General features: G+C 36.7%; 54 protein-coding genes (2 of these 54 cut by a window edge). 37 read left to right on the top strand and 17 right to left on the bottom strand.

The genetic code is table 11. The annotated features are described in order from the left end of the window. The 8 genes from J2Z82_RS11675 to dnaA form a co-directional block, all read right to left on the bottom strand. Positions 1 to 1,080, bottom strand: the 5' portion of a protein-coding gene (locus J2Z82_RS11675) for an HD-GYP domain-containing protein (RefSeq protein ID WP_209480966.1). Its footprint begins 18 nt before the window's first position; only the first 1,080 of its 1,098 coding nucleotides appear in the window; it begins with the start codon at positions 1,078 to 1,080; the stop codon falls past the left edge of the window. Between the two features lie 99 nt (positions 1,081 to 1,179). Continuing rightward, the gene (gene gyrA, locus J2Z82_RS11670) at positions 1,180 to 3,687 is read right to left on the bottom strand and encodes a DNA gyrase subunit A (protein ID WP_209480965.1); all 2,508 of its coding nucleotides are present in this window, start codon (positions 3,685 to 3,687) and stop codon (positions 1,180 to 1,182) included. Between the two features lie 384 nt (positions 3,688 to 4,071). After that, positions 4,072 to 5,979 carry a DNA topoisomerase (ATP-hydrolyzing) subunit B gene (gyrB, locus tag J2Z82_RS11665; RefSeq protein ID WP_390313682.1) on the bottom strand — a complete coding sequence of 636 codons (1,908 nt, stop codon included), beginning with the start codon at positions 5,977 to 5,979 and terminating at the stop codon, positions 4,072 to 4,074. A 66-nt stretch (positions 5,980 to 6,045) separates the two neighbouring features. Further along, entirely contained in the window at positions 6,046 to 6,324 is a 279-nt protein-coding gene (gene remB / locus J2Z82_RS11660) for an extracellular matrix regulator RemB (protein WP_209480963.1), read from the bottom strand. A gap of 15 nt (positions 6,325 to 6,339) precedes the next feature. Continuing rightward, complete coding sequence (gene recF / locus J2Z82_RS11655) at positions 6,340 to 7,452, bottom strand: DNA replication/repair protein RecF (RefSeq protein WP_209480962.1); 1,113 nt, start codon at positions 7,450 to 7,452, stop codon at positions 6,340 to 6,342. 15 nt (positions 7,453 to 7,467) lie between these two features. After that, positions 7,468 to 7,686 (bottom strand): S4 domain-containing protein YaaA, encoded by a 219-nt coding sequence (gene yaaA, locus J2Z82_RS11650; RefSeq protein ID WP_209480961.1) that lies wholly within the window; start codon positions 7,684 to 7,686, stop codon positions 7,468 to 7,470. A gap of 174 nt (positions 7,687 to 7,860) precedes the next feature. Next, on the bottom strand, positions 7,861 to 8,997 hold the full coding sequence (dnaN, locus tag J2Z82_RS11645) for a DNA polymerase III subunit beta (protein WP_209480960.1): 1,137 nt from the start codon (positions 8,995 to 8,997) through the stop codon (positions 7,861 to 7,863). A gap of 185 nt (positions 8,998 to 9,182) precedes the next feature. Beyond that, positions 9,183 to 10,535, bottom strand: coding sequence for a chromosomal replication initiator protein DnaA (gene dnaA / locus J2Z82_RS11640; RefSeq protein WP_209480959.1), 1,353 nt, complete (start codon positions 10,533 to 10,535; stop codon positions 9,183 to 9,185). A 590-nt stretch (positions 10,536 to 11,125) separates the two neighbouring features. Between dnaA and rpmH the strand changes: the two genes are divergently transcribed. From rpmH to J2Z82_RS11575, 13 genes are all read left to right on the top strand, one after another. Beyond that, on the top strand, positions 11,126 to 11,260 hold the full coding sequence (rpmH, locus tag J2Z82_RS11635; protein WP_092491006.1) for a 50S ribosomal protein L34: 135 nt from the start codon (positions 11,126 to 11,128) through the stop codon (positions 11,258 to 11,260). Positions 11,261 to 11,559: 299 nt separating this feature from the next. After that, positions 11,560 to 11,913, top strand: a complete 354-nt coding sequence (gene rnpA / locus J2Z82_RS11630; protein WP_209480958.1) for a ribonuclease P protein component — start codon at positions 11,560 to 11,562, stop codon at positions 11,911 to 11,913. A 128-nt stretch (positions 11,914 to 12,041) separates the two neighbouring features. Continuing rightward, the gene (gene spoIIIJ / locus J2Z82_RS11625; protein ID WP_209480957.1) at positions 12,042 to 12,812 is read left to right on the top strand and encodes a YidC family membrane integrase SpoIIIJ; all 771 of its coding nucleotides are present in this window, start codon (positions 12,042 to 12,044) and stop codon (positions 12,810 to 12,812) included. Next, positions 12,809 to 13,423, top strand: coding sequence for an RNA-binding cell elongation regulator Jag/EloR (jag, locus tag J2Z82_RS11620; protein ID WP_209480956.1), 615 nt, complete (start codon positions 12,809 to 12,811; stop codon positions 13,421 to 13,423). The genes spoIIIJ and jag overlap by 4 nt, the downstream gene beginning before the upstream one ends. A 734-nt stretch (positions 13,424 to 14,157) precedes the next feature. Next, positions 14,158 to 15,153, top strand: a complete 996-nt coding sequence (locus J2Z82_RS11615) for a M20/M25/M40 family metallo-hydrolase (protein ID WP_425348063.1) — start codon at positions 14,158 to 14,160, stop codon at positions 15,151 to 15,153. A gap of 196 nt (positions 15,154 to 15,349) precedes the next feature. Then, the gene (mnmE, locus tag J2Z82_RS11610) at positions 15,350 to 16,726 is read left to right on the top strand and encodes a tRNA uridine-5-carboxymethylaminomethyl(34) synthesis GTPase MnmE (RefSeq protein WP_209480955.1); all 1,377 of its coding nucleotides are present in this window, start codon (positions 15,350 to 15,352) and stop codon (positions 16,724 to 16,726) included. Positions 16,727 to 16,839: 113 nt separating this feature from the next. Next, positions 16,840 to 18,726, top strand: coding sequence for a tRNA uridine-5-carboxymethylaminomethyl(34) synthesis enzyme MnmG (mnmG, locus tag J2Z82_RS11605; protein ID WP_209480954.1), 1,887 nt, complete (start codon positions 16,840 to 16,842; stop codon positions 18,724 to 18,726). A 23-nt stretch (positions 18,727 to 18,749) separates the two neighbouring features. After that, entirely contained in the window at positions 18,750 to 19,466 is a 717-nt protein-coding gene (rsmG, locus tag J2Z82_RS11600; protein ID WP_209480953.1) for a 16S rRNA (guanine(527)-N(7))-methyltransferase RsmG, read from the top strand. Between the two features lie 329 nt (positions 19,467 to 19,795). Continuing rightward, on the top strand, positions 19,796 to 20,656 hold the full coding sequence (noc, locus tag J2Z82_RS11595; protein ID WP_209480952.1) for a nucleoid occlusion protein: 861 nt from the start codon (positions 19,796 to 19,798) through the stop codon (positions 20,654 to 20,656). 203 nt (positions 20,657 to 20,859) lie between these two features. After that, positions 20,860 to 21,633: a ParA family protein gene (locus J2Z82_RS11590; RefSeq protein ID WP_209480951.1), complete on the top strand. Its 774-nt coding sequence runs from the start codon at positions 20,860 to 20,862 to the stop codon at positions 21,631 to 21,633. Then, positions 21,614 to 22,450, top strand: a complete 837-nt coding sequence (locus tag J2Z82_RS11585) for a ParB/RepB/Spo0J family partition protein (protein ID WP_209480950.1) — start codon at positions 21,614 to 21,616, stop codon at positions 22,448 to 22,450. Before J2Z82_RS11590 ends, J2Z82_RS11585 begins: the two co-directional genes overlap by 20 nt. A 378-nt stretch (positions 22,451 to 22,828) precedes the next feature. After that, the gene (locus J2Z82_RS11580) at positions 22,829 to 23,983 is read left to right on the top strand and encodes an aminotransferase class V-fold PLP-dependent enzyme (protein WP_209480949.1); all 1,155 of its coding nucleotides are present in this window, start codon (positions 22,829 to 22,831) and stop codon (positions 23,981 to 23,983) included. Between the two features lie 27 nt (positions 23,984 to 24,010). Beyond that, the gene (locus J2Z82_RS11575; protein WP_209480948.1) at positions 24,011 to 24,715 is read left to right on the top strand and encodes a DUF554 domain-containing protein; all 705 of its coding nucleotides are present in this window, start codon (positions 24,011 to 24,013) and stop codon (positions 24,713 to 24,715) included. A 128-nt stretch (positions 24,716 to 24,843) separates the two neighbouring features. On the opposite strand, the gene yyaC is transcribed toward J2Z82_RS11575, so the two are convergent. After that, the gene (yyaC, locus tag J2Z82_RS11570) at positions 24,844 to 25,470 is read right to left on the bottom strand and encodes a spore protease YyaC (RefSeq protein WP_209480947.1); all 627 of its coding nucleotides are present in this window, start codon (positions 25,468 to 25,470) and stop codon (positions 24,844 to 24,846) included. Positions 25,471 to 25,558: 88 nt separating this feature from the next. On the opposite strand from yyaC, the gene J2Z82_RS11565 reads away from it, so the two are divergent. From J2Z82_RS11565 to rpsR, 7 genes are all read left to right on the top strand, one after another. Beyond that, the gene (locus tag J2Z82_RS11565; RefSeq protein WP_209480946.1) at positions 25,559 to 26,581 is read left to right on the top strand and encodes a YkvI family membrane protein; all 1,023 of its coding nucleotides are present in this window, start codon (positions 25,559 to 25,561) and stop codon (positions 26,579 to 26,581) included. 74 nt (positions 26,582 to 26,655) lie between these two features. After that, positions 26,656 to 27,558 (top strand): mechanosensitive ion channel family protein, encoded by a 903-nt coding sequence (locus tag J2Z82_RS11560; RefSeq protein ID WP_209480945.1) that lies wholly within the window; start codon positions 26,656 to 26,658, stop codon positions 27,556 to 27,558. A 14-nt stretch (positions 27,559 to 27,572) separates the two neighbouring features. Beyond that, a complete protein-coding gene (locus J2Z82_RS11555) occupies positions 27,573 to 27,770 on the top strand; it encodes a DUF951 domain-containing protein (protein WP_092491022.1) in 198 nt (65 codons plus the stop codon). Between the two features lie 212 nt (positions 27,771 to 27,982). Next, entirely contained in the window at positions 27,983 to 29,083 is a 1,101-nt protein-coding gene (gene ychF, locus J2Z82_RS11550) for a redox-regulated ATPase YchF (protein WP_209480944.1), read from the top strand. 141 nt (positions 29,084 to 29,224) lie between these two features. After that, positions 29,225 to 29,515, top strand: a complete 291-nt coding sequence (gene rpsF, locus J2Z82_RS11545; RefSeq protein ID WP_209480943.1) for a 30S ribosomal protein S6 — start codon at positions 29,225 to 29,227, stop codon at positions 29,513 to 29,515. 15 nt (positions 29,516 to 29,530) lie between these two features. Next, a complete protein-coding gene (ssb, locus tag J2Z82_RS11540; RefSeq protein ID WP_209480942.1) occupies positions 29,531 to 30,013 on the top strand; it encodes a single-stranded DNA-binding protein in 483 nt (160 codons plus the stop codon). Between the two features lie 38 nt (positions 30,014 to 30,051). Continuing rightward, the gene (gene rpsR, locus J2Z82_RS11535) at positions 30,052 to 30,282 is read left to right on the top strand and encodes a 30S ribosomal protein S18 (RefSeq protein ID WP_092491026.1); all 231 of its coding nucleotides are present in this window, start codon (positions 30,052 to 30,054) and stop codon (positions 30,280 to 30,282) included. 421 nt (positions 30,283 to 30,703) lie between these two features. Here the strand turns inward: rpsR and J2Z82_RS11530 are convergent, their stop codons facing one another. The 4 genes from J2Z82_RS11530 to J2Z82_RS11515 are packed head-to-tail and all read right to left on the bottom strand — an operon-like array spanning position 30,704 to position 33,301. Next, positions 30,704 to 31,324, bottom strand: a complete 621-nt coding sequence (locus J2Z82_RS11530) for an ATP-binding cassette domain-containing protein (protein ID WP_209480941.1) — start codon at positions 31,322 to 31,324, stop codon at positions 30,704 to 30,706. Positions 31,325 to 31,341: 17 nt separating this feature from the next. Further along, on the bottom strand, positions 31,342 to 32,019 hold the full coding sequence (gene modB, locus J2Z82_RS11525) for a molybdate ABC transporter permease subunit (RefSeq protein ID WP_209480940.1): 678 nt from the start codon (positions 32,017 to 32,019) through the stop codon (positions 31,342 to 31,344). 14 nt (positions 32,020 to 32,033) lie between these two features. Next, complete coding sequence (modA, locus tag J2Z82_RS11520) at positions 32,034 to 32,801, bottom strand: molybdate ABC transporter substrate-binding protein (protein WP_209480939.1); 768 nt, start codon at positions 32,799 to 32,801, stop codon at positions 32,034 to 32,036. An 11-nt stretch (positions 32,802 to 32,812) separates the two neighbouring features. Next, complete coding sequence (locus tag J2Z82_RS11515) at positions 32,813 to 33,301, bottom strand: DUF1189 family protein (protein WP_209480938.1); 489 nt, start codon at positions 33,299 to 33,301, stop codon at positions 32,813 to 32,815. Between the two features lie 230 nt (positions 33,302 to 33,531). On the opposite strand from J2Z82_RS11515, the gene J2Z82_RS11510 reads away from it, so the two are divergent. From J2Z82_RS11510 to J2Z82_RS11450, 13 genes are all read left to right on the top strand, one after another. Next, positions 33,532 to 34,479, top strand: coding sequence for a YybS family protein (locus J2Z82_RS11510; RefSeq protein ID WP_209480937.1), 948 nt, complete (start codon positions 33,532 to 33,534; stop codon positions 34,477 to 34,479). Positions 34,480 to 34,508: 29 nt separating this feature from the next. After that, positions 34,509 to 36,470, top strand: a complete 1,962-nt coding sequence (locus J2Z82_RS11505) for a DHH family phosphoesterase (RefSeq protein ID WP_209480936.1) — start codon at positions 34,509 to 34,511, stop codon at positions 36,468 to 36,470. A 166-nt stretch (positions 36,471 to 36,636) separates the two neighbouring features. Then, positions 36,637 to 37,083: a 50S ribosomal protein L9 gene (rplI, locus tag J2Z82_RS11500; RefSeq protein WP_209480935.1), complete on the top strand. Its 447-nt coding sequence runs from the start codon at positions 36,637 to 36,639 to the stop codon at positions 37,081 to 37,083. Between the two features lie 48 nt (positions 37,084 to 37,131). Continuing rightward, positions 37,132 to 38,505, top strand: coding sequence for a replicative DNA helicase (gene dnaB, locus J2Z82_RS11495; RefSeq protein WP_209480934.1), 1,374 nt, complete (start codon positions 37,132 to 37,134; stop codon positions 38,503 to 38,505). A 903-nt stretch (positions 38,506 to 39,408) separates the two neighbouring features. Beyond that, the gene (locus J2Z82_RS11490; RefSeq protein ID WP_092501650.1) at positions 39,409 to 40,695 is read left to right on the top strand and encodes an adenylosuccinate synthase; all 1,287 of its coding nucleotides are present in this window, start codon (positions 39,409 to 39,411) and stop codon (positions 40,693 to 40,695) included. Positions 40,696 to 41,224: 529 nt separating this feature from the next. After that, on the top strand, positions 41,225 to 42,727 hold the full coding sequence (locus J2Z82_RS11485) for a peptidoglycan DD-metalloendopeptidase family protein (protein WP_245251571.1): 1,503 nt from the start codon (positions 41,225 to 41,227) through the stop codon (positions 42,725 to 42,727). Between the two features lie 124 nt (positions 42,728 to 42,851). Continuing rightward, complete coding sequence (yycF, locus tag J2Z82_RS11480; RefSeq protein WP_092491037.1) at positions 42,852 to 43,556, top strand: response regulator YycF; 705 nt, start codon at positions 42,852 to 42,854, stop codon at positions 43,554 to 43,556. 5 nt (positions 43,557 to 43,561) lie between these two features. Next, entirely contained in the window at positions 43,562 to 45,391 is a 1,830-nt protein-coding gene (gene walK / locus J2Z82_RS11475; RefSeq protein WP_209480933.1) for a cell wall metabolism sensor histidine kinase WalK, read from the top strand. Beyond that, positions 45,388 to 46,689, top strand: a complete 1,302-nt coding sequence (locus J2Z82_RS11470; RefSeq protein ID WP_209480932.1) for a YycH family regulatory protein — start codon at positions 45,388 to 45,390, stop codon at positions 46,687 to 46,689. The genes walK and J2Z82_RS11470 overlap by 4 nt, the downstream gene beginning before the upstream one ends. Positions 46,690 to 46,691: 2 nt before the next feature. After that, a complete protein-coding gene (locus J2Z82_RS11465; protein ID WP_209480931.1) occupies positions 46,692 to 47,612 on the top strand; it encodes a two-component system regulatory protein YycI in 921 nt (306 codons plus the stop codon). A gap of 6 nt (positions 47,613 to 47,618) precedes the next feature. After that, positions 47,619 to 48,404 carry an MBL fold metallo-hydrolase gene (locus tag J2Z82_RS11460; RefSeq protein ID WP_209480930.1) on the top strand — a complete coding sequence of 262 codons (786 nt, stop codon included), beginning with the start codon at positions 47,619 to 47,621 and terminating at the stop codon, positions 48,402 to 48,404. A 598-nt stretch (positions 48,405 to 49,002) separates the two neighbouring features. Further along, positions 49,003 to 50,232, top strand: coding sequence for a S1C family serine protease (locus J2Z82_RS11455; protein WP_209480929.1), 1,230 nt, complete (start codon positions 49,003 to 49,005; stop codon positions 50,230 to 50,232). Between the two features lie 272 nt (positions 50,233 to 50,504). Then, positions 50,505 to 50,720: a hypothetical protein gene (locus J2Z82_RS11450; protein WP_209480928.1), complete on the top strand. Its 216-nt coding sequence runs from the start codon at positions 50,505 to 50,507 to the stop codon at positions 50,718 to 50,720. A 4-nt stretch (positions 50,721 to 50,724) separates the two neighbouring features. Here J2Z82_RS11450 and J2Z82_RS11445 read toward each other — a convergent pair whose 3' ends face one another. After that, on the bottom strand, positions 50,725 to 51,105 hold the full coding sequence (locus J2Z82_RS11445) for a DoxX family protein (protein WP_209480927.1): 381 nt from the start codon (positions 51,103 to 51,105) through the stop codon (positions 50,725 to 50,727). A 152-nt stretch (positions 51,106 to 51,257) separates the two neighbouring features. Here J2Z82_RS11445 and J2Z82_RS11440 point away from each other — a divergent pair, with 152 nt between their 5' ends. Then, positions 51,258 to 52,973 carry an ABC transporter ATP-binding protein gene (locus J2Z82_RS11440; protein WP_209480926.1) on the top strand — a complete coding sequence of 572 codons (1,716 nt, stop codon included), beginning with the start codon at positions 51,258 to 51,260 and terminating at the stop codon, positions 52,971 to 52,973. Positions 52,974 to 53,397: 424 nt separating this feature from the next. Here the strand turns inward: J2Z82_RS11440 and J2Z82_RS11435 are convergent, their stop codons facing one another. Beyond that, positions 53,398 to 54,072 carry a type 1 glutamine amidotransferase domain-containing protein gene (locus J2Z82_RS11435; RefSeq protein WP_209480925.1) on the bottom strand — a complete coding sequence of 225 codons (675 nt, stop codon included), beginning with the start codon at positions 54,070 to 54,072 and terminating at the stop codon, positions 53,398 to 53,400. A gap of 516 nt (positions 54,073 to 54,588) precedes the next feature. On the opposite strand from J2Z82_RS11435, the gene J2Z82_RS11430 reads away from it, so the two are divergent. Then, on the top strand, positions 54,589 to 54,885 hold the full coding sequence (locus tag J2Z82_RS11430) for a 4a-hydroxytetrahydrobiopterin dehydratase (RefSeq protein ID WP_209480924.1): 297 nt from the start codon (positions 54,589 to 54,591) through the stop codon (positions 54,883 to 54,885). An 81-nt stretch (positions 54,886 to 54,966) separates the two neighbouring features. Here the strand turns inward: J2Z82_RS11430 and J2Z82_RS11425 are convergent, their stop codons facing one another. Together J2Z82_RS11425 and J2Z82_RS11420 are read right to left on the bottom strand one after the other, a co-directional pair. Further along, the gene (locus tag J2Z82_RS11425; protein WP_209480923.1) at positions 54,967 to 55,344 is read right to left on the bottom strand and encodes a nucleoside 2-deoxyribosyltransferase; all 378 of its coding nucleotides are present in this window, start codon (positions 55,342 to 55,344) and stop codon (positions 54,967 to 54,969) included. Continuing rightward, entirely contained in the window at positions 55,341 to 55,892 is a 552-nt protein-coding gene (locus tag J2Z82_RS11420; protein ID WP_209480922.1) for a GNAT family N-acetyltransferase, read from the bottom strand. Before J2Z82_RS11420 ends, J2Z82_RS11425 begins: the two co-directional genes overlap by 4 nt. A 780-nt stretch (positions 55,893 to 56,672) precedes the next feature. Here J2Z82_RS11420 and J2Z82_RS11415 point away from each other — a divergent pair. Both J2Z82_RS11415 and J2Z82_RS11410 read left to right on the top strand, forming a co-directional pair. Continuing rightward, entirely contained in the window at positions 56,673 to 57,218 is a 546-nt protein-coding gene (locus J2Z82_RS11415; protein WP_209480921.1) for a nucleotidyltransferase domain-containing protein, read from the top strand. Between the two features lie 96 nt (positions 57,219 to 57,314). After that, on the top strand, positions 57,315 to 57,671 hold the 5' end (the start) of the coding sequence (locus J2Z82_RS11410; protein ID WP_209480920.1) for a DMT family transporter. Its footprint extends 540 nt past the window's final position; 357 of the gene's 897 nt are visible here — the first part of the coding sequence; it begins with the start codon at positions 57,315 to 57,317; its stop codon lies off the right edge, out of view.

Raw genomic sequence — 57,671 nt, 5'->3', positions numbered from 1 at the left:
ACTTATAAATAGTGAAGTTTTATTTTTTAACGTAACAATTTCATTGGTTTCCTCAACCCGTACCATTGGTCTGGTGGGGTATCTTTCTTCAACAAAAACTATTTCGCCTAATTGATTCGTTGATAGCCTCACCTTTGTTCCAATTGAAAAATTGGCCAGGCTATTAATAAATGTCTGCACTACTTGATGATCAAGTTTTGAGAACTGATCACTCTGTAACTTTTCAATAACGTTGAAAGGGGACTGCTTCTCTTTGTATAAACGTTCGCAAGTCATTGCATGATATATATCGCAAACTGCAATTATTCTTGCATAGATGTGAATATTATCTTTTGATAAACCAATTGGATAACCTGACCCATCCATTCGTTCATGGTGTTGTAACACTGCTAATTTTACTTCTTTCGTAATAGTTGGGATCTTTTCAACAAAGCGATATGAATAGGTTGGATGCTTCTTTATTTCCTGGTAGTCAGAGTAGGTTAGTGAACTAGTTTTCGTAACAATTGCATCATCAAGTCGGGCCATCCCGCAATCACTTAATGCACCCGCCAATCCGATCTGCAGCCATTCTCCTTTTTCAAATCCCATCTTTTTCGCTAAATACGCCGAAAGAATACCAACAGCTACACTATGATGAAAAATATAGTCCTTTTTAGTAGCATAGTGATGTAAAGTGTATACTGCTGTACTAATATCATCCATTCTTTCTAAAAGTCGAATTAGTATGTTACGAACTTCAGGCATATCAATAGCTATGTTATTTTGCCATTTTGTAAATAACTTTTTATAATCATTTACAGCATTCTTATAATGATCTTCAAAGGATTCCAGGTTCTGTTTCTTACTAGAATGTTCCTTTTTCTTTACTTCTTCTTTCTCTGCAAACTTAGGTTTAAACACTTCTCCTTCTGCAAGCTTTCCAGATACATCAACAGTCTCAACTAGAAACTTTTGCAGCAGAGTAATATGCTCCTCGGTTAATACAGTGTGCTGTGGAATAATTGGTCTGTTAGACTTTCCTATAACATTATTTAACAATACACAGCCTGGAACTAGTTGTGATGGCTCCACACGCATTAGTTTCCCCCCTTTATGTAATACAAAAAGGTGACTCCAGAGAATGATTGACTATTTCCCTTGTAGAGTCACCTGCAAAATTACATCATCATCCTGTTGTTATTCTTCCTGATTATCTGTATCATCAGTTGTTTCATCTGTACTTTCCTCTAGTGATTCAATAACCTCTTCTTCCTCTTCTTCACGTTCGATTTTAGCAACGGTAGCAACTTCCTCTTCTTCCTGCAGACGAATCAGACGAACACCTCGTGTATTACGGCCTGTTTGTGAGATGCTGTCAACAGGAATACGAATAAGAACACCTGCTACTGTTATAAGCATTATATCTTCTTCGCCTGTTACAGCTTTTACCGCAACAACATGATTCGTGTCATCAAGTTTACACGTGAAGATACCTTTACCACCACGCTTAGTGATTCGGTACTGGTCTTCAGGGGTGCGTTTTCCGACACCTTTGTTTGTCACATGCATAATCTGTACGCCCTCATCGAGAATTTCCATGGATATTACCTCATCATCACCTCGTAAGGAAATACCACGAACCCCTGCTGCTGTCCTTCCCATTGAACGTACTTGATCCTCAGGAAAGCGAATCAGATAGCCGTTTCTGGTACCAATCATAATGTCTTTTGTACCATCAGTTAATCGCACGGAAATTAATTCATCTTCTTCACGAAGCCCGACAGCAATTAGTCCACCTTTACGGATATTTGCAAAGTTCGAGAGTTGCGTACGCTTTGAGATTCCGTGCCTAGTCGTAAAGAACAGATACCAGTCACTGCTGAACTCATTGACCGAAATAACAGCGTTAATCCACTCGTCCTTCTCAATTTGCAATAGGTTTATAATTGGAATACCTTTTGCTGTACGACTAAATTCAGGAACTTCATATCCTTTAGATCGATACACTTTTCCTTTGTTCGTAAAGAACAGCACCGTATCATGTGTGGAAGTAGATACCAAATGTTCAACAAAGTCGTCTTCATTAGTTCCCATTCCCTGAATACCTCGACCACCACGTTTTTGTGTGCGGTACGTAGAAGCAGGAAGACGTTTGATATAACCCTGATGAGTAAGTGTTATAACAATATTTTCTTCTGGAATTAAATCTTCGTCTTCAAAGAAGTCTGCTCCGCCAATAACAATCTCTGTACGGCGCTGGTCATTGAATTTTTCTTTAATTTCACTAAGTTCTTCCCTGATTATTTCTAAAACTTTCTCTTCATCTGCCAAAATAGCCTTTAATTCATTTATTAGCTGAATAAGCTCACTATACTCATTTTCTATTTTTTCACGTTCCAGCCCAGTTAAGCGCTGCAGACGCATGTCCAGGATAGCTTGCGATTGTTTTTCTGTTAATCCGAAACGCTCGATTAATTCCTCACGTGCGATATCAGCAGTTTTTGAATTACGAATCAATGAAATTACTTCATCTAGATGATCCAACGCAATACGAAGACCTTCCAGGATGTGTGCGCGTGCCTCAGCCTTACGTAACTCAAAGGCAGTACGACGCTTGATTATTACTTTTTGGTGTTCTAAATAGTGTTCCAGACATTGTTTAATGTTTAACACTTTCGGCTGTCCGTCAACAAGTGCAAGCGTATTTATACCAAAAGTGGTCTGCAATGCAGTGTATTTGTATAAGTTATTTAAAACAACATTTGCATTCACATCACGACGTAACTCCATAACTACGCGTAATCCATTACGGTCTGATTCATCACGTAAATCGGTAATACCATCAATCCGCTTATCGCGAACAAGCTCGGCAATCTTCTCAATTAGTTTCGCTTTATTTACCTGATATGGTAATTCAGTTGCGATAATTTTAGGTTTACCATTTGATTGTTCTTCGATATGTACTTTGGCACGAATAATGACAGAACCTTTTCCTGTTTCAAATGCTTTACGAATTCCACTTCGTCCAAGAATTTCTCCGGCTGTAGGAAAGTCTGGGCCATAAATATGATTTTCCAATAATTCATCAATTGTAATCTCCGGGTCTTCACTAACGGCTAAAACAGCATCAATTGTTTCCCCAAGATTGTGTGGTGGGATGTTAGTTGCCATCCCAACTGCAATACCTGAAGTACCGTTAACAAGCAGATTTGGAAAACGTGCTGGAAAAACAACCGGTTCGCGTTCTGTTCCATCATAGTTATCCGCATAATCTATTGTATCTTTATTAATATCGCGTAAAAGTTCCATCGATATTTTAGACATTCTTGCTTCTGTATAACGCATTGCTGCTGCTGAATCTCCATCTACAGAACCAAAATTACCATGACCATCTACCAGCATGTTGCGATAGCTGAAATCCTGAGCCATACGAACCATTGCCTCATATACAGCAGAATCACCATGGGGATGATACTTACCAATTACTTCGCCGACAATACGTGCCGATTTTTTGTAAGCTTTATCAGAATGCATACCCAGATCGTTCATTGCATACAATATTCTACGATGAACAGGCTTCATTCCATCACGTACATCTGGTAATGCGCGTGATACGATGACACTCATTGCATAGTCAAGAAACGACGTACGCATCTCCTGGCCAATATTAATTTCTTGAACGTTTGGACGTTGTTGATCCACCATTAAATTACCTCCAAATCTTTAGAAAACTTGGCTTATCGCCAAGCCTTAATACAGATAAGCCTTAGTTGCACTTATGCAGTAAGAAAGTATTTATACTTTCTTAACTGCTAAAACAAAGTGCTGACGCCTTACTTACGACTTGCACTAAACAGATATCATCAAATTTTCTTATCTCATTAGTGAACCTGGCTTATCGCCAAACACTAATGGCGTATGCTTAATTGCACTTATAATTTTTTCTTACTCACCGTATTCGCTGTCCCGCAGGAGTCTACGTGTATTTCCTGCACTATCGTAGCATTTGGTTGTAACGGAAGGCAGTCGACTCCTATGAATCTCCGGCTAAGGGTTAAGTAAAAACAATATTCATAAAAACAGCCTTACTTAAACATCCAGATTCTGAACATACTGAGCATTTTCTTCGATAAAGTTTCTGCGTGGTTCTACTTTATCACCCATTAGCATATCGAAAACCTGATCAGCATCTATCGCATCAGTTAAATCAACTTGAAGCAATGTTCGTGTATCTGGATCCATGGTTGTTTCCCATAGCTGAGTTGCATTCATCTCACCAAGACCTTTGTAGCGCTGCAGTCCTGGTTTAGGAGATTTAGGGATTTCTGCCATAATCCGATCTAATTCCTTATCGTTATACGCATAATGAGCTGCCTTACCTTGTTGAACCTTATATAGAGGTGGCTGAGCAATATAAATATAGCCATGTTCAATCAATGGACGCATATAACGATAGAAAAACGTTAAAAGTAATGTACGAATATGGGCGCCATCAACGTCAGCATCTGTCATAATAACAATTTTATGGTAACGTGCTTTTGTTATATCAAAGTCCTCTGCAATTCCGCTGCCAAGTGCAGTGATCATTGAACGAACCTCGTTGTTGGAAAGAATTTTATCCAAGCGCGCTTTTTCAACATTCAAGATTTTACCACGTAATGGCAGAATAGCTTGGAAATGTCGGTCACGTCCCTGTTTTGCTGAACCACCGGCAGAGTCACCCTCAACTATATACAACTCACTAATTCTAGCGTCTTTTGAAGAACAATCAGCGAGTTTACCAGGGAGATTTGAGATTTCAAGTGCACTTTTACGTCGCGTTAGTTCACGCGCCTTTTTTGCTGCCATTCTAGCACGTGATGCCATTAATCCTTTTTCTACCACTATTTTGGCAACATCAGGATTTTCAAAAAGGAATTTAGAAAATGTTTCACTAAATGCTGCGTCCGTTACAGTTCTAACTAAACTATTTCCCAGCTTTGTTTTAGTTTGCCCCTCAAACTGCGGATCAGGGTGTTTGATTGAAATGATCGCTGTCATCCCTTCACGTACATCATCACCTGTCAGATTTGGGTCATTTTCTTTAAACATATTGTTCTTACGTGCATAATCATTGATGACACGTGTTAAGCCTGTTTTAAATCCTGACTCATGTGTGCCGCCCTCAATTGTGTGGATATTGTTTGCATAGGAATAAATATTACTTGCAAATCCATCATTATATTGAATGGCAACTTCAACAGCTATTCCCTGCTCTTCACTTTCCGCATAAAATGGTTCGTGTAGTACTTCACGTGTCCGGTTAATATATTCTACGTATGATTTGATACCACCCTCGTAAAAATAATTAACGGGGTCTTCATCTGTTCGTTTATCTTCAAGTGTGATTGCTAATCCTTTATTTAGAAAGGCAAGTTCACGTACACGTTGTTCTAGTTTTTCAAATTCATATGTTATCGTTTCCGTAAATATCTCCGGGTCTGGCTTAAAATGAGTGACTGTTCCCGTAATATCTGTTTCGCCAACCACTGTAATCTCACCCTGTGGTACACCTTTTTCAAAACCTAAAAAATAAACCTTGCCATCAAGATGAACATAGACCTCCAAGTTACTTGAGAGAGCATTAACAACAGAGGCACCAACACCATGTAATCCGCCTGAAACCTTATAACCGCCACCGCCAAATTTACCACCGGCATGAAGAACAGTCATAATAACTTCAAGTGCTGGTTTCCCGGTTTTTTTCTGAATACCAACAGGGATACCACGTCCATTATCTTTTACCGTGATACTATTATCCTTTTCTATTATTACCTGAATGTGATCACAATGGCCTGCCAACGCCTCATCAATACTATTATCTACAATTTCCCAAACTAGATGGTGTAGACCTCTTTCACTAGTTGACCCAATATACATGCCAGGTCTTTTTCGTACTGCTTCTAATCCTTCAAGTACTTGTATCTGATCTGCACCATATGCTTCTTCATTTCTCATTTTTTCGTCTGACATTTTTTCACCTACGTTTCTTTAGAGGTTAAACATTTTGATTGCATGCTTATTTTATTCAAGCTCGTCTGAAAAATCATCCAGTTTACTAATAGTCGAGATCATACTGGCTCGTTTTTTTAAAGTTGAAACCGATAATGTACTAAAATAAATTTCCTTATTGGTAATGACAACTGACTTCGCCTCATCAGTTGGACCTAAAACCTTTTCTTGACTTTTCACATGATTCATCATCTCTTCCATGATGATTGAAGATGTTACGACATTTCGATCAATTATCGAAATAACATCTTTTGATTGGATAACATTGTCATTTCCAATATGTATAAACATCGTATCCCTCCACAGTTATGTATCTACAGTCCCATTATTTACGTGGAACAATTCTGCTTCTCTTAATGTTTCATGATTTATACCATCTACACTAGTGGTGGACACAAAGGTTTGAACCTTCCCTTGAATTGTATTTAGTAAATGGGATTGCCTATGATCATCAAGTTCACTTAACACATCATCAAGCAGGAGAATTGGATATTCACCAACCTCATTATAGATTAATTCTATCTCAGCAAGTTTTACAGACAAAGCTGTTGTTCTTTGCTGTCCCTGTGAACCGAATGTCTGAACATCTTTATTGTTTACATGAAACACTAGGTCATCTCGATGTGGCCCAATTAAAGTTGTTCCACGTTCAATCTCTTTTTCTTGAATCTCGTGAAATTTATTTGTATATATAGAATCTATTTTCTCCTTATTTGCCGCTTCTGATACTTCAATTGTCGAAGCATACTTGATTTCAAGTTTTTCCAACTCTCGACTGATTCCATAGTGAATAGGAGTAGCCCACTTTCGAAGTAATTCCAAAAAGACAAACCTGCGTTCTAAAAGGGTTGCAGCATGTTCAATAAGTTGTTCTGTTAATACGTGCAACATGGTTCGATCTTGTTTTTCTCTGCGTTGCATTTGTTTTAATAAATGATTTCGCTGTTTCAGGATTTTTTGGTATTGTCCTAAATGATAAATATACCTCGGCTGAATCTGCCCAAGTTCCATATCAATAAAACGTCTCCTGATTTGCGGAGGTCCTTTTACTAACGTTAAATCCTCTGGTGCAAACATGACGACATTCAAGGCACCAATGTAATCACTTAACTTTTTTTGTTCAATTCGATTTAATTTTGCCTTTTTACCTTTTGTCGATAAAATAATTTCAAGTGGAAACGACTGTTTTCGTTTAGTGACCCTACCCTCTATTCTAGCATATTCCTGCTCCCATTGGATAAGTTCTTTTTCCCTAGGAGTTCGATGTGACTTTGTAAATGCAAGAACGTATATAGCTTCCATTAAATTCGTTTTCCCCTGGGCATTTTCACCAATAATAACATTAATTTTATCATCAAAAGAAATATCCAACTGGTCATAGTTTCGGTAATTTTTTAATTGTAATTGTTCAATATGCATGGAAATTCCTCACGATTAGTCTTTAGTAACAATGTAAGATCCAATACTTTCTATCTCTACCACATCATTTGGATAAAGCTTTCTGCCCCTGCGATGCTCTAATTCGCCATTAACCAATGCGCCTTGGTCCTGTAAAAATGCCTTGACCATACCACCTGACTCCAAGATATTTATCAATTTAATAAACTGACCCAGTGTAATATAGTCTGTATTAATTTCAATTTTTTCGTGCATTTTTATCACCAAATCTTTTTAAAGTATTGTAAATAACGTTTCAAATGTACCTTCTTACTATTTTACTAAAGTTTTGGTGTTTAGGGAAGGCAAGACCCTTAAACACTTTAAAAAAGGCTTAAAAAAGCCCTTATCCTTCAAGATAAGAGCCTTTTATGTTTATTTTGAGCATATTTAGTAAGTTCGAACAGGTAATATTAATTGTAATATTGGATCATTATTTGCCGGTTTTATAATAAATGGCCGCATTGCACCTGTAAATTCAACCTTTACTTCATCATTCTCAATGGCCTTTAATGCGTCGAGCATATATTTAGAACTGAATGAAATCTTTAATTCCTCACCTTCAATGGATTGTACAGAGATTTCTTCTGCAACACGGCCAACTTCGGGTGAATTACTTGTGATTTCCAATACGTTATCACCTTTTGTAGTCAATTTAACAACATTGTTTCGTTCTTCTTTTGCAAGAAGAGATGCACGATCAATAGTATTTATTAGTTCTTTTGTTTTTACATGTAATATTGTTTTGCTTTGTTCTGGAATTAAGCGTGATGTTTCTGGATAATTTCCATCCAGTAATCTGGATAGGAAATTTAAGTGCTTTGTACGGAATAAAATTTGATTGTTAGTAATACTTATTTCGACGTTTTCTTCCGTATCATCCAATATTTTATTAAGTTCAGTTAAACTTTTTCCTGGAACAACGATACTTGGTAGATCTCCACTGCTTTCTTTAACAGGAATTTCACGTGATGCTAGACGATGACTGTCCGTTGCAGTGAAAATTAATGTTTCATTTTCCAGTTTCACATTTACACCTGTCAGGATAGGACGTGTCTCCATTGTTGATACCGCAAAAACAGTTTGTTTGATTAAACTTTTAAATAGATCAGTTGGTATCTCAAAGCTATTATCAGTTTGTAATTTTGGTAGTTGTGGATATTCTTCTGCGTCTTGTCCATTTAAATTAAATTCTGCTTTACCTGAACGGATGGTTACTTTCAAATTAGAATCTGCTTCAATTTCAACAGTTTTTTCTGGAAGTTTACGAACAATATCGGGAAAATAGCGAGCTTGTAATACTATGCTGCCTTCTTCTATTTCTTCTACATGAACAATTCCGTTTTCTTCAGCTGGAATAAAAGACTCAATAGAAATATCTGAATCACTTCCTGTTAAAGTAATTCCGTTTGATTTTGCATCAATTTTCATCCCTGTAAGAATGGGTATTGCGGTTCTGGATGAGATTGCTTTCATTACGTCTTGTACACCAGCCATTAATTGATCGCGCTGAATAATAAATTTCATTGAATTTATTCTCCTTTTTTATGCATATATTATATCTTTTATTTATAAAAATATAGTAATAATAGTAATAGGGACTGTGATTATGTGGATAACCGTTAAAAGTTCAAGAAACATAAAGTTATCCCCATGTGGATAGATTGTTTATAAGTTTGTTTCCCTATTAACATTATTAACATGTTGATAGTTTAAAAAGATTTCAATTGTTCTTTTAAATCTTCAATATCTTTGTGCATAAGTGTGTCATTTTCCATCATTTTACTTATTTTTTCATGTGCGTGAATAACGGTTGTGTGATCACGACCGCCAAATTCTTCTCCTATTTTAGGTAATGAAAAATCAGTAAGTTCTCTTGAAAGATACATCGCAATTTGCCTAGGAAAAGCAATTGATTTGGTGCGTTTCTTAGCCATAAAGTCTTCCAGTTTAATATTGTACTTTTCTCCTACAGCTTCTTGAATTCCGTGAATTGTTATAGTACGTGGTTTACTGCTTGGAATAATATCCTTGAGTGCATCAGCTGCAAGTGATGCGTCAATATCCTGATTTACTAATGAGGAATAAGCTACAACTCGAATTAACGCCCCCTCTAATTCACGAATATTTGTATCAATTTGATTAGCAATATAAAGCATTACCTCATTTGGAATATCAAGTCCTTCTGCTTTAGCTTTTTTGCTAAGGATAGCAATTCTTGTCTCTAGATCTGGTGGTGTAATGTCTGTAATTAATCCCCATTCAAATCGTGAACGCAATCGATCCTCTAGTGTAGGTATTTCCTTGGGAGGTCGATCACTGGAAATAATAATTTGCTTATTTTCTTCATGTAACGTATTAAATGTGTGGAAAAATTCTTCCTGGGTTTGTTCTTTACCAGCAAGGAATTGAATATCATCAATTAATAAAACATCAATATTTCGATATTTATTTCTGAAACTAGTTGCTTTGTTATCCATAATGGCGTTGATAAATTCATTTGTAAATTTTTCAGATGATAAATAAACTACTTTTGCTTCAGGATTATGGTCTTGTACATAATGACCAATCGCATGCATTAAATGTGTTTTACCAAGTCCAACACCACCATATATAAATAATGGATTGTATGCTTTAGCTGGAGCTTCGGCAACAGCTAAGGAAGCTGCATGTGCAAAGCGGTTACCTGATCCAATAACAAATGTATCAAAGGTATACTTTGAGTTGAGCATTGTTTTAGGTGCATCAAAACCACCATTATTCTTCATAGATGGTACTTTTTTAGGAGCAGCATCTATTTCGTCAACTTGTTCTTGTGATTCAGGAATAATGAATTGAGTAGACAAGTTAGCCCCAGTGATATCTACTAAAATATCATCAATTAATTGTGTATATCTGCCTTCTAACCAGTCTCGTGCAAATTCATTTGGTGCTGACACAATTAATGTATCCTCTTCCAGCTTTTCGGCTTTTGTATTTTTTAACCAAGTGTCAAAACTAGGTTTGCTGATCTTCTCTTCAATTTTTTCTAATGTTGCTGTCCATAATTCATCAATGTTTTCCAAACTGGTTCACCCCTTTCAATTACTAAATAAGTGATAGAAAAAACCTCTCTCAATCTTTCAGTATGTATTGGTTACAACGAAAGACGGAAAGGTGTTATGTATAAAATAAAAAATAAAAGCATATTAACTTAGTTGTGGATATAAATATCAGAAGCACAAAAGGTTTTGTCAGGTTATATACGATATCCACAGAATTGTTGATAAGCTAATGAACAGAGGTGTGAACAAATGTCCACATTTTTTCCACAGTCTGTGGATAATCAAAAATCTGAAGATAGATTTACACATATTAAAACACAAATATAATACCAAAAAAATAGAGAAGTTGCAACGGCTATTCGACAGTTATCCACAAAAACCAGCACATGTAGACAGGATTTATCCACATCATTATATTATGTGGTTATCTTGTCGATAATTGTTGTGGATAATAAATTTGGATAAATTATATTTTAACATTGGTATGTGGATAAAAAAATCATACATGAAGTTGACAGATGTCGTACGTTTTAAGTATAATGACTTAGACTGTCTACTTGATAAGTTATTTGTAATTTGGAGTTTTAATTCCTCAGGGAGGTGCAAGATAAATGAAAAGAACGTTTCAACCAAATAATCGTAAACGTAAAAAAGTACACGGCTTTCGTACTCGAATGAGTTCAAAAAATGGACGTCAAGTTTTGGCTCGTCGCCGTCGTAAAGGAAGAAAAGTATTGTCTGCATAGGCCACTGAAAAGATCTCAGTGGTCTTTTTTCCACTGTAGAAATTTATTATAAGCATATGCAATAATTAGGACTAAAAGATTTGGCGATAAGCCAGACTATCTAATAGAGCAGTGGTTCTTAGGTTAAGGGCCGCTGCTTATTAAGCGTAAAGTTTACTTTTAGCAGATAAAGAGAGTATAAATCCTCTCTTACTGCATAATTGCAACTAAGGCTTATCTATATTAAGGCTTGGCTATAAGCCAAGTTTTCTAAGGTGGTTATAGATGCTTGCGCTTTTGAATAATAAAGGTGATAAATTATGAAAAAAATATTTCGAATAAAGGATAATGAAGAATTTCAACATGTATTCAAGAGTGGAAAGTCTTTTGCTAATCGGCAGCTTGTCATTTATTATGTAAAAAAACCAGACCAGGATCATTTTCGTATTGGTATTTCAGTAGGTAAAAAAATTGGAAATGCTGTTATGAGAAACCGGATCAAGCGGTATTTAAGGCAAGCTTTTCATGAGTTGGATGAAAGAGTGTTACCCACATTTGATATGGTAATCATTGCGCGCCAGCCAACAAAAAAGATGAACTTTCATGAAGTCAAAAAAAGTTTAATTCATTTATTATCTAGAGAGCGTCTATTAAAAAAAAGTAGTCAATTATGAATTTATATAGAATCTTATAATCATTTAATGATAAAATAGCAATTAGAATGGTTATTTTAGGGATTTGTTGTTTAGCACCAGCACTTGGACAAGTGTTTGCGCTGTTCGAATAGTTAGGAGGAAACAAATTGCGTAAAAAGTTTTATTTGCTTGTTACCTTAATAGGGTTGCTGGCAGTTCTTTCTGGTTGTATGGATGTCAATCAACCAATTGATGAAAATACAGAGGGAATCTGGGCGGAATGGTTTGTATATCCAATGTCATGGCTAATTACATATTTTGCTGAATTGTTTGATGGAAACTACGGTTTATCGATTGTAATTGTTACCATAATTGTTCGTTTAGTATTATTGCCATTAAACGTGAAGCAATTAAAGAGTTCAAAAGCAATGCAGGATATTCAACCTGAACTTAAAGAAATTCAAAAGAAATATAGTTCAAAAGATGCGAAAACACAGCAGCAATTACAACAGGAAACAATGGCTCTATTCCAGAAACACGGAGTAAACCCACTTGCGGGTTGTTTGCCAATTTTTGTGCAAATGCCGATATTAATTGCGATATACCATGCTATTATGCGTACTGGAGAAATTCAAACACATACTTTTCTATGGTTTCAGTTAGGAGAAGCAGATCCATTCTTCATTTTGCCAATAGTTGCTGGTGGTGCTACTTTTCTACAGCAAAAGTTAATGATGGCAGGCAGTCCTGCAGCACAAAACCCGCAAATGATGGTTATGCTGTATGTGATGCCAATTATGATTACCGTTTTTGCAATGTTTTTCCCATCAGCGTTAGCGTTGTACTGGGTAGTTGGTAATATCTTTATGGTGGCACAAACGTTATTCATCCGTAAACCAATGATGAAAAACGCAAGTACTGGAGGAGACGAAAAGTGAGAGAAATAACTGCTAGCGGACAAACTGTTGAAGAAGCGGTCCAATCAGCATTAGAGCAGTTAAACACAACAAGGGACCACGTAGAAGTAGATGTTATTGATGAAGGCAAGAAAGGACTTTTGGGTATATTTGGTTCAAAGCGAGCAATTGTGAAAGTTATAATTGCTAAAAATCAAATAGAACAAGCTGAAAAGTTTTTGCAGGAAGTAACGGAAAATATGAATGTTTCAACTCAAATCACAACAAAAGTTGAAGACAATCACGTAACGTTTGAATTATCAGGTGAAAAGATAGCTTTATTAATTGGAAAACGCGGCCAAACCCTAAATGCAATCCAATATTTAGCACATCTTGTAATAAACAAGGATGGGAAAGCTTATTACACTGTCACTGTTGATGCAGAGGGGTACCGAGGACGCAGAAAAGAAACACTTGAATCTCTTGCACATAAAATGGCTGATAAAGCGACACGGCTAAACAAGAAAGTTGCGCTAGAACCTATGCCAGCGTTCGAACGTAAACTGATCCATAGCGCTTTGCAAGGAAATAAAGAGATCTCCACCTATTCAGACGGTGTCGAGCCACATCGCCATATTGTTATAAAACCATAAAAACTATTAAAATCCCTAGGTAAATTCCTAGGGATTTTTTTTAGGCGCTATTCGAGGGTGGGATTTCCACTTTAAAGACGATTAATAACAGGATAGGATGTTTAGAATGTTCAACTTCAATGGTTGGATCTAATACGTAGTTGAAATAGAATGCGTAGTAACTGCTGGAATAAACTCTCGTCCCGCAGTCCGGGGTCGCTGCGGGCGGATGCTTTCCGCGGGCAACGCTTCAGCTTCCTCGGAAGCCAAAACCGCTTCCTGCGGGATCTTCAGCTGTTGCTATTCCCGCAGGAGTCACCGCCCTCCGCTCACCCGGACTAGTGTAGTGCTGTCACAGATTTATTCTATAGCGATTCCTACTTCAGTCAACAGCGGAGGAAATACACGTAGACTCCAGTGGGAGCTGAGGCCTAGATGAGACTACGCAGCGACGTAGGAGCAAGGAGGCTCATCAGCCGCCCTAGGTGCACGAAGTGTATTTCCGGAGCGGCATTATAGCACTCATACTTTTTAAAAAGTACTTCGCATTTTATATCTATTTAGTAACATTTAGTGTGAATGCTAGCTAAGAATTTCGCCATTAAATCTTTGCGATAAATCAAGTTTACTAATTAGTACAAAAGGATGAATTAACCAATTATAGCCTGTTTCAACTCAAACTATTTTACTGTTTTTCTATTGAATAGAGGAATCCACACAAAGATAATCGAATGATTACGTAAATCGATAAAGGAGTGGATTCTTTGAAACACGGAAAAATTTCAATACTTATACTGGCAATGTTGCTTATGATAGGTACACCAGTATATGCAGCACCGCAAGATGCATCAAACGACCAATCTAGTCAAGCTTTTGACAATAAAGTCGTTAAGCGGGTGAACGTTGAAAATATTTATCAGCACGTTAGTTATTTATCAGAGGAAATAGGCCCCCGTGGTGCTGGTACTGAAGGTGAGTTAGAGACGGTTGAATACCTTGTTGATCAATTTGAAAGTTATGGATATGAGAATGTTTCTGTACAGGAATTTACCTTTCCTTCGGGTGGAGAAGAAGTTACTTCTTATAATGTAGAAGCAACAAAAGAGCCACTGAAGAATCATGACACAGGTCAAGAAATTATAGTAGGGTCACATCATGACTCTGTACCGTGGGGGCAAGGTGCAAACGATGATGCGTCAGGTACTGCTGCTCTTCTTGAACTAGCTAGGGTGTATGCAAGTACACCAACAGATACGTCAATTAAATTTGTAGCATTTGGTGCGGAGGAGTATGGTCTATGGGGATCACGTAAATATGCAGAAGCAATGTCAGCTGAGGATGCCGAAAATACGGTTGCGATGTTCCAAATGGATATGGTTGGCAGTGAAGATGCAGGAGACCTAGTTATGTTTACTGCTAATGGTGAAAAAAATACAGTAACAGACCTTGGTGCTGCAGCAGGATCCAGAGTAAGTGAACTTGTTCCATATAGTGAGCTTGGAAGAAGTGATCATGTTGCTTTTCATAATTTAGGTATCCCTGCAGCATTATTCATTCATACACCTCTAGAGCCGTGGTATCATACGGAAGATGACGTACTGGAACATATTAGTAAAGAAAAATTAAAGAATGTGACAGATATCGTTGGTTCAGCTATTTACCAGGCAGCTCGAAAGGATACACCTGCACTGGAAAAATCAAATGTAGCACCAGTCCCTGTGGATTATTATTATGAAGAACCAAATCTTTAATTGTTAATAAGTTTCCAATCTAAAAAAACCTTTTATTCACATGTGGATAAAAGGTTTTTTTAATGTTTGTTTTTTGTAATTGTGGATAAGTTTATTTTTGATTAAAAATGTGATATTCTATTAAGTTAGTGACAATAAAAATATAAGCATTTAAATATAAATTAAATTAAAGTTGAAAATGATGGAGGTGAAAGAAATGGAGACAGATACAATTACTGCGATATCGACACCAATAGGTGAAGGGGCAATTGCAATAGTGCGGTTAAGTGGACCAAAAGCAATTCCTGTTACAGCTGGGTTGTTTCAAGGGAAAAATTTACTTGATGTTGATACCCATACCATTCATTATGGAAAAATTATCGATCCTGCGACAAATGATGTTGCTGAGGAAGTGATGGTTTCGGTGATGCGTGCTCCAAAAACATTCACACGTGAAGATATTGTTGAAATCAATTGTCACGGTGGTATGGTAGCTGTAAACCGAGTGTTAGAGATAGTACTTGGAGAAGGGGTAAGAATTGCTGAACCAGGAGAATTTACAAAACGCGCTTTCTTACATGGTCGAATTGATTTATCACAGGCTGAAGCTGTAATGGATCTGATTCGGTCCAAAACAGACAAAGCTATGTCGGTAGCATTAAAGCAAATGGACGGACGATTATCAGAACTGATCGGACAGCTCAGACAGGAATTACTTGAAACAGTTGCCCACGTAGAGGTGAATATAGATTACCCTGAGTATGATGATGTAGAAGAAATGTCGAATGAAATGATGCGTAGCAAATCAAAAGAAGTGCATGCTGAAATAGAGGAACTTTTACAGGTAGCAAAGCAGGGGAAAATTTTGCGTGAAGGATTGGGTACAGCAATTATTGGGCGTCCAAATGTTGGTAAATCATCATTAATGAATACACTTGTCCAAGAAAATAAAGCAATTGTAACAGAAGTACCTGGTACAACTCGTGATACGATTGAAGAATACGTTAATGTTCGTGGCGTGCCGCTTCGGCTGGTAGATACAGCTGGTATTCGAGAAACGGAAGATATTGTTGAGAAAATAGGTGTTGAACGGTCAAGAAAAGTGTTGAAAGAGTCAGATCTTATATTATTTGTATTAAATTATAATGAAGAATTAACCATCGAGGATGAGAAACTTTTTGAGGCTGTTCAAGGATTGGATTATATTGTTATTATTAATAAATCTGATTTGGAGCCAAAACTTGATATGAATAAAGTCAATGAACTAGCTGAAGGTAAACCAGTCATTTCAACCTCATTAATTAAAGAAGAGGGTGTTGATGAAATGGAGTCCGCAATTGCTAAGACATTCTTTGCTGGAGAACTTGATGCTGGAGATTTGACGTATGTTTCAAATATAAGACATATTCAATTGCTAAAGCAAGCGAAACAAGCACTTGAAGATGCAATGGGAAGTCTTGATATGAATATGCCGCTTGATATTGTACAAATCGATGTAACACGAACATGGGAGTTTTTAGGTGAAATAATTGGAGATACTGCTAGTGATAGCTTAATTGATCAGTTATTTTCACAATTTTGTTTAGGAAAGTAGCATTATTAGAAAACTTGGCTTATCGCCATGCCTTTAATATAGATAAGCCCTAGTTGCACTTATGCAGTAAGAAAGTATTTTCTTAACTGCTAAATAAGAAAGGATGAAAAAGTATGGTATATGATGCAGGACATTATGATGTAATCGTTGTTGGCGCAGGTCATGCAGGTGTAGAAGCAGGTATTGCTGCATCAAAAATGGGTGCGAAAACACTTATGCTGACATTGAATTTAGATATGATTGCTTTTATGCCGTGTAACCCATCATTAGGCGGTCCTGCTAAAGGAATTGTCGTACGTGAGATAGATGCATTAGGTGGGGCAATGGCAAAAGTAATTGATAAAACCCATATTCAAATGCGCATGTTGAATACTGGAAAAGGTCCAGCAGTACAGGCATTACGTGCTCAAGCTGATAAGCCTTTGTATATAAAAGAAATGAAAAATGTCATTGAGAACGAAGAAAATCTGACCTTAAGACAGGGTATGGTAAATGAACTTATAATGGAAGATGGTGTATGTAAAGGGGTTATTACCGAATCAAAAGCTGCTTATCATGCAGAGACTGTAATTGTTACAACAGGTACGTTTATGCGTGGTAAAGTGCTAATGGGTGATCTTGAATACGAAAGTGGTCCAAACAATCAGCGTGTATCGGTAAAACTATCTGAACACCTGGAAAAACTAGGCATTGAAATCACTCGATTTAAAACTGGTACACCGCCACGTGTGAATAGCCATACAATTGACTATTCAAAAACGGAAATTCAGCCTGGAGAGAATAAACCACAAGCATTCTCATATGAAACAACCGAATATATTTTGGATCAGATTCCTTGCTGGTTAACGTACACGAACGAAGTTACCCATCAACTAATTAATGATAATTTGTCACTATCTGCAATGTATTCTGGAATGAAACGTGGTACTGGTCCACGTTATTGTCCATCAATTGAAGATAAAATTGTTCGATTTAATGATAAACCGCGACACCAAATCTTCCTTGAGCCAGAAGGAAGAGATACAGAAGAAGTATATGTACAAGGACTATCAACGTCACTTCCAGAGTCTATTCAGCATGACATGGTTCGATCAGTTCTAGGTCTGGAAAATGCGGAAATTATGCGTGCAGGCTATGCGATTGAATATGATGCAGTAGTTCCTACGCAGTTATGGCCAACACTGGAATTAAAAAAAATCCCTGGACTCTTTACTGCAGGTCAAATAAATGGAACTTCCGGTTATGAAGAAGCAGGTGCACAAGGAATTATGGCCGGAATTAATGCAGCTGCTAAAGTACTTGGAAAAGATCCATTAATTTTGGACCGTTCACAGGCTTATATTGGCGTATTAATTGATGACCTTGTAACAAAAGGAACTAATGAACCGTATCGTCTATTAACATCACGTGCGGAGTATCGTTTGTTATTGCGTCATGATAATGCAGATATGCGTCTGACCGAAACAGGTTACAAATTAGGCTTAATAACTGAAGAACGTTATAATAAATTTGTTGAAAAGAAACGATTGGTAGAAGAAGAAAAGAAAAGATTGTCAAAAATTGTCATTAAACCAGAAGAGCATGTTCAACAAATGATGGATGAAGCAAATGGAACCCCGTTAAAAGAAGCGGTTAAAGCTTATGATTTACTGAAACGTCCTGAAATTACGTATGATATGCTTGAAAAAGTAATCGAACCAAATGAATCACTTCCATACGATGTTAGGGAGCAAGTTGAAATACAAATTAAGTATGAAGGTTATATTAAAAAGTCAAACGAACAAGTGGAACGTATGCTTAAAATGGAAGACAAAAAAGTTCCTGATAATCTTGATTATGATGATATTGATGGAATCGCATCTGAAGCCAAAGAAAAACTGAAAGAAGTACGTCCGCTTTCAGTTGGTCAGGCATCCCGAATTTCAGGTGTAAATCCAGCAGATGTTTCCATTTTACTTGTTTATATTGAACAGGGAAAGATTGCTCGAGTTGCTAATTAAGTGAGTGTGAGGTGCTCTATTTTATGAATCCAGAACAATTTGTTGAAGCATTACGTCAAAAAGGTATTGAACTAACAGATAAACAGATAGAGCAATTTGCTATATACTTTCAAACGTTAGTTGAATGGAATGAAAAAATAAATCTTACTGCTATTACGGATGAGGAAGATGTTTATTTAAAACATTTTTATGATTCAATATCCGCAGCTTTTTATCATGACTTTACGAAAGAACTGCATATATGTGATGTGGGTGCTGGGGCTGGTTTCCCTAGCATTCCACTCAAAATATGTTTTCCAGATTTACAGGTGACAATTGTAGATTCATTAAAGAAACGGATTAATTTCTTAAACGAATTAGCTTTAAAATTAGATATAAGTAAAGTAGCTTTTTACCATGATCGTGCGGAGAATTTTGGGAAAGAAGAAAAATTCAGAGAATCATTTGATATAGTCACGGCAAGGGCAGTAGCACGAATGACTGTGTTAAGTGAGTTATGTTTACCACTAACGACAAAGAACGGTGTATTTATTGCTATGAAAGGTTCCCAAAGTGATCAGGAAGTAGATGATTCAATTAAAGTAATTAATTTACTGGGGGGAGAACTGAACACTATACACACGTTTACATTACCAAATGAAAATAGTGAACGGTCTATTATTATTATAGATAAAAAAAGAAATACCCCAAAAAAATATCCAAGAAAGCCTGGAGTTCCAGGTAAAAACCCAATTTTTTAAACTACTACATAGGTAACTGATTGTTGAAATAATATTTTTCTATTTGATACTCTTCTAAGTATATATATGGTAAAATAGGATTATAAACTGAGAGACATACCGTTCGCACGCAGCAGTGTTTATACTGCGCTTTTTTCTTGTTGATAGTTTTAGCTTTTCAAAAATGTTCCACGTGAAACATTTTGCTAGTTTTAAGCAGTTAAGAAAGTATAAATACTTATTACTGTGTAAGTACAACTAAGTCTATCGCCGTTAATGCTTGGCGATAAGCCAAAGTTTCTAGTATAGCAATTTTTGTTATATAGTATTAATAAAGGTGGTGTTTGGTAATGGTAAGCCCTTTTAACCGAATTTTCGGTTCGGGAGATAAATCTGATTCTGAATCAGAAGAAGAAAAGTACCATCCAGATGAAGTAATCCAACTTTCTGTTCAGAAAATAGAACCGAATAGATTTCAGCCAAGGTCGATATTTGATGACGAAAAAATCCAAGAACTAGCTCAAACTATACATACACATGGAATGATTCAGCCGATAGTGGTTCGTAAGATTGATGATGGGGATATGTATGAACTTATTGCTGGTGAACGAAGGTGGCGTGCTGTAAAGCTATTAGAGTGGGAAAACATACCGACTATCATCCGTGGTATGTCTGATGCAGAGACAGCATCTGTTGCTTTGATAGAAAATCTTCAGCGTGAAGAATTAACTGTTATAGAGGAAGCAAGTGCATATGCTAGTCTATTAGAAATGCATTCATTAACACAGGAAGCCTTAGCACAACGTTTAGGTAAAAACCAATCAACTATAGCTAACAAATTGCGGTTACTAAAACTGCCAGAGGAAGTTAGACATGCGATATTAAAGAAGGATATTACAGAACGACATGCTAGGGCGTTAATAAAGTTGAGCGATCCCGATCAGCAATTGAAAGTTCTAAATGCTATACTTGAAAAAGAATTGAATGTAAAACAGACAGAAGAATATATCGACAAGTTGAACCAGCCGAAAGAAAAACCGACTAAAAAACAAGCTAAACTTAAAGGTGTTAACAAGGATATTCGAATTGCAATGAATACCATTCGACAGTCTTTAAGTATGGTTTCAGATACTGGTATTGATGTGGAAGCAAATGAGGAAGATCTTGATGAATTCTATCAAATCACGATTAAAATTCCGAAAAAGAAATAATATATTCTTCATTTATATGATATACTTTTAAAATTCACAATTGGACCATTCATCTTTGCTAACTAAGATGAGTGGTTTTTAACTATATATTATTAGCAGTTGGTAGATTTCTAAATATTTTTTTGAACAATCAACTATATTAATAGGTCTTTTATTAAAAAAAGTGATAGAATAATAAGTATAGATTTTAGGTAGGTGACAGCATGGGTAAAATAATAGCCATAGCCAATCAAAAGGGTGGCGTAGGAAAAACAACATCATCGGTAAACTTAAGTGCAGGTCTTGCACACTTGAAGAATAAAGTTTTGATTGTGGATATTGATCCTCAAGGTAATGCCACAAGTGGAGTAGGTATAAACAAAGCAGACATGAATCAATGTATTTATAATGTACTGGTAGAGGATTTGCCTGCTGAGGAGGTATGTGTCCCTACGAAAGTCGAGAATTTGGACATTATACCTGCTACGATTCAACTTTCGGGAGCTGAGATAGAATTAGTTCCTACTATTTCACGTGAAATTCGATTGAAAAAAGCCTTGGAAAATCTAAAAGAAGAGTATGATTATATTATAATTGATTGTCCACCTTCTTTAGGTTTGCTTACAATTAATGCACTTACATCCTCTGATACTGTATTAATACCAGTTCAATGTGAGTATTATGCATTAGAGGGTCTAAGTCAGTTATTAAACACCATTCGTCTAGTACAAAAGCATTTAAATAAATCATTAATGATCGAAGGTGTTTTATTAACAATGCTTGACGCAAGAACCAACCTTGGCATACAAGTCATTGAGGAAGTAAAAAAGTACTTTCAGGACAAAGTATACAAATCAGTCATCCCTAGAAATGTTCGATTAGGTGAAGCACCGAGTCACGGGGAACCTATCATAACATATGATCCAAAATCAAAAGGTTCTGAGGTATATCTTGAATTAGCGAAGGAAGTGATGAGTAATGGCGAGAGGGTTAGGTAAGGGGATTAATGCTTTTTTTCCAGATGTAGAAGAGAAGGATGACGACGTTATTCAGGAAGTCCCTATTAATGAATGTCGACCAAATCCTTATCAACCAAGAAAAACTTTTCACGCAGATGCAATAGAGGAGCTAAAAGATTCAATTCTTGAATATGGTATAATTCAGCCTTTAATTGTACGTAAAAGTATAAAAGGCTATGAGGTTGTTGTAGGAGAGCGACGCTTTCGTGCTGCAAAGGAAGCCGGGCTTGAGAATGTTCCAGCTGTAGTAAAAGAATTAACTGACGGCAAGATGATGGAAGTTGCCCTATTGGAAAATCTTCAACGGGAAGATTTAACTCCGATTGAAGAAGCACATGCATATCAAAATTTAATGAATGAATTGGAAATTACACAAGATGAACTTTCAAGGCGTTTAGGTAAGAGTAGGTCCCATATTGCTAATATTGTTCGATTGCTTTCGCTTCCCGATCAAGTTGTAGCTTACATAAACAACGGAGAACTAACGATGGGACATGGCCGTGCTTTATTAGGCATTAAAGATAAGCAGAAGGTTCTGCCATTTGTTGATAAAATAAGAAAAGAAAAGATGAATGTAAGGCAAGTGGAGCAACAGATTCTTGATTTGAATGAAAAGAATAGTAAGAAAAAGAAGGAAAAGCCAAAGAAAGATATATTTCTTCAGGAAAGAGAAACAATATTGCGTGATCGTTTAGGTACTGCTGTGACAATAAACCAAGGCAAACGTAAAGGAAAAATTGAAATAGAATTCTACTCTAATGATGACTTACAACGTATATTAGAAACATTGGATTAGTAATGAATAGAAACGGCTGACTTTTTAAAGGTTGATTCATTAAATTGTCAGCCTTTTTTTAGCAATCAATCAAGTATAAAACTATCTTAGTGTACAAGTGGATCTAGGCTTCGCCATTAAAGCTAGCATTCTATGGCATAAGGGTTCCAAGAAAACAAAGTAAGTATTCATAAAAATAGCTAAGCAATTTTTAACGATTTGGTCCAATGAAAGAAGAACATACAAGTTAGTGGAAACATGTGATATGCATGTTTTTTAGCAGTTAAGAAAGTATAAATACTTTCTTACTGCATAAGTGCAACTAATGATTTCGCCATAAGGCTTGGCGATAAGCCAAGTTTTCTAATAAATTTTCACAAAAAATGGGGTGTTTCAGTTATGATATATTTTGATCAGGCTGCATCATCATTTCCCAAACCAGTAGAGGTGGGGGAGGCGATGGTTTTTGCGCTAAACGAAGTTGGAGCTAACCCAGGTAGAAGTGGTCATCATCTAGCCAGAAAAGCATCTGAAATAATACAGGAAACCAGAGAGAGAGCTGCTCGCATATTTGGTTGTAGTGATCCCAAAAGGGCAATTTTCTTCCAGAATGCAACAGGTGCATTGAATCAAGCAATTAAGGGCCTGCCGTGGCGAAAAGGAGATCATATTATTGCCACAACAGTTGAACATAACTCTATACGGAGGCCCCTGGAGAATCTGAAGCGAATCTATGGTCTAGAAGTTTCATACATTAAATGGGACGAAGATGATGAATCATTTATCGAACAGATAAAGAAATCCATTAATTCTAATACCAAATTAATAGCAATGACACATGCGTCAAATGTAACTGGGTCACTTTTACCAATTGAAAAAGTAGCTAACATCGTATCGAATCAAAATGTGTTAACACTTGTTGATGCATCACAGACTGCTGGTCATATACCTATTCATATGAGTCAAATGGGAATTGATTTAATGGCGTTTCCCGGACATAAAGGTTTATTAGGGCCTCAAGGAACGGGTATGCTGCTAATCGAAGGAAATATTGAACTTCAACCAATATTTCAAGGAGGAACAGGTGCCTTTTCAGAAGACCCTGAACAACCTAATCAAATGCCTGAAAAACTCGAAAGTGGTACATTAAATACACCCGGGATTGCTGGTTTAAATGCTGCCCTAAAAGCATTTGAAAGCAGACAAGATGTAAATGTTCCACGTGAAACATTTTTAATAGAAGTACTATTAGAAGGACTAGAAACTATTGAAGGGGTTACTTGTTACGGACCAGGCAAGCAAAAACCCCGAATGCCGATTGTGGCATTTAATATATTTAATATATCTTCACAGGAAATAGCAATGATCCTTGATTCACATTATAAAATAGCTGTTCGGTCAGGGCTTCATTGCAGTCCGACGACACACGAATCATTAAACACAATTGAACAAGGTGTGGTCAGGGCAAGTCTTAGTATATTTAATACTAAAGAAGAAGTCGATGCATTCATTAAAGCGATAAATGAAATAGCATCTTCATATAAGTTGATTTAATCTTTATTAGTAAATGGAGTTGTCGTTATGGTCTTATTTGGGACATTGGTAAATGGAGCACTTATTATAGCAGGATGTTTAATAGGGTTATTTTTCACAAAAATACCAGAAAGATATAAAGAAACGGTAATGCATGGAATTGGGCTTGCAGTTATATTAATAGGTATGCAAATGGCATTTACTACTGAAGTAATTGTTGTTGTGTTATTGAGTCTATTAACCGGTGCAATTATTGGTGAATTTATTCATGTGGAAGAAGGTCTTAATCGACTAGGCGCATGGATAGGTAGTCGATTTACGACAACAAATGACAATTTTAGTGTCGCGCAAGGTTTTATAACGGCTTCACTAATATTTGTAATAGGAGCTATGTCTGTGATTGGAGCTTTAGATGGTGGTCTGCGAGGAGACCATGAAGTTCTTATTACAAAAGGCGTGATTGATGGATTCGTTGCAATGGTATTAACGACAACATTGGGATTTGGTGTCATTTTTTCTGTGATTCCGGTTCTGCTTTACCAAGGTTCAATAGCGCTTTTAGCTACGCAAATTGAAAAACTGCTTCCTGAATCTTTTTTAAATGGACTGATTGTAGAATTAACCGCAGTGGGCGGGTTACTTATCGTAGCAATTGGGTTAAATTTACTGAAAATCGTCCAGATACGGGTTGGGAATTTGTTGCCCTCGCTTCTTACAGTTGGATTTGTCTATTATATCTATTTATTATTCTAAGAACTCTACAATTTAGTAGGGTTCTTTTTAAGCAGTTAAGAAAGTATAAATCCTTTCTTACTGCATAAGTGCAACTAAGGCACTCGACATTAGGCTTGGCAATGCCAAGTTTTCTAATGTGAAACAAGTTAGACTTCTACGCCACTATTACGTTTTTGGTTCGAAGCAATAATAGCTGGTAAAGGCCTGTTGTATGTTAATTGCTGATCTAATGTTTCTAGTAAAGCAGCAATGGACTTAGCCATGTCTACAACAAGTGATAATCTTGTATTTTGCAAGATAGAATATTCCATAAATCCACTTATATTAACCACACCAGTAATATGAATGTTTCCAACAGAAGGAAGATCCTTATTTAATGCTGCTCCAGGCTTCAAGGACCCAACATCCGATATGATACTGCCTACAGATGACAATTTCCCTAAGGAGGCATCTACAGCAATAATAAATGCATCCTTGTGTTGTGCATTTATTAACTTAATATGATCTTTCAAATTTATGGCATGAACGGGGTCTGCTAACGTTCCATAAATATTTATATGTTTCGGCTTTCTTTCTGAAAAAAAAGATCCTGTCAATGGACCAAGTGCATCCCCGGTTGATCGATCAGTTCCAATACAAACAACAACATATTCACGAGGTGTCTTAGGAAACCAAGAGATTAACCTCTCACTCATTGCGTCCGTTAGGGTAGGGTCAGTATGTAACAATTGCAACTTATCATTTTTTGGAACAAAACGATTTATTAGATTCATAGCTTATCCTCCATAAACATATTGGTATAAGTATACGGAAAAAATTATCGATCTATACGTAGATACGAAAAATAATGGAGGAAATGCGATGTGGAGAGCTGGTCTGAAGTGGATGTTTTTAATAATTGGTACAACTATTGGGGCTGGATATGCTTCTGGCAGGGAACTATGGCAATTTTTTGGTCATGAAAGTGGACTTGCCATTCTGTTGTTTACGTTATTTTTTTCGATATGCTGCAATGTGATAATGAATGTTAGCTATGAAAAACAGTCAACTGACTATTTACCGGTACTTCGTGATATAGTTGGAGTTAAATTAACAAAATTATATGATGTTATGATATTTTTATATTTGTTTACGACAACGGTAGTGATGATTGCTGGTAGTGGTGCTACAGGACAAGCATTTAACTTTTCCTACTGGTGGGGAGTGCTTGTTATTGCAGTTTGCCTGATAATTTTGTTTCTGAAAGATATTAGTGGACTGTTGGTAATGAATCAGGTTATTTTGCCATTATTACTTGGTGGACTTTTGTATATTTTGTTAATATTTACAATGGATCAGGAACTGTCAATGTTTTCACATTTGTCTGAGCAACGGAATTGGACTGCAGCATTTCCTTTTACAGCATTGAATATTTTACCTTTAATAGCAGTGTTGGGAGCGATAGGAAATAAAGTTAGATCCAAGCAGGAAATATGGATTGCTTCACTTGGTAGCGGTTTAATCTTGGGTACGATATCATTCATATATAATAATAGTTTAATACAGATAGCCGATGAATTACTTTTATATGAAATACCATTATTCGCAATACTAAAGCACTACCCATTTGGAATGCTTATATTTATGTCAATACTTCTATGGTTTGCTATATTTACGACGGCTGCTGCAGGGGTATTAGGTATTGTTTCCAGACTCCAAAGTATAATAAAAATGCCAATTTGGTTATTAGTAATTCTCATACTAGTAGCAATGATTCCATTAACGACATTAGGTTTCTCTACGTTAATAAGCTATATTTATCCGGTATATGGTATTCTTAATTTATATGTATTAACAAGATTATTGCTCTACCCATATTGGAAAAAAATGGAAGAACGCAATTGAATTTCTCTTTTCTTTCAATGATAGCAGCATTATTGTAAAATCTAGCTATAGAGTTGAACGTCGGAGGTATTATTTTGGAATTTATCAACAATAAATTTATACAGCTATGGGACTATATTGCAGGTCCTGAATTATGGGTAAAAATTGGTCAGGGATTATTTCAAATTATTTTAATCATTTTCCTGTCGATCATTATAATTCGTGTTGGAAATAATGTTATCGGCCGTGTTTTTCATAATAAATCACGTGGTCCGTTTCGTATTACAGAACGAAGGGAGAATACGCTTAAAAAACTGATCAAAAATGTTTTAAAGTATACCGTTTATTTCACAGCAATTATCATGATATTGGATAATGTACTAGGTGCAAAAGTAGGCCCGTTGCTGGCTGGAGCAGGTGTTGCAGGTCTGGCTATTGGATTTGGAGCACAAAACCTTGTCCGTGATATTATTTCCGGATTCTTCATAATTTTTGAGGATCAATTTTCTGTAGGGGATTATATACTTACTTCAGGTGTTGAAGGAACCGTAGAAGAAATCGGGATGCGTACAACTAAAATTCAAAGCTGGACTGGCGAACAACATGTACTTCCTAATGGAAACGTAACACAGGTTACTAATTACTCCATTTATAATGGTCTAGCTGTTGTGGATGTGAACGTGCCTTATGAGAGTGATGTTGGCAATGCCGAGAAAATAATTGAGAGTGTTTGTAAGACATTGCCGGATAAATATGAAGAAATTGTTCGAGTTCCAGAAATAATAGGTGTACAAACATTGGAAAGCTCCTATTATGTAATTCGTATTATTGCTGAAACACTGCCAGCATATCAATGGGCAGGTGCACGAATAGTTCGAAAAGAAGTGCAGGATGTTTTATATAAGGAAGGCATTGAAATTCCATCACCACGTTTAGTGATGTATTCCAGAAATCAAGAGCCGACATCATTAGAACTAAATCATGACAAGGAAGTATAAAAGGGGGGTCCGACATGTCGGATAAACAATTTGAATTAAATGATATTGTTCAGATGAAGAAACAGCATCCTTGTGGCGAAAATCGCTGGAAAATTGTTCGAATGGGTATGGACATCCGAATTAAGTGTATGGGATGCGATCACAGCGTCATGATTCCACGGAAAGAATTCGCTAAAAAGATGAAAAAAATACTTGTGAAGGCAGAAGAATAATTTGTCTAAAATTCTTTTAAGTGTCTAAAAAAATTAATTATAGTTGTGGTATGATCAATGAAAATTGAAAATTGCGGTGGCACTCTATAAAAATAAGCAATTATAATTGCTTATTTTTACTTTTTCATTGCTTGTCAATTTAACATCTTGTATCTATAATTGATATGACTAACGCGTTCATATGAATGAAATCCTTAAGGAGTGAAAGTTGAATGGCTTTAACAGCAGGAATTGTTGGGCTTCCCAATGTTGGTAAATCAACATTGTTTAATGCAATTACACAAGCTGGTGCAGAGGCTGCGAACTATCCGTTTGCAACCATTGATCCAAATGTAGGGATTGTAGAAGTACCAGACAATCGCTTAAATAAATTAACAGAATTAGTAAAACCGAAAAAAACAGTACCAACAGCATTCGAATTTACCGATATTGCTGGTATTGTAAAAGGAGCGAGTAAAGGGGAAGGACTGGGAAACCAATTTTTATCCCATATTCGCCAGGTCGATGCAATCTGCCAAGTTGTGCGTTGTTTTCAAGATGATAATATTACGCATGTATCAGGTAAAATTGATCCAATAGATGATATCGAGATTATCAATCTTGAACTTATTTTAGCTGATCTAGAATCTGTAAACAAACGGATACAACGGGTGGAAAAGCTTGTTAGACAGAAGGATAAGGAAGCTATTGCAGAGCATGATATTCTTCTTAAGCTTAAAGAAGGGCTTGAAGAAGAAAAACCTGTACGAGCTTTGGAGTTTTCAGAAGAACATTGGAAAATAGTAAAAGGGCTACATTTATTAACTAGTAAACCAACACTATATGTAGCAAATGTAAGTGAAGAAGAAATTACCGAGCCTGACGCAAATGAATATGTGCAAAGGGTGAAAGAGTATGCAGCAGAAGAAGGTGCAGAGGTAATTGTAGTTTGTGCAAAAATTGAAGAAGAAATAGCTGAACTTGATCAGGAGGAAAAGGAAGAGTTTCTTGATGATTTAGGTATTTCTGAATCTGGGTTAGATAAGCTTATCAAAGCTTCTTATAACCTATTGGGCTTGGCAACCTATTTTACAGCTGGTGAACAGGAAGTGCGCGCATGGACCTTCCGTAAAGGAATAAAAGCACCACAGGCAGCGGGAATTATTCACACTGATTTTGAAAAAGGTTTTATTCGTGCCGAAACCGTATCCTACGATCATCTTATGGATGCAGGGGCTATGGCGCAAGCACGTGAAAAAGGAAATGTTCGATTAGAAGGTAAAGAATATATCGTGAAAGATGGCGATGTAATCCATTTTCGCTTTAATGTGTAAACTTTAACGTAGCAGGATCCCTCGAATGGTTGTTTTTTATAATAAGATTTGGTATAATACGATGTTGTGAGTAATGAAACAAGATTACTCCTTGCTTCATTGACTAAATGAAGCCGCTAAGACCAAAAGGAGGTGTACCGGATGAGAAAATACGAAATCATGTATATCATCCGCCCAGATATTGAAGACGAAGCTCAAACAGCTTTAGTTGAGCGCTTTAATAAAGTTTTAACTGACAATGGGGCGGAGATTGAAAAAGTTGATGAAAAAGGCAAGAAACGTCTTGCATATGAAATCAATGATTATCGTGATGGATATTATGTAGTCATTAACTTTACTAGTGATGCAGATGCAATCAATGAATTTGATCGCTTAGCTAAGTTTTCTGATGATATTATTCGTCATATGGTAATTCGAGAAGATGATCAATAATAAGGGGTGGTTCTGATGTTGAATCGTGTCGTGCTTGTCGGCAGGTTAACGAAGGATCCTGATCTACGTTATACACCAAATGGAGTGGCAGTAGCCAACTTTACGATAGCAGTTAATCGACCTTTTTCAAATCAGCAAGGTAACCGTGATGCTGACTTTATCAACTGTGTTGTTTGGCGCAGACCGGCAGAAAACCTGGCAAATTACATGAAAAAAGGCAGTTTGATTGGTGTCGATGGACGTTTACAAACGCGTACATTTGAAGGAAAAGATGGGAAAACTGTATTTGTAACGGAAGTTGTTGCAGACAGTGTTCAATTCCTTGAATCTAAAGGTTCTTCACAAAGCAGTGGACAACAATCATCAGGATACCAGCAAAATCAAAATCAAAACCAGAATCAGAACCAAACAAATCAAAATCAAAATCAAAACGAAGAGGAACCGTTCAAAAACAACGGTGAGCCTATCGATATATCAGACGATGATTTACCATTCTAAATAGATTAGTGTTAATCTAAAAAGAAGGAGGGGTATTAATGGCAGCTCGTCGCGGACGTGCAAAGCGTCGTAAAGTGTGTTATTTCACAGCCAACGGAATTACACACATCGATTATAAAGATGTTGATTTACTAAGACGTTTCATTTCAGAACGCGGGAAAATTCTCCCTCGTCGTGTAACTGGAACTTCTGCAAAATATCAACGTAAACTTACAAAAGCGATTAAACGCTCTCGTACAATGGCATTATTGCCATATGTAACAGAGTAATAATAGCAATAAAAAGCCTTTTGACAGTGTAAAAACTATCAAAAGGCTTTTTTATTGCTGTATTTGGCAGTTAAGTATAAATCCTTTCTTACTGCATAAGTGCAACTAAGGCTTATCTATTACGGCTTGGCGATAAGCCAAGTTTTCTAATAAAGGACTAAGGTAATTAATTGTTGTATTTAGTGTAGATATCTGACCAAGCGGTTGGAATATATTCGCGCACCTAGGTCTTACTATGAACCTCCAACGTATAGGACGTGCTAATGCAGACGTGACGCACCTAAGGCTACCTCGCATACAAAATGCTCTCTGTGGGTCTCTTAAGCATTGCCCTAAGGTGCACGAGGTATGTTTCCGAAGCGGTGTCATAGACTAAAGCTGTTTTTCCATGTTCGAAGTTTATATCTATAGCAACAATCATTCAATTATCGATTATTTTCCCTTGCTCTATTCTTAGAATACGGTCGCCAAGTCTCTCCGCTTCTTTAAGGTCATGGGTAACCATAATAATTGGTATCTTCCACATGGCATGCAGACGGAGTAGTTCTTGCTGGCATTCTTCCTTTGTCTCATCATCTAAGGAGGAAAAAGGCTCATCCAACAGAAGTGCCTCCGGCTTAGTAGCTAAAGCTCTCACGAGGGCTACACGTTGTTTCTCGCCACCTGATATTTCAGCAGGGTAACTTTCAAGGATATGTTCGATTCCAACAACGTTAACTAATGTATTAACAAGCTTGATATCTTTCATCCTGTAGTTGATGTTCCCTCTTATGGTCATGTGAGGGAATAAGGCATAATCCTGAAATACATATCCTATATTTCGTTTTTGAACAGGAATCGGTTTTTCTTTTTCCTGAAAAAGCACTCGGTCATTTAATACGATTTCACCAGAATCAGGATGAATAAGTCCTGAGATACAGTTCAATGTTGTGGTTTTGCCAGCACCAGATGGTCCGGTTAATACGGTAATTTCCTCGCTAACGTTTAACACAGCATGAAGTGTGTATGCTTTAAGTATTTTCTTTATCTTCAATGAAAGCATTATACAACCCACCTAGATCATTTATCACTTGTAAATCTTAAAATATTCCGCCCGCTCCACCAATTCAGCCAAAGAATGGCAGTGAATCCAACAGCAACAATACTGATCACCCAAAACACTGCAGCATCCATATTCCCGGAATCAACAGCAAAATAGATTGCAAGCGGGATTGTTTCTGTTTGATTTGGAATATAGCCGGCAATCATAAGTGTTGCGCCAAACTCACCAAGTGCCCGAGCAAATGTTAGTACTAATCCTGCTAATAACCCGGGCCATGCCAGTGGAAAGGTTATTGTCCAAAAAACTGTCCACTTAGATGCCCCCATCGTCAATGCAGCATTTTCAATATTGACATCATAATTTTGAAAAGAAGCGGCAGCACTTTGATACATTAACGGAAAGGAAACGACAATTGCAGCTAACACTGCCCCAAACCATGTAAATACAATCTGAATACCAAACAGATCTAGTAATAAACTTCCGAATGGGCCATTTTTGCCAAATAAATAAAGCAGACCAAATCCAACAACAGTAGGTGGCAGAACCAATGGAAGCATTAACAATGATTCTAGTATTCTCTTTCCAGGAAATCGATAGCGGGAAATAATTCTAGCAAGGAAAATGCCAATAATGACAACTATTGCTGTTGCAATACTGGCTATTTTCAGTGATAGAAATAATGGTGTGTAGTCCATTTCAGTTCCCACCTTTAAGAGTTAAATCCATATTCGGCCAAAATTGATTGTGCTTCATCTGTTTGCAGAAAGTCGATAAATGCTTTTGCCTTTTCTTTGGTGTCACTTGATGTCATTACAGCAGCAGGATAATCAATTCTCTTATACAGCGATTCATCTATTTTAGTAACCTCTGTTACCATTTTGGAACGATTCAGGTCACTGGCATAAACAAATCCAATGTCAGTATTTCCAGACTCAACGTATGTAAGCACTTGTCGTACATCTTTGGCGTGAACAAGCTGACTTTTTATACTTTTCCAAGTTCCACTTGCGGTTAATGCTTCTTTTGCATAGCTTCCGGCAGGTACACTTTCTGGGTTTCCAATTGCTATTTGGTCCAGTCCGCTAGAAGATAAATCTTTCAATGTATCAATGGATAGATCAGCATTATTTGTTGAGACTAGTACAAGTTTATTTTGTGTAAAATTTATTCTTGTATCATCGAGAATCATTTTCTGCTCTGCTAGGTTGTCCATCCATTTTTGGTCTGCTGAAAGAAATAAATCAACAGGTGCACCTTGCTGTATTTGCTGCGAAAGCTTACCAGAAGCTCCATAGTTTAATGTAAGCTTCGTACCTGGATGTTCCGATTCATACGCATCTGCTAGCTTTGACAGTACATTGGATAAACTTGAAGCAGCTGATATGAAGAGCTCATGTTCTTTCGTATTATCCTGATTGCTGCAGCCTGCATTAATCAGTAGGGATAATGCAAGAAAAATGTATACGATATATTTCATCAAAAAAACTCCTATTTTCGAATTTTCCGCTTTGGATAAATGGTGATTATTTTAATTATAAAAAGAATTGAATAGATTAGGAAGAGCCATAAGTACATAACATCTACCTTAAAAATCAAAGCTATAATTGTATATAATATAAAGGGAATCGTCGCTGTATAAGCACTCATTTTCCACAGTATTGGGAATCTGATTTTACGTCTCATTAACCGGGATATACCCGTTCCTATGTAAGCAATTAGTGAAAGCAGCAGAAAAACCATTATAATTAATGGTAAGTAATAAAATAAGAAAAAGTACACGAACAGTAAAAATAACTGCATGTCAGCACTTGCGCCACCGGTTGCTGTTAGTCGATCAATTAGCGACGGAATAGAAACAAGCAATACAAGAATAGACATATATAATACAGTAATGTCCATTCCGATTCGATTTAATTTAAACATTGCCTGTTTATTTGGCAATTTAACACTGTTTAAGAATGCTTGCAATAAAATCATTAGGTTCATCCTTCTTCATAGAATCTTGCATTAGTTCCATTATAATAAAAATCTATAATAAAATCGCTTCCTGACCTTGAAAATTCGTTGACTTTTATTGTTGGTCTACAAAATTCAACAAGTTATTACCCGGGAAATATTAGAATCAGTTAATTCGAATACCAATTAATGCCTAAATCGTGTTATCATATTGTAATGAGATAAATTAATTAGATATGTAGGTGCAATACATGAATCAATCAAAAATATTAACAGAAGGTGCCATGCTTACAGCAATATATATTATATTGCTGTTAATCGCAGCTTTTGTTCCAGTAATAACAATAATTGCTACCTTTTTACTGCCAGTACCCTTTATCACATTTGCTTCCAGACATAATTGGAAGCCTTCTCTTTCAATGTTTGGGGTTGCGGTTATATTATCGATTCTTTTTGCAACGATAGTTAGCTTGCCGTTAACCGTGTTAATGGGTCTTGGTGGTATAATGCTTGGTAGTGCTATTCATAAAAAGTTACCTGCGTATGAAACTTGGGGAAGAGGAACGATAGGGTTTGTAGTGGGGCTTTTATTTATTTTTGTATTTAGTCAATTCGTTTTACAAGTGAATTTAATGAATGAAATTGACCAAATACTTAACGAGTATGTACAAATGGTTAAAGAGTTAATGGGACAGTTTGGCTTTATGGATCAGGCGGAAGAACAGATTGAGTTGCTGGAGCAACAGATTGGCATGCTTTCGACGCTGGTTCCAGCTGGAATAGCATTCATTGCGATTTTTATGGCTTTTATTGCTCAATGGGTAAGCTATAAAGTGATTAACCGATTAGACAGCAAGGATTTGGGATTTCCTCCTTTTCGTATGTTGCGCTTACCGGTTTCATTAATTTGGATTTATTTCTTCGCATTAATATTTACATTTTTTGAACTCGATCCATCGAGTACGTTATATTTGGCGGTAAACAATGTGATGATAGTTGCAGGAATGTTAATGACGTTGCAAGGATTATCTTTTATTTTTTTCTATGCTCATCTGAAAAACAAGTCAAAAGCACTACCAGTAGTAAGTGTTATATTGACAATACTTTTCCCTTTTTTCTTCCTTTATTTTGTACGTCTCTTAGGTATAATTGATATAGGATTTTCACTAAGAGATCGCATTTCAAAGGGTAAGAAGTAAATGGGAGTTAAGTAGTAGGAGCTGATTATATGCACGATTTACAAAGGAGACCAAAACTTAGCAGACACTTATGGGTCATTTACCTTTTGTCCATTACATTGCTTGGATTTATTTGGTATTTCCAATGGATGCTAGGATTATTGATGGCATTGCTATTAGCAGCGTCGATTTATTATAGTATAAGAACGGAAAGAACTCTGCAGAATGAAACTGAAGAATATATAGCTACACTTTCCCATCGAATTAAACGTGTTGGGGAAGAGGCTTTGTTGGAAATGCCAATAGGAATCATTCTGTATAATGAAGATTATTTTATTGAATGGGCAAATCCTTACATGAACCGTTTTGCTGATGATGATACCTTAGTTGGGAAATCAGTTAATACGCTATCTGATGATTTAACTTCAAGAATTAAAGAAAGTAAAGATGAATTATGGTTCAATGTGGAAGGATATGAATTTCAAACAACAATAAAGAAGGAAGAACGGTTACTATATCTGTTTGACCGAACGACACAATCGGAAATACAAACGCTATACCAAAATGAGCAGACTGTTCTGTTAGTAATTTTCCTTGATAACTACGAGGAAATTACTCAAAACATGGATGATACGTTAAAGAGTCAATTAAATTCAAAGGTTACCTCTGTGTTAAATAATTGGGCACATGATTATGGAATATATATGAAACGAACGTCTCAGGATCGCTTTCTGGCTGTTTCGACAAAAGAAATTCTGGATCAGCTGGAAAAATCAAAATTTGATATTCTGGATGAAGTACGTGAACTTAATGCCGAACAAAACATTCCGATTACATTGAGTATTGGGATTGGTCTAGGAAGTGTCGAACTTCCAACGCTTGGTGAATTAGCACAATCGAGCCTTGATTTGGCACTAGGTCGGGGTGGCGATCAGGTTGCAATTAAAGATGAAGCTGGAAAAGTTCGCTTTTACGGTGGACGTACCAACCCAATGGAAAAACGTACCCGCGTACGGGCGCGTGTTATCTCCCATGCACTAAAAGAACTCATTAAAGAAAGTGATAATGTTATTATTATGGGCCATAAATCACCAGATATGGATTCGGTTGGTGCAGCAATTGGTATATTAAATATTGCTAAGACCAATGGTGTTGAAGGATATATTGTATTGGATCCAGATGACGTAGATACAGGTGTTTACCGACTTGTTGAGGGAATAAAAGAGGATGAAGAGCTATGGGAACATTTCATAGACCCGGAGGAATCGGAAGCAGTAATAACGAGCAGAAGTCTTATTGTAGTTGTTGATACACACAAGCCATCGATGGTCTCGAATCAGCGCTTGTTGAGTAAAAGTGAGTATAAAGTTGTTATTGACCACCATCGGCGTGCAGAGGAATTTATTGATAATCCAACGCTCGTTTATATGGAGCCATATGCATCCTCTACAGCGGAACTGGTTACTGAATTACTGGAATATCAGCCAAAAAGCCTTAAATTAAAAATGCTTGAAGCTACAGCATTATTGGCGGGGATTATTGTAGATACCAAAAGTTTCACATTACGAACAGGTTCGCGTACGTTCGATGCGGCATCTTATTTACGATCAAAAGGTGCAGATACCGTGTTGGTACAGCAATTTATGAAGGAAGATTTGGATATATATATTAAACGCAGTAAACTAATCGAGCGTGCTGAAGTTTATCGGGATTCGATTGCTATTTCCAAAGGAAAACCAGAAGAAATATATGGTGGCGTATTAATAGCACAGGCAGCGGATACGCTCCTAACGATGAGCGGTATTAACGCATCATTTGTGATATCAGAACGAAGTGATGGCCGAATCGGTATCAGTGCTCGTTCACTTGGAGAAGTAAATGTTCAGATTATCATGGAAAAAATGAATGGTGGTGGGCATTTAACAAACGCTGCCACTCAAATTGAAGATACGACAATAGATGATGCAGAAGCATTATTAAAGGATATAATAGAGGAATATTTTGCAAGTTAACAATCGTTTTAAATGCAATTACAATTAAATTAGAGCTTTTTAGGTTAGTAAAAGTGCAACTATGGCTTGAACTCCAAAGTATAAGGGGTTCTATGAAAGCAAAATAAGCTTTCATAAGAATCCCATTAAAGAATGCCAAGTTTTCTAACGAAGGAGGAGACAAAAAATGAAAGTAATTTTTGTAAAAGATGTAAAAGGAAAAGGCAAAAAAGGTGAAGTAAAAAACGTCTCTGACGGTTACGCACGTAATTATTTACTAAAATATAACATGGCAAAAGAAGCTACTTCAGGTAATATGAAAGAACTGGAAGCTAAAAAGAATAAACAACAGGAAGAAGCGCAGAAAGAAGTTGAAGAGGCTGAGCAACTTAAAGCTAAGTTAGCTGAAATTGATGTTGAAGTGAAAGCAAAATCTGGGGATAACGGACGTTTGTTCGGTTCTATCACAAGTAAACAAATCGCTGAAGTCCTTAAAGAAACTTATGGCCATAAAATCGATAAACGAAAAATCGAACTTGATAGCCCAATCCGATCATTAGGATATACGAATGTACCTGTTAAGTTACACCAGGAAGTAACTGGTACAATAAGAGTTCATGTAGTAGAAGTTTAAGAAAAACAATTATTAACTTGGGAATCCTCTCCAGAAGGGGGAAAATGAATGAGTGAAATTTGGAATGATCGTACACCACCACATAATATAGAAGCGGAACAAGCTGTTATAGGTGCTGTTTTTCTAGAACCTGATGCATTGTCTGCAGCGTCAGAACTGTTAATGCCTGATGATTTTTATCGAGCAAGCCACCAGAGAATATTCGAGGCGATGTTGAAACTATTGGATAGAGGAGAACCAATTGATCTTGTGACGGTAACTACCTCCTTATCGAATGAGAAAAAACTGGACGAGGTTGGTGGCGTTGCATACTTGTCTGATTTGGCAGGCAGTGTTCCAACAGCAGCGAATATACTTTATTACAGTAAAATAGTTGAAGAAAAAGCGTTACTTCGCAGATTAATTCGAACTGCAACAGATATTGTTTCATCCGGTTTTGCAACAGAAGATGAAGTGGAAGATGTCTTAAATGAAGCAGAAAAGAACATTCTTGAAGTATCCGGCAAGAAAAATACTGGAGCATTTAAGGCTATAAAAGACGTCCTTATCGAAGTATATGACAATATTGAACAACTACAACACCAAGATGCTGATGTTACAGGGATTCCAACTGGATATAGGGATCTGGATCGAATTACTTCAGGCTTTCAGAGAAATGATTTAATCATTATTGCTGCACGACCTTCTGTTGGTAAAACTGCGTTTGCGTTAAATATTGCGCAAAACGTTGCTATAAATACTGATGAGAATGTAGCTATCTTCAGTCTTGAGATGGGTGCTGATCAACTTGTTTCCCGTATGCTTTGCGCCGAAGGAAATATCGATTCCCAGCGTTTGCGTAATGGTAATTTGGAGGCAGATGACTGGAGTAAACTAACGATGGCGATGGGAAGTTTATCTAATGCCGGAGTTTATATCGATGATTCTCCTGGAATCCGTGTTAGTGAGATTAGATCTAAATGTCGACGTTTAAAACAAGAAAATGGACTTAGTATGATTCTGATAGATTACCTGCAGCTTATTCAAGGGAATGCCAATTCAAAGGAAAACAGACAACAGGAAGTTTCCGAGATTTCCCGTTCCTTGAAAGCTTTGGCACGTGAATTGAATGTACCACTAATTGCATTATCACAGCTATCACGTGGTGTTGAATCACGTCAGGATAAGCGGCCGATGATGTCTGACTTACGTGAATCTGGAAGTATTGAGCAGGATGCCGACATTGTTGGATTCTTATATCGTGATGACTATTATGATCAAGAATCTGAGAAACAAAATATTATTGAAATCATTATTTCCAAACAGCGTAATGGTCCAGTTGGTAACGTAGAGCTTGCGTTTGTTAAAGAATATAATAAGTTCGTAGATTTAGATCACCGCTATTCCGACAGTGATGTCCCTCCAGTTTCCGCACCAGTATAATGTGGCTGAAACAAAAGTATTTAGTTAAAGTAAAATCCGAACTATGATTCAAAATTCTTGAAATAGAATTTGAATTAGTTCGGATTTTTTATTGCAGATTAGATATTAACTGCGAATGAGAGAAGATTTACTTTTGTTCTAATAATGGTTGAGTGTTTAGCTTCGTTCCGGCAGAATACTTCGCTTTCCATGGGCACGACCTCAGCCTCCTTGCCCCGGCAAGGGGTATGCCGACGTTGTCCGCAAAGGACGGTTTTAGTCGGCCTTCATTTAATCGCTTTTTCCGGGGTCTTCGGAACGTGCTGTTCCCATAGGAGTCTACGTATTCTGCCTCCACTGGAAGAGGCTTCTTGATTAGAGCTTGAAGTATTCTCTATGGCTAAGAAGATTAAGGTAATAGCAATCCCAGCGGAGGAAATACACGTAGACTCCTGTGGGAGCTGAGGCCTAGATGAGACTACGCAGCGACGTAGGAGCAAGGAGGCTCATCAGCCGCCCACGGAAAGCGAAGTATATTTCCTCCGCGGCATAATAGCACTCAAACTTTTTAAAAAGTACGTCGCAGTTTATAGGAATTACGTATTAGATTCAACCATTGATAATGAACGTTCTAAATAACCTATTCTGTTATTATTCGTCTGTAGAGTAGAGATTTTTAGTTATGTCTCAGCCTTTTTTGTTGGCAGTTAAGAAAGTATAAATCCTTTCTTACTACATAAGTGCCACTATGGTATTCACCAAAAAGCCTGGCGAATGCCAAGTTTACTATTCTATAATTATTACGAACAATATAAAAAAATTATGACCTATCGTTCGTGTTTTAAGTTGACATAGTTAATTATTATTGATAGAATTGCGCTGTTACTTAATGAAAAACAAATGATTATATAGTGGAGGTGCATCATGTCCTCAGTAGTAGTAGTTGGAACGCAATGGGGCGATGAAGGAAAAGGTAAAATTACTGATTTTTTATCGCAAAATGCCGAGCTTGTTGCTCGCTATCAAGGTGGTAACAATGCAGGACATACAATTAAATTTGATGATGTAACGTATAAGTTGCATTTGATCCCATCTGGTATTTTTTTCAATGAAAAGACATGTGTATTAGGAAATGGAATGGTTATCGATCCAAAAGCGTTCGTAGAGGAAATTGCTTACTTACACGAACGAAATGTGTCGACTGATAATCTCCGTATAAGCAACCGTGCGCATGTAATATTACCTTATCATCTAAAAATCGATATTCTTCAGGAAGAAGAAAAAGGTGCTAATAAAATCGGTACAACGAAAAAAGGAATAGGTCCGGCGTATATGGATAAAGCCGCACGAGTTGGTATACGTATTGCTGATTTATTAGATAAAGAAACTTTTCGCGTGAAACTTGAACAAAATCTAAATGAAAAAAACCGATTATTTAAGAAAATATATGAAGTTGATCCAATACAAGTTGAAGATATTCTGGAAGAGTATTATGAGTATGGACAACAATTGGCTAAATATGTTTGTGATACATCTGTCGTATTAAATGACGCGCTTGACGGTGGCCGCCGCGTACTATTTGAAGGTGCACAGGGCGTTATGCTGGATATTGACCAGGGAACATATCCCTTTGTTACATCATCAAACCCAGTTGCTGGTGGAGTAACTATCGGTTCCGGTGTTGGTCCAACTAAAATTGATCATGTTGTAGGCGTGTCAAAAGCTTACACAACTCGAGTTGGTGATGGTCCGTTTCCTACCGAATTGAATGATGAAATTGGTAACCAAATTCGCGAAGTTGGTCGTGAATACGGAACAACAACAGGGAGACCGCGCCGTGTTGGTTGGTTTGATAGTGTAGTTGTCGGACATGCACGCCGTGTAAGTGGTATTACGGATATATCGTTAAACTCACTTGATGTATTAACTGGTATTGAAACGTTAAAGATATGTGTAGCCTACAAGCATAAGGGAGAAGTAATTAACGAATTTCCAGCAAGCTTGAAAGTATTAGCTGAATGTGAACCAGTATACGAAGAGATGCCTGGCTGGACTGAAGATATTACAAATGTCAAAAGTATTCATGACCTGCCAGAGAATGCAAGGCATTACCTGGAGCGGATTTCTCAATTGACTGCGATTCCGCTATCTATATTTTCTGTCGGACCAGATCGTTCGCAGACGAATATTGTAAGAAGTGTTTATAGTTAACAAATAGTCCAAAAGAATCAAAACCTCTATCAAATTTGATAGAGGTTTTTTATGTAAAGAATCAGAAATTTCCCTTCAAGAGGAAAGTTGTGCAAGAAAATCTATTAAAATTACGATAATATTTGAACTACTTTCTAGGTTTTGGGTTATTTTTTTACAATATTTTCTTTTTTTCGGGTAAATTTTAAATGTAGTTGTCATTATCTATGTAACATGACTGTAAACTAAGGGCGAAAAAAAGACATAAAATACACCAAAAGTCACCTTTTACACTTTGGGAGAGGCAATAAAAGGCGATTTATGTAAATTAATGGAAGTTATTATACATTTACTTTACATTTTCCTTGACTCTCTTTTATTATCTACCATAACTGTGGTAGATTAGACAATGACATTGGGAAAGTCTTTTGAACTAGAAAATAATTTAAAGTGCAAGAAAGCCTAGTTGCACCTATGCAGTAAAAATGTATTTACTTTTAAACTGCTAAATAAATAAATATATATATTTACGGCAAGGGGGAAAACGACATTGTTTAAAAGGAAGTTAAAACCCACAAACCACAGAACTAACAGACGAAGTACACTTAGCATGCTGCAAAAAGTGGCCATTACGACATGTATCGCGCTTTCTTTTACACTTACAACAGCATATGCAGATGATAATGATGACTCTTTAGAGACTATCTTCCACATTTATGTAGATGGTAAACATGTTGGTAAAGTTGGAGACAAAGAATCTATTAAGGAAATTATAGATGCAAAGGTTAGTCAAAAGAGTAAAGAATATGAGGATTTATCCATATCCATCGGTGAAAAAGTATCATTTGTATCTGAACGTGTTTTTGACCCTACATATGACAATGAAAATGTAGTGAATATGCTCAAAGATGATCTTTCAGCTAAAGCAGAAGCAGTTGAAATCAAAATTGCTGATGAAACAGTGGGCTTTTTTAAAGACCAGGAAACAGCTAATAAAGTATTAAAAGAATACAAGGCAAAATATGTCGATGAAAAGGTACTTGAAAAACTGACCAATAGACAAAGTGATGCTAACAATTCCGACAATGAAGAGAAGCCTAACAAGAATGAACAAAATGAAAATCTTAACCTTGACGTTGGAGATTCTATTATTACAGACGTAGCTCTATCGGAAAAAGTTTCATTTTCTGATGAAAAAGTTAAACCCGAGAAAGTACTCACCGTAAAACAAGGTTTGAAGATGCTAGAAAAAGGAACCTTGAAAGATAAAGTACACAAGGTAGAAAAAGGTGAAGTACTGGGTAGTATTGCAGACCAGTATGAACTTTCAGTTGATAAATTACTAGAGTTAAATAAAAAATTGAAAGAAAATTCGGTTCTGCAGATTGATCAGGAAGTTCATGTTACAGATTATAAGTCATTTGTTGATGTTATCGTCAATGAAGAAAAACTAGTAGAAGAAACAATAGACTATGAAACTGAAGTAAAAGAATCAGATGAAATGTATAAAGGTGATAAAAAAGTTAAGCAAGAAGGACAAAAAGGCAAAAAGGAAGTCCATTACGCTCTTAAAAAGAAAAATGGTAACATAATTAATAAAGAAACAGTAACTGAAGAAACAACGAAAGAGCCGGTAAAAGAAGTTATTATAAAAGGGACAAAAATTGTGCCATCACGAGGAACAGGTGAATTGCACTGGCCAGCAGTCGGGGGATATGTCTCCAGTAATGTTGGTGAGCGTTGGGGGTCAATGCATAAGGGAATGGACATAGCACAGCCAAGCAACCGCTCAATTCTTGCAGCTGATAATGGTACAGTTGTATCTGCTGGATGGGATAGTGGCGGTTATGGTAATAAAATAGTTATTAGTCATAATAACGGGATGAAAACCGTGTATGCGCATCTTTCATCCATTAGTGTAAGTCCTGGACAGACGGTAGAAAAAGGAAGCAAGATTGGGGTTATGGGATCAACTGGAAATTCTACAGGTGTTCATTTGCACTTTGAACTTTACAAGAATGGTTCCCTGCAAAACCCACAGAAATATTTATAGAATAAATAAAGATAGTTTGAGGCTGGCTCCATGGATTAGCGGAGTCAGTCTTTTCATATGCAAGACATTTTAGCCAAAGTACGATAAAATAGAGCTAAGGAATGCTGAAAAGGATGTGACTACAATGAGTCAAAAGATTTTAGTAGTAGATGATGAACAACCAATCGCAGATATTTTAAAGTTCAACTTAGAAAAAGAAGGTTATCAGGTAGTCGTCGCCTATGATGGTGATGAAGCAATTGATCTTGCTGAAACAGAAAAACCTGATTTAGTTCTATTGGATATAATGTTACCAAACAAAGATGGAAATGAAGTTTGCCGTGAAATTAGAAAGACTCAGTCTATGCCAATTATCATGTTAACTGCTAAGGATGCTGAGATTGACAAAGTGTTAGGTTTAGAGCTAGGAGCAGACGATTATGTGACGAAACCTTTTAGTAATCGCGAGATAATCGCAAGGGTCAAGGCTAATTTGCGCAGACAGCAGCAATTGCCTGATGACGCGGTTAAAACAACCAAGAATATTGAAATTGGAAAACTCGTAATACACCCTGATGCATATGCAGTTACACGAGATGGTGTGCAGATGGAGTTGACGCATCGCGAATTTGAGCTGCTGCATTACTTAGCACGTCATACTGGACAGGTTATGACACGTGAACATTTACTTGAAACAGTGTGGGGTTATGACTACTTTGGCGACGTCCGGACAGTGGATGTTACCGTAAGACGCCTTCGTGAGAAAATTGAGGAAAATCCAAGTAATCCAATGTGGATTGTTACACGTCGAGGTGTGGGATATTATTTACGCAAGCCTGAACAGGAGTAGGTTTTATGCATAAAGTTGGTTTTTTCCGTTCGATTCAATTAAAATTCATTATTATCTTTATATTGCTGTTGCTTGTGGCAATACAGGTTATCGGGTCTTATTTTGCAAGAGAATTGGAAAAAGAGCTGGTTAAAAACTTTGAGGAATCGATTGAATCGACGGTTGATATCTTACAGGTAAATATGGAACAGGCATTTAGCAAAGAAAGACCTGAAGACGGAGAAGGACCGACACTTAAGCAAGAAGTTCAGGATATTGTAAGAGTGAATGACACGGATAATATTATTAACATTCAAGTAGTTGATATGCAAAGCAGAATTATCGCTGCAAGTAGTAGTTCAAGCAGCGGTAATATCGGAAAAAAAACGACAAGTGACTTTATAAAGAATACTCTGCGTTTCGGAGTTCCTGATTCTGACAAGGTATATAATACGGAAAGAAACTTAATTTATCGCAGGGTAGTACCAATAACAAATGATGAAGAGACACAGGTTGGCGCTCTTTATATAGAATCCTCAATCAGTAGCGTTTATAACCAGATGGAGGATATTAATAACATCTTTTTACGGGGCTCAATATTAGCAATAACGGTATCGGCCTTTCTGGGAATTCTTGTTGCCAGGACGATTACAAAGCCAATTATGGAAATGCGAAGGCAGACACAAACAATGGCTAGAGAAGACTTTTCTCAGAAAGTAAATGTTTATGGGTCGGATGAAATTGGTCAGCTTGCTGAATCTTTTAATGATTTAAATGCAAAATTAAAACATTCAAGAGCTTCAACTGAGGAAGAACGGCGAAAGCTTAGCTCTGTATTGTCCAATATGTCTGATGGTGTAATTGCTACTGATAAGTCAGGGGCAGTTACTTTGATGAATGATGCAGCAGCAAGGCTTATTGGCAGGAGTCCTGAGGAAGCACATGGCAGTTTTTTACTTGATGTACTTGAGTTGGATGAAAAGACTGTGGATATTACCGATTTGCCAGATAGCGGTTCTATGATTATTGATTTTAGTGATCAAGATAATTTCTTTTTAATTCGTGCAAATTTCTCTACGATTTCGGATGATGAAGCGGATATCACAGGGTTTATCACAGTGATTAGTGATGTTACCGAACAGGAAAAAGTAGAGCAGGAACGCCGTGAATTTGTCTCAAATGTATCCCATGAGCTACGTACACCACTTACAACAATGCGAAGCTACATTGAAGCTTTGACAGAAGGTGCGTGGGAGGATAAGGAAATTGCGCCCAAATTCTTGAGTGTAACCCAAAATGAAACGGAACGCATGATCCGTATGGTGAATGACTTGTTACAGCTTTCTAGAATGGATGATAAAGATTATTCACTACAGAAGGAAAAAACTGAATTTATCACATTCTTCCATCATGTAATTGATCGTTTTGATATGAATGTCTCGGAGAATATTACCTTACAGCGTGAATTACCGAACGGTCAGTTCTATGTGTGGATGGATAAAGACAAAATGACCCAAGTTCTTGATAACATTATTTCTAACGCTATTAAATATTCACCAGAGGGTGGAACAATTCGTTTTAATGTAGTGAAGCAGAACAATCAAATGCTGGCAAGTATTGAAGACCAAGGTATGGGTATCGCATATGAAAAGCTTAATAAGATATTTGAACGTTTTTACCGAGCAGACAAGGCCAGAACTCGTAAGTTTGGCGGGACAGGCCTGGGCCTTGCGATTGCTAAGGAAATGGTTGAGGCACATCACGGTAAAATATGGGCTAAAAGTAAAGAAGGTAAAGGGACTACCATTCTCTTTACACTTCCGCTAATGAATAAGAAGCGGAGGGGTAAAAAATGAAGCTTGAAACAATAAAGTCATATATATTGGTGGTATTAGTAGGAGTAAGTCTTTTACTTACGTTTGCTTTATGGAGTAGTCAGCCTGAATACCCGATTGTAAAAACAGATGAGTTTGTTGATAGTGTAAATCTTGGAGGTAAAAAGGAAACCAAGAAAACTATAATTGAGCCGAAGTCTGTTATTTTCCAGAATAATGATAACTATTACAGCTTTACGGACCAAGTAGACCGAAAATCATTTTACGAGGATATGCAGTCGTGGGTTCTTTATGAATTTCAAACTAAAAGCACAGGCGAAAGACCATCAGAAGAAAATCAGCTGGAAATTATTTTTCCAGAAGCTTTACCAATGGAATTAGCAGGTGACTTATTTACATTTAACTCGGATGTTTATTTACCCGATTGGAACTTTAAACGATTGTTTATTACATTTAATAGAAATTCCTCTTCACTGAACATTATGTTCAAATCATCAAATGGTGAAAAGCAGGCAACAGCAGTTGTAAATAATCCTGATAAATTTGAGAGATTATGGAGCTATCTTACAACATTTGAGGGTTTAACAGAGTATTTGCAAGTTGATTTAGCTGGATCACCAATCTATATTCCAAAACATAAGGTTGTTGAACCAAGAAGATCGATAGCCGTTAGAGAGATTAATTCTAATTTGATGATAGATGCATTATTTAATAACACTGATATTGTGAGAGGCACTCAGGTTAGTGAAAATGAGGTTTACTATACTGATAGTGCACGAGGAATTATGCGTGTTTACCAAAACAGAAGAACGATGGTATTTCAAAATCCAATCAAGTCACCGTACGAGCAAATGAATTCAAATGAACTTATTGAACGGAGTATCACAAATATTAATGAGAACAATGGATGGACAGATGAATTTAATTTGATGGGCATTAATATGACATCGAATACAATAAGCTATCAAATGTATTATGAAGGACTTCCAGTATTTAGCAATACAAATTCGTCTATAATTCAGCAGCAATTCCGCGGGTCGGAGCTAAACCAATACAGTCGCCCATTATTTACACTGAATAATTTGCTTGGCGGTGACGATTCAATTGAGCTGCGATCAGGCAGTGATGTGGTAATTTATTTAGAGAATAGTTCAAGATATAAAATGGAAAATGTCAATGATATAAAAGTTGGTTATCATTTGTCATATCGAGGCAGCGATGATGCGGTAACGTTAGAACCAGCATGGTTTATACATTATAATGGCAACTGGCAGCAATTGAATTTTGAAGATATCACACAACAAAAAGGAGGGAGTTGAGGATGCAATGGAGACAAATCAAGACGTTATTTATCCTCTGCTTTCTCATTTTAAATGCTTATTTGCTGTTTATGTTCTTTGATAAACTAGAAGAACTGGATTATGGATTAGCTGAAAACGAAGAATCATCTACGTTTAAGGAGCAGCTTGAAAATGAAAATATAACCATAAGTGCTAATTTACCTGAGGAAGAGTTAGACAAATCTTATATATCGGTTAATCAAAAATCGTTTACAGACGAAGAAGTGGAATCGTTGAATGGACTTGATGGTCAGCAATCAGAAGTTATTAATGGAAACTTTATCGTGTCTCTGTTTGAGGAGCCCGTTACGATACCTGAAAATGCAGATAATACGCTGATAAGTGAAATTGTAAAAAGTAAAATTTTGTTGCCTGATAATTACACATATGGTACATGGAACGAAGAGATGAATATACTTGTTTTCTTCCAGGAAAAAAATGGTCTTCCAATTTACTATAATCAAAACGGAATAGTTGTTGTTTATCTAAATAACGATAATGAAATGCTTTTCTACACACAGACAGTATTAGGGGAGGCTGAATCGCCAACAGATACAGAGTCACTCATTAAACCCATGAGTGCAATACAAGTATTATTTGATGGCAACAGGCTCTTGGCTGGTGATGAAATAACCGATGTTAACATGGGTTTTCATACACGAATACCCCTATCCAGTGGTGAGCAGCTATTTGCACCGACATGGACGATAACGGTTAACGACAATGAGAACTTTTATGTGAATGCTATCGAAAACCTGGTATTTTCCAGTGATGAAATGACATTTTTAACCCAATATATAACAGATACAACAGAAACACTTCAAGAACTTAAAGATGGTAATGAAGTAAAAGAATTTGTATTAAATCATTTAAATACAAAGCTAATAGATAAATCGGAGTGATACAGAATGACGTTACGTTTTAGTGTGCTCGCTTCAGGAAGTACGGGAAATGCCTTTTATATTGAATCTGATCAAGAAAAGTTGCTAGTCGATGCGGGATTAAGTGGAAAGCAAATGGATCGATTACTTGGAGAAGTTCAAGTTAATCCCTCGAGCCTTACGGGAATCCTTGTAACACATGAGCATAGCGACCACATAAAAGGACTTGGAATTATCGCCCGAAAATACAACTTGCCAATTTATGCAAATGATAAAACCTGGAAGGCGATGGAGAACTCCATTGGTACCATTTCATTAGATCAGAAATTTCATTTTAATATGGAAGAAATAAAAACATTTGGTGATATTGACGTGGAATCATTCGGAGTTTCTCATGATGCTGCAGAACCAATGTTTTTTACATTTCGTCAAAACGGTAAAAAGGTAGCACTAGTAACAGATTTAGGTTATGTGTCTGAACGAATTAAGAAAACAGTTGAAGATGCGGATGCCTATATATTTGAGGCTAATCATGATGTGGGTATGCTTCGGATGGGTCGTTATCCATGGAATGTGAAGCGGCGTATATTAGGTGATAACGGCCATGTTTCCAATGAAGATTGTGGACTTGCTTTAGCCGATATAATTAGTAACCGAACTAAGCGTATTTATTTGGCCCATCTGAGCCAAGATAACAATATGAAAGATTTGGCTCGCATGTCAGTTGACAGCATGCTGCATGAACGTGGCATAAAGCTGGACTTATATGATACAGATCCAAAAACACCAACTACTTTATATGAAGTTGGTTAATAAATCACCAATTTTGGTAATACTATAGAAATAGCTACTGATAAAGATCTTTGTTAGAAGTAAGTATAAAATGCGAAGTACTGTGGAAAAATTTTTTAGCCTTTTTTCTAGTTCTAAAGAGGGTAGAGTGCTTCAACTCGTTTCGGCAGAATACTTCGCTTTCCATGGGCACGACCTCAGCCTCCTCGTGACGCTCAGAACGCTTCTTCCGGGGTCTTCGGAACGTGCTGTTCCCATAGGAGTCTACGTATTCTGCCTCCACTGGTTGAGATGTCACTGTGAAGGTAAGTAATTTTCCATAGCTCGAATAAAAAAAACTGCACGTCTTTAAAATATTTACTAATTGTTAGGATAAAGTGAGTACAATCCAGCGGAGGAAATACACGTAGACTTCTGTGGGAGCTGAGGCCTAGATGAGACTACGCAGTGACGTAGGAGCAAGGAGGCTCATCAGCCGCCCTAGGTGCGCGAAGTGTATTTCTGGAGCGGCATCATAGCACTCAAACTTTTCAAAAAGTACTTCGCAGTATATATCAACTGCGAAACTTAAAAGATTAAAATTTACGAACAGAGCCTTTATGAAAAAGGGGATGGTTCAATGGGTTATTTTGATGATGACTATCAGCCTCCAGACCAAGATAAAAAACGAAGCCGATGGCTAGTTCCTGCCCTAGCAGGAATTATTATTGGTATGGTTATTATTTTGGTTGCTTTACCCAGCTTATTGAAATCAGATGTATTACCAAAAGCGTGGACTGCTCCTGTTGAAACTGCAAATGACAATACAGGTAACAGCCCCGAATCAAGCGGCTACGTTTCTGTTGATGTTTCAACTCAGATAACAGATGTTGTGGAAAATGTGTCACCTGCAGTAGTAGGTGTTGTAAATATACAACATCAGGGTAATTTCTGGGAAAAGCAAGAGGGAAAAAATGGTCAAGGCGGGCAGAACCAGGGAACAGGGTCAGGAGTCATTTATAAAAAAACGAATGATTATGCCTACGTTATTACAAATCATCATGTGATCGATGGGGCAGATACAGTTGAAGTGGTTTTATCGAATGACAATCATATAGAAGCAGAAATACTTGGTAGTGATTTGTTTTCCGATTTAGCTGTACTGCGGATGGATGGTAAGCAAGTCGAAAAAACAATTGAAATGGGGACATCTGAAAACGTTAAGGTTGGCGAACCGGCAATCGCAATTGGTAATCCATTAGGGATGATGTTTTCAGGTTCTGTAACACAAGGAGTCATAAGTGGGAAACAGCGTACAATACCACAAGATTTTAACCAAGATGGACGTGCTGACTGGCAAGCCGAAGTAATACAAACAGATGCTGCAATTAATCCGGGTAACAGCGGTGGTGCCTTAATTAATATCGAGGGAAATTTGATTGGAATTAATTCGATGAAAGTCAACCAGGAAGCAGTAGAGGGAATTGGGTTTGCAATTCCGATTGATTCTGCCAGACCTATAGTAGATGAGCTTGAAAAGTCTGGTAAAGTCACAAGGCCATACTTAGGTGTTGAAATTTATTCACTTGAGGAAGTACCGCAAACAGAATGGGATGAAACCTTAAATCTCCCTAAGGACATAAATGGCGGCGTTTATGTATGGAGTGTTGAGTCATTATCTCCTGCAGATAATGCAGGAATAAAACGGCTTGATGTAATTGTAGCTGTTGGTGGCAAGGAAGTAATGAATATCATTGATTTGAGAAAGGTTTTATATCGGGAAAAAGAAGTCGGTGATTCATTAAAGGTTACTTTTTACCGTGATGGAAAACAAAAAGAGACAACAATTAAACTAGGTGAACAACGCTAAGTATAAAATAATAAAACCGATTGTAAAGACTAACTTCCAAAGTTGGTCTTTTTTTATCCACAAACTGTGGATAGATTGTTTATAACATCAATATATTGTGCAGAACATTTATTCTATAACTAAATAAATACGAACATTTGTGCATATGTGGATAAAATTGTGGATAACTATTTGTTTTACCCAAGAATATCTATGTAGTATTATTTCCTATGCTATTTTTATCAGGTGCAATGTTCCCGTTAAACGGATTGCCATTATGAATAGGTATCATTGTGAAAATAAATCCACTGACATACTCTGTTGACATGTTTAAAGAAATAATCCTGCAGCGGGAAACAATGAGTGCCCCACTGCGGCAGGCAATGGGACTGGATTTAAAAATATTTGATCATATTATTACGTCTACAGAAGAAGTCGTTGTTGTAAGGGGATATTGGTGCTATTTTTGTTGTGTTTGCCACCATGAATTTTTAAAGGCTGAATCGTAAAGTACTAGGTAAGTGTTTTGCCTGGCGCGTTCTGCCAAAGTAGTACGAGCAAGATAAGCATGACAATATCAAGCCTTGCTTCAAATGCAAAGGAAAGAAAGCCTTGGTTTGTAGTTAAGATAGGCAGTTTTGTCAGAAAAATAGCTGCTAAAATAATAAATATAAGAGCTGCGGTAGCGCGTTTTAGATACAGTCGACTAACAATCAGTGCGCCGCACACTATTTCTGTGATCGCAACAAGAAAAAGAATTGATTCTGGATATGGTAATCCTATATTGCTGAAAACTATTTTAAAGTCATCAACGAGTAACTTAAGGATTCCGGTTGTGATAAATACGTAGCCTACAGCATAACAAATCCAATTTATTACAGGCAATTTTTTCATTAGTAGTCCACCTCCAAAAAGTTTATATGTTATACATATGCAAGAACATAGACAACCTTGACAACCTTTTTCGATGGCAAGTCCTGATTATTGCTAAGCCCCTTAATAACACTTATAATTCCTATAGATAAATTAAAAAGGAAGTGCAACTTTTGATTAGACGTTTTTTTGCTTACTACAAGCCGCATCGGCGTTTATTTATTATTGATTTCACAGCTGCAGTGTTCGTAGCGTTATTGGAGCTCGCTTTTCCGATAGCTGTTCAGGAATTTATTGATAGACTATTACCAAAAGATAACTGGAATTTAATTATCATGGTCAGTATTGGATTATTACTCATTTATTTACTCAGTACATTTTTGCAATATGTTGTAACATACCTTGGTCATAAACTTGGTGTCAATATTGAAACGGATATGCGTCAGGACTTGTTCCACCATGTTCAACGTCAGTCATTTCGTTTTTTTGATAACACAAAAACAGGACATATAATGAGTCGAATCACCAACGATTTATTTGATATTGGAGAGCTGGCACACCATGGACCAGAGGACTTTTTCATTGCGATTATGACGTTCGTCGGCGCATTTTGGTATATGTTTTATCAGAATGCACAGCTGGCATGGATTATTTTAATTGCCGTACCTTTTTTAATCTTCCTGATTGCTTATAGTAACATTAAAATGAATAAGGCCTGGCGTGCAATGTACCATGATATTGCAGAAGTGAACGCACGGGTTGAAGATGCTGTTTCAGGTGTCAGGGTTGTACAATCATTTACCAATGAAAAATTTGAGATGGAACGTTTTACAAAGGACAACTACAGTTTTCGTAAAGCAAAAGTTGGAGCTTACAAAGTAATGGCATTTGTCCATTCGAACATATACATGATGATGCGCCTGATCGTTATAATCGTGTTAGTAGTTGGTGCATGGCTTAGCTTTAACAATGAAATTACAACGGGAGAACTAGTTGGTTTTGTACTTCTTGTTAATGTGTTATTCAAACCGATAGAGAAGATTAGCGCCTTGCTCGAGTTATACCCGAAAGGAATGGCAGGGTTTAAACGTTTTACAGATTTATTGGACATAGAACCAGATGTCGTTGACCATGACAGTGCAAAGCCAGTCGATGCATTAAAAGGAAATATCGCATTTGAGGACGTTACGTTTGGTTATGAAAAAACACAAGCACCTGTTCTCAAGTCTCTCAGTCTAAACATTCAATCAGGTGAAACAGTTGCGTTTGTCGGACCATCAGGAGCTGGTAAAACAACGATTTGTTCACTTATTCCAAGGTTTTATGATGTTGATGATGGGAGCATTAAGATTGATGGACTGGATCTTAGGGATATGACGAAAGAATCGTTACGACATCAAATAGGTGTTGTGCAGCAGGATGTATTTTTATTTACCGGTACATTAAGAGATAATATTGCCTATGGAAAGCTTGATGCAACAAACGAGGAAATTGAATATGCTGCAAAACAAGCACATATGGAGGAATTCATACAAGAACTTCCGGATGGCTATGAGACGCAAGTTGGTGAACGCGGCTTGAAATTATCAGGAGGTCAGAAGCAGCGTATTGCGATTGCACGCATGTTCTTAAAGAACCCACCGATTCTAATTTTAGATGAAGCGACATCAGCCCTGGATACAGAAACTGAAACGATTATTCAAAAAGCACTAACAGAACTTACGAAAGACAGGACTACATTGATCATTGCCCACCGATTAGCGACAATTAAGAATGCTGATAGGATTATGGTTGTAACCAAGGATGGTATTGAGGAAGAAGGAAGTCACGATGAATTATTGAAGCGTAATGGAATATTTGCTCATCTGCATAAGGTGCAGATGCGATAAATAAGTTCATTCTCACAAATCCTCCCTTTGGAAAAAGAGTACTATACAGATAGTAGGAAGATGTATCGAGATGCTCAGGGATAAAGGCGAAAAGCCATTGTTGTTCTTCCAGATGGGGTTTTACCAGTTCGCAAGCTTCAGTAGTATTTAATCGAGACAACTCCATCTGGATCTCCGGCTTTAGTAACAAATTTGTGATTGCTAGAGATATCTCGCGTATTCAAATATCATTTTTAAATGCGTCGTCTAAATTATTTTTCATAAAATAAAGGATCATCCATATTAGTCCTGACTAATATGGATGATCCTTTGTATCTCTTACAAACTGCCCGTTTAGCTAAGCAGAAAACTTAATCAATCTAAAAAAATAAGTGGGGTGGGATACTTTGTTAAGATTTATAATTTCACCTTTTTATTTCTATTTTCACTTTTCAAGTGCTTTAACTAATTCTTCTCCCATGAGTTCAGAAGAGAATGGGTCCCGGCTTGTTACAATTTGATTGTCTGCCCATACAGCATGAGCTTTTTGGTTAAGATCACCTTTATCATAGTTTGCGATTTCTGCCATTTCTTGTTCAAGGCTGAATGGAAGAATATACAATAACCCTTCAGGTTCGATTTCATCCGGGTAACCCGTTACTTTCTTACCTGCAATAATACTTTCTCCATCAGGGCGTGTTGTCCAAATCAGTGGGGCTGGTCCATGACATTCCGCAGCGACTATTCCTTCATTATCATAAATCGTATTGATAATACGATGTAAATCCTCATTTTTTGCAAGGTCATACATCGCACCATGACCGCCAATAACTAAAACTACATCATAATCTGTTGGGTTTACCTCTGAAAGCTTTTGCGTTTCATCTGCTTTCCCTGATTCATACAGTTCCTTATACGTTCCTTCGGGGTCATATTCCTCACTAATACTTATTTGATCAATCTCAGGTTTTCCTCCAAGAGGTGAAGCTAAATCAACTAGATGACCGGACTTTTCCAGAATTTCCATCGGTGCAAATAATTCTTCGCCCCACCAACCTGTATGGTAATTATTTTCTTCATCTTTATATCCACTTGATAATACTGCTAACACTTTTGCCATTTTGTATTCCTCCTAAGCTGTCGAACTATCGTTTATCCCTAAGGTCTCAAAACCATTAATTTTTACATCAGGACTTATTACTTTTTCTGGTTTAAATTTTAATATTGACTGGAATAAGTTTGAAGTAATAAATAACCTCTTTCATAAACATTGCTTATTATGCACTAATGAAATTAAGATGATTCATAGTAACCTTGTAATGAGATTATTTCGCATTATATACCCCTAACAGTAAATTCGTCTAAAAAAATGCTTACACTATCAAACAACTACTTAAATTTGTAAAACTTCTGAAAATCATTTTATTTTGGACATACCACTTTATGCTTATGATCCAGGAAAAATTTGATCTGACTTATTTTGAAAGCAAGTGATGGGCATGCGATAAGCCAAGTTATCTAAGTTATCCCCAAAATCCTGTGGATAGCCTGTGTATAAGTTGTTGATTTTAGGTGATTTGGATAAATATTTGTTAAACTGAAGGAAACTACAGAGTATTTATAAGGAGGAGAAGGAATGGAACGGTTAAGTGAAAAGCAAATCAATAAGGAACTGGAGAACTTGCCTAATTGGAAACGTCTTGATGAGAAGTGGATTGAACGCAAATATCGCTTTAAAGACTTTTTAAATGGAGTACGGTTTGTTGATCAAATAGCTGAATACGCAGAAGAAAAACTGCATCACCCTTTTATTTCGATTGATTATAAAGTTGTAACAGTCAAAATTTCATCGTGGCAAATGAAGGGATTAACGGATTTGGATTTTGAGATGGTTAATCACTTTGACAAACTCTATGATGAGGCAGATAAATAAATTAACATAACATTTTGTCGATATTTCCCGGGAAATGACGAACCCCCTCTGCCTTTGGCTAGAGGGGTATTATAATAGAATCTAGGTTAAACCAATCATTTTAACAAAATCATCAATCTCTCCATAAAAGCGCTCGACACCATCTACATAGTAAAATGCAGATGCTGTTGTTTTATCTATTATGTCAGCAGAATAAATATAAACACGTTTTCCTAATGCAAGCGCAATTCCTAGCTCTGTATGGCTTCCTTTTCCACCAGGCAGCAAAAGAATGAAGAAGTCACAGTTAAGAACTGCTTCTTTTTCTAGTCTACCGATTCTACTGAGTTCTCTCTCAGTTGTTGCTCGCTGGTTCCTTGTCCAGTCATATATATGGTTATAACCCCTGGACTGGAGCTTTTGAGTAACATATTGTACTTGCGTCTTATTTGCAAATCCTGAGGCCACATAAAAATTCATCGGTTACGGCTCTCCCATTCACTCGCGAGCATTCCATAAATAACATGGTCCACATAGTGATCGTATAACCACTCTGCCTGCCGTATTTGTCCTTCTTTTACAAAACCTAACCTTTCAGGAATTGCTCTGCTTCGCTTATTTTCATAAGCAGCACGAATTTCTACGCGGTTCATTTCGAGCGTATGGAATGCATAATCGATCAAGCCACTTGTAGCACGTGTCATAATCCCAAGGCCTTGGTAATTCGTTCCGAGCCAATATCCAATAGTAGCAATTCGGTTTCGCCAACTAAAATTATTAATCCCAACCACACCAGCAAGTGATCCCTTGTAAAAAATTCCTGTTGTCATTCCTTTTTTCTCACCATAGTTATTCAAAGTGGAATCAATGAATTCTTTAGAATCAGCAACTGTCGTTGTGTTATCTACCCATGCGAGCCATTCCCGCAATGAATCCCGTGAAGTATCGGTTAATCGGAATAGAGATTCTGCATTATTGTTATCCAGGAATTTCAAGGTAATATCTTCATCTACTTCATAAAAGAACATTTGGATCACTCCTCCTGTAACGGTTTAAAAAATATTCTATCATAAACATACGTGCTTTTCTTTAAAAATTAAAAGAGATATAGAATAAAATTCGAACTATGATTCAAAATTCTTGAGGTAGAATTCAAATTAGTTCGAATTTATTTTAGATACTTAGATATAAAATGCGAACTAACATGGAAAAATAGCTGAGTGCTATGACACCGCTTCGGAAATACACTTCGCACACCTAGGGCAACGCTTCAGCTTCCTCGGAAGCAAAAACCGCTTCCTGTGGGATCTTTAGCTGTTGCTTCGACGAACAGGACGTTCTAGTACCGGCGTTGGTCACAGGACGTGACCGGTTTTAGCCGGTGACCCGCAGGAGCCTTCGTGAATTTCCTCCGCTGGGTTTTGCTCCTAGAACTTAAAAAACAAGATTTTATTAACGGGTTCCGTTTCCTATTACAAACATTGAAAATGTAATGTAAAATGACTATCAAATTGTATGCTAATTTGATGGAACAATAGCCAGTGTAAGTCCACATTTTAACCTACAAATCCGTATGCAAATTGACACACATAAAATTACCAATAAATTGGAAGTTATTTTATCTTCGCTTGATTTTACAAGGTATTTAGAATATTTATGTTAAAATAAATGCAGAGATTGTGAACCAGTACACTTAAACTAACGCAGCAGGATAGTGGAATAACCATTTTACATTTTTCCTGAGATACTCTGGTGTTATATAGAGAAAAAGCTGCATATAAAGTATCAGTAATGTTAGGAGAACTAATATGCTAAAGACATTATCATTTATCGCTGATAGATTAAATAACAAGAAAATTATTTGGGGAGTTGGCGGTTCGCTTCTACTTAATTTTTATAAATTAATTGATAAACCAAATGATATAGATATTTTAGTGGACGAAGCGAATGCTACCCAGTTAAATGAAGAGATGTCATCCATTGGGAGACCGAAAGAAGCAATCCGTTCTAACCCATTTCGTACAACATATTTCTCTAAATACAGTATTAATGAAATTGATATTGATATAATGGGTGGATTTGCAATACAACATAAGGAAGGGGTTTATAAATTATCATTTAAACAGGAATCTATCGTAGCCCATAAAAAAATAAATGGGTTGGATATCCCTTTATGTTCACTCGAAGATTGGTATATCTTATACTTGTTAATTCCAAACAAACAAGAAAAAGCAATCCTTATTGAAAATTATTTAAGAACCAATGGTGTAAAATATCCACGATTGTTAGAAGAAGCACTGAAACAGTCCTTGCCACTTGAAGTGAAAGGAAGGGTAAAAGGTTTATTAAGCTAACGGGCGCCTTATGTCAGTCATTTTGGTAGCGATGTTGAAAAGGATATTTATTTAGTGTGTTTTTCTGTTTAATAGTGAAGATTTGAGGGTGGAAAGATGACCAATTTTAAAAAAGGATATACATTAAATTTATTATCAGTATTAATGATGGCAGTTGGTCCGTTATTATCAAAGTTTGGGCTTTTGCATATCTCACCATCCAAGGCTGCAATTATTAATACAATTGCAATTATTTCTGCCAGTTATTTGTGGGGGATAGTGACGAAAAAAACTGTTTCATTTTACTTTGAAAAAGAAATTATTTTGTTGGCTGTATTTAATTCCTTGGGCGTAATTTTTTTGTTTATCAGTATGGATTTGCTATCACCAGTTCAGGTTGGGTTTCTTGGTAGATTTTATACTGTATTTGCTGTGGTTTTATCCGTTCTAATATTAGGTGAGAGAATGTCAAAA

The organism is Virgibacillus litoralis (assembly GCF_017873675.1).
Classification (GTDB): domain Bacteria; phylum Bacillota; class Bacilli; order Bacillales; family Amphibacillaceae; genus Lentibacillus; species Lentibacillus litoralis.
The sequence above is the reverse complement of the archived record's forward strand: the minus strand, read 5'-3'. Positions and strand labels throughout refer to the sequence as shown.

Excerpts from the sequence above, each read along its gene's own strand:
- gyrA (WP_209480965.1), bottom strand. The coding sequence starts at position 3,687 with ATGGTGGATCAACAACGTCCAAACGTTCAAGAAATTAATATTGGCCAG.
- gyrB (WP_390313682.1), bottom strand. The coding sequence starts at position 5,979 with ATGAGAAATGAAGAAGCATATGGTGCAGATCAGATACAAGTACTTGAA.
- remB (WP_209480963.1), bottom strand. The coding sequence starts at position 6,324 with ATGTTTATACATATTGGAAATGACAATGTTATCCAATCAAAAGATGTT.
- recF (WP_209480962.1), bottom strand. The coding sequence starts at position 7,452 with ATGCATATTGAACAATTACAATTAAAAAATTACCGAAACTATGACCAG.
- yaaA (WP_209480961.1), bottom strand. The coding sequence starts at position 7,686 with ATGCACGAAAAAATTGAAATTAATACAGACTATATTACACTGGGTCAG.
- dnaN (WP_209480960.1), bottom strand. The coding sequence starts at position 8,997 with ATGAAATTTATTATTCAGCGCGATCAATTAATGGCTGGTGTACAAGAC.
- rpmH (WP_092491006.1), top strand. The coding sequence starts at position 11,126 with ATGAAAAGAACGTTTCAACCAAATAATCGTAAACGTAAAAAAGTACAC.
- rnpA (WP_209480958.1), top strand. The coding sequence starts at position 11,560 with ATGAAAAAAATATTTCGAATAAAGGATAATGAAGAATTTCAACATGTA.
- mnmE (WP_209480955.1), top strand. The coding sequence starts at position 15,350 with ATGGAGACAGATACAATTACTGCGATATCGACACCAATAGGTGAAGGG.
- mnmG (WP_209480954.1), top strand. The coding sequence starts at position 16,840 with ATGGTATATGATGCAGGACATTATGATGTAATCGTTGTTGGCGCAGGT.
- rsmG (WP_209480953.1), top strand. The coding sequence starts at position 18,750 with ATGAATCCAGAACAATTTGTTGAAGCATTACGTCAAAAAGGTATTGAA.
- noc (WP_209480952.1), top strand. The coding sequence starts at position 19,796 with ATGGTAAGCCCTTTTAACCGAATTTTCGGTTCGGGAGATAAATCTGAT.
- J2Z82_RS11590 (WP_209480951.1), top strand. The coding sequence starts at position 20,860 with ATGGGTAAAATAATAGCCATAGCCAATCAAAAGGGTGGCGTAGGAAAA.
- J2Z82_RS11585 (WP_209480950.1), top strand. The coding sequence starts at position 21,614 with ATGGCGAGAGGGTTAGGTAAGGGGATTAATGCTTTTTTTCCAGATGTA.
- J2Z82_RS11580 (WP_209480949.1), top strand. The coding sequence starts at position 22,829 with ATGATATATTTTGATCAGGCTGCATCATCATTTCCCAAACCAGTAGAG.
- J2Z82_RS11575 (WP_209480948.1), top strand. The coding sequence starts at position 24,011 with ATGGTCTTATTTGGGACATTGGTAAATGGAGCACTTATTATAGCAGGA.
- yyaC (WP_209480947.1), bottom strand. The coding sequence starts at position 25,470 with ATGAATCTAATAAATCGTTTTGTTCCAAAAAATGATAAGTTGCAATTG.
- J2Z82_RS11565 (WP_209480946.1), top strand. The coding sequence starts at position 25,559 with ATGTGGAGAGCTGGTCTGAAGTGGATGTTTTTAATAATTGGTACAACT.
- J2Z82_RS11555 (WP_092491022.1), top strand. The coding sequence starts at position 27,573 with ATGTCGGATAAACAATTTGAATTAAATGATATTGTTCAGATGAAGAAA.
- ychF (WP_209480944.1), top strand. The coding sequence starts at position 27,983 with ATGGCTTTAACAGCAGGAATTGTTGGGCTTCCCAATGTTGGTAAATCA.
- rpsF (WP_209480943.1), top strand. The coding sequence starts at position 29,225 with ATGAGAAAATACGAAATCATGTATATCATCCGCCCAGATATTGAAGAC.
- ssb (WP_209480942.1), top strand. The coding sequence starts at position 29,531 with ATGTTGAATCGTGTCGTGCTTGTCGGCAGGTTAACGAAGGATCCTGAT.
- rpsR (WP_092491026.1), top strand. The coding sequence starts at position 30,052 with ATGGCAGCTCGTCGCGGACGTGCAAAGCGTCGTAAAGTGTGTTATTTC.
- J2Z82_RS11530 (WP_209480941.1), bottom strand. The coding sequence starts at position 31,324 with ATGCTTTCATTGAAGATAAAGAAAATACTTAAAGCATACACACTTCAT.
- modB (WP_209480940.1), bottom strand. The coding sequence starts at position 32,019 with ATGGACTACACACCATTATTTCTATCACTGAAAATAGCCAGTATTGCA.
- modA (WP_209480939.1), bottom strand. The coding sequence starts at position 32,801 with ATGAAATATATCGTATACATTTTTCTTGCATTATCCCTACTGATTAAT.
- J2Z82_RS11515 (WP_209480938.1), bottom strand. The coding sequence starts at position 33,301 with ATGATTTTATTGCAAGCATTCTTAAACAGTGTTAAATTGCCAAATAAA.
- J2Z82_RS11510 (WP_209480937.1), top strand. The coding sequence starts at position 33,532 with ATGAATCAATCAAAAATATTAACAGAAGGTGCCATGCTTACAGCAATA.
- J2Z82_RS11505 (WP_209480936.1), top strand. The coding sequence starts at position 34,509 with ATGCACGATTTACAAAGGAGACCAAAACTTAGCAGACACTTATGGGTC.
- rplI (WP_209480935.1), top strand. The coding sequence starts at position 36,637 with ATGAAAGTAATTTTTGTAAAAGATGTAAAAGGAAAAGGCAAAAAAGGT.
- dnaB (WP_209480934.1), top strand. The coding sequence starts at position 37,132 with ATGAGTGAAATTTGGAATGATCGTACACCACCACATAATATAGAAGCG.
- J2Z82_RS11490 (WP_092501650.1), top strand. The coding sequence starts at position 39,409 with ATGTCCTCAGTAGTAGTAGTTGGAACGCAATGGGGCGATGAAGGAAAA.
- yycF (WP_092491037.1), top strand. The coding sequence starts at position 42,852 with ATGAGTCAAAAGATTTTAGTAGTAGATGATGAACAACCAATCGCAGAT.
- walK (WP_209480933.1), top strand. The coding sequence starts at position 43,562 with ATGCATAAAGTTGGTTTTTTCCGTTCGATTCAATTAAAATTCATTATT.
- J2Z82_RS11470 (WP_209480932.1), top strand. The coding sequence starts at position 45,388 with ATGAAGCTTGAAACAATAAAGTCATATATATTGGTGGTATTAGTAGGA.
- J2Z82_RS11465 (WP_209480931.1), top strand. The coding sequence starts at position 46,692 with ATGCAATGGAGACAAATCAAGACGTTATTTATCCTCTGCTTTCTCATT.
- J2Z82_RS11460 (WP_209480930.1), top strand. The coding sequence starts at position 47,619 with ATGACGTTACGTTTTAGTGTGCTCGCTTCAGGAAGTACGGGAAATGCC.
- J2Z82_RS11455 (WP_209480929.1), top strand. The coding sequence starts at position 49,003 with ATGGGTTATTTTGATGATGACTATCAGCCTCCAGACCAAGATAAAAAA.
- J2Z82_RS11445 (WP_209480927.1), bottom strand. The coding sequence starts at position 51,105 with ATGAAAAAATTGCCTGTAATAAATTGGATTTGTTATGCTGTAGGCTAC.
- J2Z82_RS11435 (WP_209480925.1), bottom strand. The coding sequence starts at position 54,072 with ATGGCAAAAGTGTTAGCAGTATTATCAAGTGGATATAAAGATGAAGAA.
- J2Z82_RS11430 (WP_209480924.1), top strand. The coding sequence starts at position 54,589 with ATGGAACGGTTAAGTGAAAAGCAAATCAATAAGGAACTGGAGAACTTG.
- J2Z82_RS11425 (WP_209480923.1), bottom strand. The coding sequence starts at position 55,344 with ATGAATTTTTATGTGGCCTCAGGATTTGCAAATAAGACGCAAGTACAA.
- J2Z82_RS11420 (WP_209480922.1), bottom strand. The coding sequence starts at position 55,892 with ATGTTCTTTTATGAAGTAGATGAAGATATTACCTTGAAATTCCTGGAT.
- J2Z82_RS11415 (WP_209480921.1), top strand. The coding sequence starts at position 56,673 with ATGCTAAAGACATTATCATTTATCGCTGATAGATTAAATAACAAGAAA.